Source organism: Paraburkholderia sp. J69-1 (assembly GCF_905220255.1).
In the GTDB taxonomy this organism is placed as follows: Bacteria; Pseudomonadota; Gammaproteobacteria; order Burkholderiales; family Burkholderiaceae; genus Paraburkholderia.
This window is the reverse complement of sequence record NZ_CAJMZG010000024.1, coordinates 1-57,671: the sequence shown is the minus strand read 5'-3', so window position 1 is coordinate 57,671 and position 57,671 is coordinate 1. Positions and strand designations below refer to the sequence as shown.

At 59.1% G+C, this 57,671-nt stretch carries 49 protein-coding genes and 1 pseudogene (1 of these 50 running past the window's edge); 22 read left to right on the top strand and 28 right to left on the bottom strand.

The features are described 5' to 3' along the window. From antC to U5A67_RS33070, 8 genes are all read right to left on the bottom strand, one after another. On the bottom strand, positions 1–751 hold the 5' portion of the coding sequence (gene antC, locus U5A67_RS33105) for an anthranilate 1,2-dioxygenase electron transfer component AntC (RefSeq protein ID WP_321817637.1). 281 nt of this gene lie to the left of the window's left edge; the window shows 751 of its 1,032 coding nt (coding positions 1–751); the start codon lies at positions 749–751; the stop codon falls past the left edge of the window. A 12-nt stretch (positions 752–763) separates the two neighbouring features. Further along, a complete protein-coding gene (gene antB / locus U5A67_RS33100) occupies positions 764–1,261 on the bottom strand; it encodes an anthranilate 1,2-dioxygenase small subunit (protein WP_321817636.1) in 498 nt (165 codons plus the stop codon). A gap of 3 nt (positions 1,262–1,264) precedes the next feature. Beyond that, positions 1,265–2,674, bottom strand: a complete 1,410-nt coding sequence (antA, locus tag U5A67_RS33095) for an anthranilate 1,2-dioxygenase large subunit (RefSeq protein WP_321817635.1) — start codon at positions 2,672–2,674, stop codon at positions 1,265–1,267. A gap of 175 nt (positions 2,675–2,849) precedes the next feature. Further along, on the bottom strand, positions 2,850–3,200 hold the full coding sequence (locus U5A67_RS33090; RefSeq protein WP_321817634.1) for a cupin domain-containing protein: 351 nt from the start codon (positions 3,198–3,200) through the stop codon (positions 2,850–2,852). Positions 3,201–3,326: 126 nt separating this feature from the next. Further along, the gene (locus U5A67_RS33085; RefSeq protein ID WP_321817633.1) at positions 3,327–4,664 is read right to left on the bottom strand and encodes an FAD-binding oxidoreductase; all 1,338 of its coding nucleotides are present in this window, start codon (positions 4,662–4,664) and stop codon (positions 3,327–3,329) included. A gap of 17 nt (positions 4,665–4,681) precedes the next feature. Further along, the gene (locus U5A67_RS33080; RefSeq protein WP_321817632.1) at positions 4,682–5,488 is read right to left on the bottom strand and encodes an amino acid ABC transporter permease; all 807 of its coding nucleotides are present in this window, start codon (positions 5,486–5,488) and stop codon (positions 4,682–4,684) included. A gap of 60 nt (positions 5,489–5,548) precedes the next feature. Continuing rightward, positions 5,549–6,367: an ABC transporter substrate-binding protein gene (locus tag U5A67_RS33075; protein WP_321817631.1), complete on the bottom strand. Its 819-nt coding sequence runs from the start codon at positions 6,365–6,367 to the stop codon at positions 5,549–5,551. Between the two features lie 100 nt (positions 6,368–6,467). Next, positions 6,468–7,193, bottom strand: coding sequence for an amino acid ABC transporter ATP-binding protein (locus tag U5A67_RS33070; protein ID WP_321817720.1), 726 nt, complete (start codon positions 7,191–7,193; stop codon positions 6,468–6,470). 199 nt (positions 7,194–7,392) lie between these two features. Between U5A67_RS33070 and U5A67_RS33065 the strand changes: the two genes are divergently transcribed. Then, positions 7,393–8,313, top strand: a complete 921-nt coding sequence (locus U5A67_RS33065) for a LysR substrate-binding domain-containing protein (protein WP_321817630.1) — start codon at positions 7,393–7,395, stop codon at positions 8,311–8,313. A 122-nt stretch (positions 8,314–8,435) separates the two neighbouring features. On the opposite strand, the gene U5A67_RS33060 is transcribed toward U5A67_RS33065, so the two are convergent. The 4 genes from U5A67_RS33060 to U5A67_RS33045 form a co-directional block, all read right to left on the bottom strand. Further along, a complete protein-coding gene (locus U5A67_RS33060; RefSeq protein ID WP_321817629.1) occupies positions 8,436–8,618 on the bottom strand; it encodes a hypothetical protein in 183 nt (60 codons plus the stop codon). A gap of 12 nt (positions 8,619–8,630) precedes the next feature. Beyond that, complete coding sequence (locus tag U5A67_RS33055; protein WP_321817628.1) at positions 8,631–9,419, bottom strand: flavin reductase family protein; 789 nt, start codon at positions 9,417–9,419, stop codon at positions 8,631–8,633. Positions 9,420–9,452: 33 nt separating this feature from the next. After that, positions 9,453–10,517, bottom strand: coding sequence for an LLM class flavin-dependent oxidoreductase (locus tag U5A67_RS33050; protein ID WP_321817627.1), 1,065 nt, complete (start codon positions 10,515–10,517; stop codon positions 9,453–9,455). A 241-nt stretch (positions 10,518–10,758) separates the two neighbouring features. Then, positions 10,759–11,973 (bottom strand): CaiB/BaiF CoA-transferase family protein, encoded by a 1,215-nt coding sequence (locus U5A67_RS33045; RefSeq protein ID WP_321817626.1) that lies wholly within the window; start codon positions 11,971–11,973, stop codon positions 10,759–10,761. Positions 11,974–12,395: 422 nt separating this feature from the next. On the opposite strand from U5A67_RS33045, the gene U5A67_RS33040 reads away from it, so the two are divergent. The 3 genes from U5A67_RS33040 (at position 12,396) to U5A67_RS33030 (ending at position 15,077) form a co-directional block, all read left to right on the top strand. Further along, positions 12,396–13,346, top strand: a complete 951-nt coding sequence (locus tag U5A67_RS33040; RefSeq protein WP_321959781.1) for a LysR family transcriptional regulator — start codon at positions 12,396–12,398, stop codon at positions 13,344–13,346. 150 nt (positions 13,347–13,496) lie between these two features. Continuing rightward, the gene (locus tag U5A67_RS33035) at positions 13,497–14,291 is read left to right on the top strand and encodes an enoyl-CoA hydratase/isomerase family protein (protein WP_321817624.1); all 795 of its coding nucleotides are present in this window, start codon (positions 13,497–13,499) and stop codon (positions 14,289–14,291) included. A 27-nt stretch (positions 14,292–14,318) separates the two neighbouring features. Further along, positions 14,319–15,077 carry a glucose 1-dehydrogenase gene (locus tag U5A67_RS33030; RefSeq protein WP_321817623.1) on the top strand — a complete coding sequence of 253 codons (759 nt, stop codon included), beginning with the start codon at positions 14,319–14,321 and terminating at the stop codon, positions 15,075–15,077. A 108-nt stretch (positions 15,078–15,185) separates the two neighbouring features. Here U5A67_RS33030 and U5A67_RS33025 read toward each other — a convergent pair whose 3' ends face one another. The 5 genes from U5A67_RS33025 to U5A67_RS33005 form a co-directional block, all read right to left on the bottom strand. Further along, complete coding sequence (locus U5A67_RS33025; RefSeq protein WP_321817622.1) at positions 15,186–16,133, bottom strand: LysR family transcriptional regulator; 948 nt, start codon at positions 16,131–16,133, stop codon at positions 15,186–15,188. Positions 16,134–16,258: 125 nt separating this feature from the next. After that, positions 16,259–17,623, bottom strand: a complete 1,365-nt coding sequence (locus U5A67_RS33020; RefSeq protein WP_205983524.1) for an MFS transporter — start codon at positions 17,621–17,623, stop codon at positions 16,259–16,261. 70 nt (positions 17,624–17,693) lie between these two features. Then, positions 17,694–18,764 carry a porin gene (locus tag U5A67_RS33015; RefSeq protein WP_321817621.1) on the bottom strand — a complete coding sequence of 357 codons (1,071 nt, stop codon included), beginning with the start codon at positions 18,762–18,764 and terminating at the stop codon, positions 17,694–17,696. Positions 18,765–19,080: 316 nt separating this feature from the next. Beyond that, positions 19,081–19,869 (bottom strand): flavin reductase family protein, encoded by a 789-nt coding sequence (locus tag U5A67_RS33010; RefSeq protein ID WP_321817620.1) that lies wholly within the window; start codon positions 19,867–19,869, stop codon positions 19,081–19,083. Positions 19,870–19,899: 30 nt separating this feature from the next. Next, positions 19,900–20,961: an LLM class flavin-dependent oxidoreductase gene (locus U5A67_RS33005; protein ID WP_321817619.1), complete on the bottom strand. Its 1,062-nt coding sequence runs from the start codon at positions 20,959–20,961 to the stop codon at positions 19,900–19,902. Between the two features lie 326 nt (positions 20,962–21,287). On the opposite strand from U5A67_RS33005, the gene U5A67_RS33000 reads away from it, so the two are divergent. From U5A67_RS33000 to U5A67_RS32945, 12 genes are all read left to right on the top strand, one after another. Then, a complete protein-coding gene (locus tag U5A67_RS33000; protein WP_321817618.1) occupies positions 21,288–22,937 on the top strand; it encodes a long-chain fatty acid--CoA ligase in 1,650 nt (549 codons plus the stop codon). A 10-nt stretch (positions 22,938–22,947) separates the two neighbouring features. Further along, entirely contained in the window at positions 22,948–24,177 is a 1,230-nt protein-coding gene (locus U5A67_RS32995; protein ID WP_321817617.1) for an SDR family NAD(P)-dependent oxidoreductase, read from the top strand. A gap of 15 nt (positions 24,178–24,192) precedes the next feature. Then, the gene (locus U5A67_RS32990; protein WP_321817616.1) at positions 24,193–24,957 is read left to right on the top strand and encodes a carboxymuconolactone decarboxylase family protein; all 765 of its coding nucleotides are present in this window, start codon (positions 24,193–24,195) and stop codon (positions 24,955–24,957) included. Continuing rightward, entirely contained in the window at positions 24,944–25,756 is an 813-nt protein-coding gene (locus U5A67_RS32985; RefSeq protein WP_321817615.1) for an SDR family oxidoreductase, read from the top strand. Before U5A67_RS32990 ends, U5A67_RS32985 begins: the two co-directional genes overlap by 14 nt. A gap of 45 nt (positions 25,757–25,801) precedes the next feature. Next, positions 25,802–26,575 (top strand): enoyl-CoA hydratase/isomerase family protein, encoded by a 774-nt coding sequence (locus tag U5A67_RS32980; protein ID WP_321817614.1) that lies wholly within the window; start codon positions 25,802–25,804, stop codon positions 26,573–26,575. Between the two features lie 88 nt (positions 26,576–26,663). Continuing rightward, positions 26,664–28,952 (top strand): acyl-CoA dehydrogenase family protein, encoded by a 2,289-nt coding sequence (locus tag U5A67_RS32975; protein WP_321817613.1) that lies wholly within the window; start codon positions 26,664–26,666, stop codon positions 28,950–28,952. Between the two features lie 60 nt (positions 28,953–29,012). After that, on the top strand, positions 29,013–31,112 hold the full coding sequence (locus U5A67_RS32970) for an acetate--CoA ligase family protein (RefSeq protein ID WP_321817612.1): 2,100 nt from the start codon (positions 29,013–29,015) through the stop codon (positions 31,110–31,112). 76 nt (positions 31,113–31,188) lie between these two features. After that, complete coding sequence (locus U5A67_RS32965) at positions 31,189–31,773, top strand: nuclear transport factor 2 family protein (protein ID WP_321817611.1); 585 nt, start codon at positions 31,189–31,191, stop codon at positions 31,771–31,773. Next, positions 31,773–32,651: an SMP-30/gluconolactonase/LRE family protein gene (locus tag U5A67_RS32960; protein WP_321817610.1), complete on the top strand. Its 879-nt coding sequence runs from the start codon at positions 31,773–31,775 to the stop codon at positions 32,649–32,651. The genes U5A67_RS32965 and U5A67_RS32960 overlap by 1 nt, the downstream gene beginning before the upstream one ends. 31 nt (positions 32,652–32,682) lie before the next feature. After that, the gene (locus U5A67_RS32955) at positions 32,683–33,435 is read left to right on the top strand and encodes an SDR family NAD(P)-dependent oxidoreductase (RefSeq protein WP_321817609.1); all 753 of its coding nucleotides are present in this window, start codon (positions 32,683–32,685) and stop codon (positions 33,433–33,435) included. A gap of 208 nt (positions 33,436–33,643) precedes the next feature. Next, positions 33,644–35,185, top strand: coding sequence for a methyl-accepting chemotaxis protein (locus U5A67_RS32950; protein ID WP_321817719.1), 1,542 nt, complete (start codon positions 33,644–33,646; stop codon positions 35,183–35,185). 140 nt (positions 35,186–35,325) lie between these two features. After that, positions 35,326–35,724, top strand: coding sequence for an AraC family transcriptional regulator (locus U5A67_RS32945; protein WP_321817608.1), 399 nt, complete (start codon positions 35,326–35,328; stop codon positions 35,722–35,724). Positions 35,725–35,740: 16 nt separating this feature from the next. Here U5A67_RS32945 and U5A67_RS32940 read toward each other — a convergent pair whose 3' ends face one another. The 3 genes from U5A67_RS32940 to U5A67_RS32930 all read right to left on the bottom strand — a co-directional run bounded on the left by U5A67_RS32940 (position 35,741) and on the right by U5A67_RS32930 (position 43,245). After that, the gene (locus U5A67_RS32940; protein WP_321959784.1) at positions 35,741–41,596 is read right to left on the bottom strand and encodes an AAA family ATPase; all 5,856 of its coding nucleotides are present in this window, start codon (positions 41,594–41,596) and stop codon (positions 35,741–35,743) included. Between the two features lie 174 nt (positions 41,597–41,770). Continuing rightward, on the bottom strand, positions 41,771–42,427 hold the full coding sequence (locus U5A67_RS32935) for a response regulator transcription factor (RefSeq protein ID WP_321817606.1): 657 nt from the start codon (positions 42,425–42,427) through the stop codon (positions 41,771–41,773). Between the two features lie 56 nt (positions 42,428–42,483). Continuing rightward, on the bottom strand, positions 42,484–43,245 hold the full coding sequence (locus U5A67_RS32930) for a response regulator transcription factor (RefSeq protein ID WP_321817605.1): 762 nt from the start codon (positions 43,243–43,245) through the stop codon (positions 42,484–42,486). 328 nt (positions 43,246–43,573) lie between these two features. Here U5A67_RS32930 and U5A67_RS32925 point away from each other — a divergent pair, with 328 nt between their 5' ends. Beyond that, positions 43,574–43,918 (top strand): response regulator transcription factor, encoded by a 345-nt coding sequence (locus U5A67_RS32925; protein WP_321959780.1) that lies wholly within the window; start codon positions 43,574–43,576, stop codon positions 43,916–43,918. Positions 43,919–44,085: 167 nt separating this feature from the next. After that, complete coding sequence (locus U5A67_RS32920; RefSeq protein ID WP_205983508.1) at positions 44,086–44,463, top strand: BON domain-containing protein; 378 nt, start codon at positions 44,086–44,088, stop codon at positions 44,461–44,463. A 72-nt stretch (positions 44,464–44,535) separates the two neighbouring features. Here the strand turns inward: U5A67_RS32920 and U5A67_RS32915 are convergent, their stop codons facing one another. Then, positions 44,536–45,861 carry a phthiocerol/phthiodiolone dimycocerosyl transferase family protein gene (locus tag U5A67_RS32915; RefSeq protein ID WP_321817603.1) on the bottom strand — a complete coding sequence of 442 codons (1,326 nt, stop codon included), beginning with the start codon at positions 45,859–45,861 and terminating at the stop codon, positions 44,536–44,538. 309 nt (positions 45,862–46,170) lie between these two features. Here U5A67_RS32915 and U5A67_RS32910 point away from each other — a divergent pair, with 309 nt between their 5' ends. Continuing rightward, the gene (locus tag U5A67_RS32910; RefSeq protein ID WP_321817602.1) at positions 46,171–46,728 is read left to right on the top strand and encodes an RNA polymerase sigma factor; all 558 of its coding nucleotides are present in this window, start codon (positions 46,171–46,173) and stop codon (positions 46,726–46,728) included. Between the two features lie 44 nt (positions 46,729–46,772). Here U5A67_RS32910 and U5A67_RS32905 read toward each other — a convergent pair whose 3' ends face one another. Then, positions 46,773–47,789, bottom strand: coding sequence for a HAMP domain-containing sensor histidine kinase (locus U5A67_RS32905; RefSeq protein WP_321817601.1), 1,017 nt, complete (start codon positions 47,787–47,789; stop codon positions 46,773–46,775). 335 nt (positions 47,790–48,124) lie between these two features. On the opposite strand from U5A67_RS32905, the gene U5A67_RS32900 reads away from it, so the two are divergent. After that, the gene (locus U5A67_RS32900; RefSeq protein WP_321817718.1) at positions 48,125–48,871 is read left to right on the top strand and encodes a response regulator; all 747 of its coding nucleotides are present in this window, start codon (positions 48,125–48,127) and stop codon (positions 48,869–48,871) included. 245 nt (positions 48,872–49,116) lie between these two features. Next, positions 49,117–50,169, top strand: a complete 1,053-nt coding sequence (locus tag U5A67_RS32895) for a cytochrome P450 (protein ID WP_321817600.1) — start codon at positions 49,117–49,119, stop codon at positions 50,167–50,169. Positions 50,170–50,184: 15 nt separating this feature from the next. Here U5A67_RS32895 and U5A67_RS32890 read toward each other — a convergent pair whose 3' ends face one another. The 5 genes from U5A67_RS32890 to U5A67_RS32870 all read right to left on the bottom strand — a co-directional run bounded on the left by U5A67_RS32890 (position 50,185) and on the right by U5A67_RS32870 (position 55,195). Beyond that, positions 50,185–50,646 carry a cytochrome P460 family protein gene (locus U5A67_RS32890; protein WP_321817717.1) on the bottom strand — a complete coding sequence of 154 codons (462 nt, stop codon included), beginning with the start codon at positions 50,644–50,646 and terminating at the stop codon, positions 50,185–50,187. A gap of 246 nt (positions 50,647–50,892) precedes the next feature. Further along, entirely contained in the window at positions 50,893–51,252 is a 360-nt protein-coding gene (locus U5A67_RS32885; RefSeq protein ID WP_321817599.1) for a response regulator transcription factor, read from the bottom strand. A 164-nt stretch (positions 51,253–51,416) separates the two neighbouring features. Beyond that, a complete protein-coding gene (locus tag U5A67_RS32880) occupies positions 51,417–53,627 on the bottom strand; it encodes a PAS domain-containing protein (RefSeq protein WP_321959779.1) in 2,211 nt (736 codons plus the stop codon). Between the two features lie 267 nt (positions 53,628–53,894). Next, positions 53,895–54,563: a response regulator transcription factor gene (locus U5A67_RS32875; RefSeq protein ID WP_321817716.1), complete on the bottom strand. Its 669-nt coding sequence runs from the start codon at positions 54,561–54,563 to the stop codon at positions 53,895–53,897. 197 nt (positions 54,564–54,760) lie between these two features. Next, positions 54,761–55,195 (bottom strand): DUF3331 domain-containing protein, encoded by a 435-nt coding sequence (locus U5A67_RS32870; protein WP_321817597.1) that lies wholly within the window; start codon positions 55,193–55,195, stop codon positions 54,761–54,763. 277 nt (positions 55,196–55,472) lie between these two features. On the opposite strand from U5A67_RS32870, the gene U5A67_RS32865 reads away from it, so the two are divergent. Further along, positions 55,473–56,006: an EF-hand domain-containing protein gene (locus U5A67_RS32865; RefSeq protein WP_321817596.1), complete on the top strand. Its 534-nt coding sequence runs from the start codon at positions 55,473–55,475 to the stop codon at positions 56,004–56,006. A gap of 208 nt (positions 56,007–56,214) precedes the next feature. On the opposite strand, the pseudogene U5A67_RS32860 reads toward U5A67_RS32865, so the two are convergent. Then, positions 56,215–57,375, bottom strand: a pseudogene (locus U5A67_RS32860) (IS3 family transposase). Positions 57,376–57,671: the final 296 nt, after the last annotated feature.

The window sequence follows — 57,671 nt, the reverse complement described above, 5'->3', positions numbered from 1 at the left end:
GGGCATTCGTCACACCATAGTAAAGATGCACCGGCTGGGCGCAACCACCGCGATCGGCCAGATCGTCGAGCATGCCGAGAAACGCCGACAAGCCCGTGCCGCCCGCCACCATCACGATCGGGCGTTCGATCTCGCGCAGATAGAACGCACCAAAAGGCGCTTCGAATTCAATGGACTGCCCGGCTTCGCAGCGCTCACGCATATAGTTGCTCATCGCGCCGTCGGGCAGAAGGCGGATCAGGAATTGCAGTTGATTTTCTGCATTCGGACGATTCGCAAACGAATACGAACGCCATACATCGGTGCCGGGAATCTTCAGACGTGCATATTGGCCTGGCAAAAAGTCCAGTTGCTGCGCGTGTGCGCTGGCGTCCAGATGCAGGATCGCCGTGGTTTCCGACACCTGACGCAAATCGACCACGCGGGCCGTCGCGACGCTCGCGCCCGCCGCGCTGCACAGGCTCGAATCGAAGTCGAAGTAAAACGACGCATCGGATTGCACGCGCGTCTGGCACGAGAGGATCTTGCGCTGCGCGATATCTTCAGGCGACAGCGTTTCCTCATCGACATACTCCTGCGTGTAGGCGCCCGATTCGCAGCGCCCCTGGCACGTCCCGCACACGCCCTCGCGACAATCGAGCGGGATATTGATGCCGCTTCGCAACGCGGCATCGAGCAGCAATTCGTTGGGCCGGATGCTGAAAAATGCCGTCTTGCCGTCGGCGAAATTAAAGGCGATCTTATGGCTCATCGCACGTCTCACTTACAGATGATAAAAGTCGAGCACCGCGTTAATGGTGTCGTTGAGCAGCAGCACGTGCTTGCGCATGATCTTCCAGCTATCGCCATCGGGGCGCAGCCGATATGTCGCGCGGCCAAAGAAATGCTCCGCCACGCCATGGCGCGCATAGAACGTGGTCCAGTTCGCCTTCACGTCGATCTCGCCGGGCGCGCCTTGAGCGGCGGCTTCGATACGCACATTGCTGATCGCATGCATGGTGCGCGGCATGGGCGTGGAGGCCGCCGATTTACCCGTGCGCAAACGGAACACCCGATCTTCGAGACCGCTGCGATTCGTGTAATAGATCAGCGACATGCCGCGTTTGGGGTCCGTCGTATATTCGTGTTCCGAATCCCATTGCGGCACGTGAAACTCACTGTTTTCATCAAATAGTTCGAGATACGCGTCCCAGCTTTGCAGGTCGCAAAGTTCCGACTTGCGATAGAGAAACTGCTCAACCGAATGTTGTTGTGCGTGCATGATTTACTGCTCCCCGCCATGGCTGTTTTGCTTGTCGATCCCCTTGAGCAGATAGTCGCGCCACGCGCCGTGCTGATTGACGTAAAGACCTTCATGCGTCAACTCGGTGCCGGTCAAGGCCGGACGAATGCCCAGCAGGCGCGAATTCGCGGTCTCGCCTTCCTGCCATTTATGATGGCCACGCGAAATATCGCTCCAGCGTTCGAGGCGCGCCTGGAAACCGCGCTGCTGCTCGCGGAATTCAACGAGATCGTCGGGCGTGCCCATACCCGAGACGTTGAAAAAGTCCTCGAACTGGCGGATACGGCTTTCGCGGTCCGCATCCGATTCGCCCTTCACGCCGATACACTGGCTGATCACCTCGGTTTTATTCCAGGCCACCGGACGCACGATGCGCAGCTGCGAACTGATCTGATCCATGAAAAACAGGCTCGGATAGATGTTCAGATTGCGCAGGCGATGCATCATCCACTCGGCCTTTTCCTGCCCATAGGCCTCGACGAGGCGCGGCATCACGCTGGCATAGCCGGGCCGCACGGCAGGGTTGGGCATGTCGCTGAACAGTACGGTGTGGCCGTTGCGAAACGCGAACCAGCCATCGTCGGTTTCGGCATCGCCTGCACCCAGTTTGCTGTAGTCGAGTGTCGAGCCGTCGTCGCCGCCCTTCTTCGCGTTTTCTTCCTGACGATGCTGCACCGTCGCCACGTAGTTGTAGTGGACCGTGCTGACGTGATAACCGTCCAGGCCGTTCTCGTTCTGCAGCTTCCAGTTGCCTTCGAAGCTGTAGGTGGATTTGCCGGGAAGCACTTCCAGTTCGCCGGTGGGCGACTGGGCAACCATCATGTCGAAGAAAATGCGTGCATCGCCAAGATACGCTTCGAGCGAGTCGGTTGCCTGCGTATCGAGGCTGACGAATACGAATCCCTTGTAGCTCGCGATACGGGCCTTTTTCAGCCCGCGCGTGGCCTTGTCGAAGTCTTCGCAGTACTCACCCGGCGCCTTGACCTTGACGAGCCGACCGTCGCTCTTGTAGCACCAGGCGTGGAACGGACAGGTAAAGGTGGACTGATTGCCCTTGGTCATGCGCGTGAGGGTGGCGCCGCGATGCTGGCAGGCGTTGATCATCGCGTTCAGTTCGCCGTTGCCGTCGCGCGAAACGATCAGCGGCTGACGCCCCACGCGTATCGTGACGAAGTCATGCGGCTTCGCGATCTCGCTCTCGTGGCAGGCGTAGATCCAGTTCTTCTCGAAGATCAATTCCATCTCGAGATCGAACAGTTGCGGCTCGGTGAACATCTCGCGGGCGATGCGATAGACGCCTTCCACCGGACGGAAATCGACGCAGCCGTCGATGAACTCGCGCCATTGAGCCGGATTGTCCTGCGCGCTCGCAATGCTCTCTCGTGTTGACATGAGGTGTCCTGTCTGTGGGGTTTGGTGTTGAGAGCATTGGATACCTGCAAAATCATCGGGGCTATCCGGCTATTCGCCGTTTGCTATCCGATTATTTTGGTGGGGGGACAGAGGATAGTGGCCTGCCGGGCGTCGGTTAGCGACGCCTGGCTTCATGGCTGCCGGGCGGCGGCAATCAAGGTTTCGGAATCACCGTTGCAACCTTGCGCAGTTCCGTATGAACCTGCAGCGTGATCGTCTCGCCTTTCGCGATGTTGACGATGGTTCCCGGCCCGATTTCCTTTTCCTCTCCGGCGCCGACCTGACAAAGCGCCGTGCCGCTCAGCACGACAAAGGTTTCGTCCAGTGCGCGGGCCGGATAGCTGTACGTGCCCGGCGTGGCACGCCACACGGCGACGGCGGCCGGGTTTTCCGCGCCGGCATCCGTCCAGACGCGGCGTGCGTACGACCCTTCGCTACGGCCATCGGCGGCACGTGACGGCGAAAAATCCACGTCCTCGGCGATATGAAAATACGTCTGGCTCATGTTTCACTCCTGAGTATCGGCAAAATGAAAACAAAAAATAAAGAAGGCTGCGACCGTGACTTCAATCGCAGCCGGCATTGGAAAACGAGGGTTAATCGTGCAGAGCGCGCCTGAAAATCGACGCGTTTAAAAACCTTCGTCGACGGTAATAGGCGTGCCGTCCGAGAAGCGGTCGAGGCGGAACAGATGCGGGTCCACCAGCGGCGTGTCATTGGTGACGAGATCGGCAATCAACTTGCCCGCGGCCGGGCCAATGCCGAAACCGTGCCCCGAAAAACCCGTGCCGATAAACAATCCCGGCAGCGCGGCAGCGCCGGAAATCACCGGAATGGCATCCGGCGTAACGTCCATATAACCGGCCCATCGCTGCGCGACTTCGACCGCGCCGAGATGCGGATAGGCCTTCATGAACTGGATCAGGCCGTTATCGACGTAATTCATCACGGGATCGGGATCGAGCGTGCGAACCGTCTCGAACACCGTGGGCCGATCCAGCGCCCACTTGCCCGGACGCTTCAATTCCTCGAAAAACCGCGCGCCGAACCGGAGCTGCATGACGCCCATCTGGCTCTTTAGCGCCTCGATGTACTTGAAGAAAAGCCTGAACGCGTCGGGCGTGATATCCGCATGCGTGCGCATACCCGGCGCGATCGTATAGCCGCCATCCACGCGCTTGCGATAGGCAAAATCGCCGGTGGTCGCGCTGCACGCCGGGCCGCCTTCGACAGGCCGGGTGCGCAGCACGGAAGCGCGCGTCAACAACTGAGGCAAGGAAATGCCCAGATTGCCGAGGAAATAACGCGACCACGCGCCGCCCGCCACCACCACGGCATGACATTTGATCGTGCCGTGTTCGGTCACCACCGCGCTGACGCGTCCGCCGCTCGTTTCGACGCCGCGCACCGCGCACGGCGTCAGGATCTTCACGCCGCGTTTGCGCAAGGCGTTCGCGATGGCGGGCGCGGCCTTTTGCGGTTCGGCGCGCCCATCGCTGGGCGTATAAATGCCGCCCTTGAAGGACGCCGAAGCGCCCGGCATCAGGCGCGCGATCTCGGCCTTCGACACCTCGCGCGTATCGAGCGCATCGCCGGCCATCTCTTTCGCGCGCGCGAGCCAGCGTTGGTGTCGCGCCAGCACGTCGTCCTTGTTCGTCACGGCCAGAATGCCGCTCGCGGTAAAACCGCTATCGATGCCGAGATCGCGGTCCAGCGTGCGCCACAAACGCAGGCTCTCCATGCTCAACAGAAGCTCGCGCGGATCACGCCGCGTCACGCGCACCCAGCCCCAGTTCCGGCTGGACTGCTCGCCCGCGATCGTGCCTTTTTCGCAGAGCGCGACGCGCAAGCCTTTTTGACTGAGATAAAGCGCGCTCGACACGCCGATGATGCCGCCGCCCACAACCACGACATCCACACTTTCGGGTAGCTCGATATCCTGAGCGACCAAATCGACTTGAGGTCCCATGATTCAGTACAGGTTCTTTAGTTTTTGTGGGGTTCGTCGGTCAACGACTGCCCGTTAGGTAGCGCCACCGCAGTCGTGCTACTGGCGGCAAGCGTCTTTTGATCCGCTTTCTTCTTCTGGACGCCGGGATTCGAAAAGCGGTTGGTCCAGCGGTCGATGTGATTGATCAGGTGCGTCAGCGGCACCGTAATCATCAGATAGACGAGCCCGGCGGCCACGAGCGGCGAGAGATTCGCCGTATTCACCGATGCGTTCTGCCCGATCGTGAAGAGGTCCCGTTGCGAGGTCAGCAAGCCGAGGAAATACACCAGACTGGAGTCCTTAACAATGGCGATGAACTGATTGGCCAATGCCGGCAATACGCGGCGCAGGCCTTGCGGCACGATCACGTAACGCATGCTGCTCCAGTACGTCATGCCCAGCGCCTGACAGGCGAACATCTGCCCACGGCCGATACTCTGAATCCCGGAGCGAAAAATCTCCGCGATATACGCCGATGAAATCAGCGCCAGCGCGACGATCGCAAGCGGGTACGGGTTCGGCCCGAAAATCGCGAGACCGACCGGTGCGAGGCCCTGCCCGACCAGCAAGATGACGAGGGCCGCGGGCAAACCGCGCAGCACGTCGATATAAACGCGCGCGGGCACCGTGAGCCAGCGGATATTCGACACCATCAACAACGCGAGGACCATGCCCGCCCCTATCCCGATCACGGTGGAGAACAGCGAAAGCACGAGCGTGTTGATCAATCCCGTTGCGAACAGCGCCGGAATCGAGTCGACCAGCAGCGACACATTAAAGAAGTTTTGTACAAAGGCTTCCATATCCGTTCCCTAGAGAGCAGGACAACGAGCGCACCATCATGAAGATCGGGCGTAGAGCGATCAGCTTCCGGCCTTCAGGTGGTACGGGGGCAACGGCGAAGGCTGCTTGTAGCCGGGATGAAACTGCATGTAGAGCTTCATCCACGTACCGTCCGCGACCAGTTCCTTCAGCGTTTCGTTGAGCGCGTCAGCGAACTTCTTATTGCCCTTGCGGATCGCGAAACCGCCCGGCTGATTGAGCGCCGAAATGTCGATCGCAGTGGTGATTTTCAGTTGCGGATACTTTTCTTCCAGACCGTCGACGAGACTTTTATCCACGAAGTAACCGTCGATGTATTTATTGCGGAAGGCGAGAAACCCGGCAGTCAGATTCGGAAAACGCACGATCTGCGCGCCCGGCAGATATTTTTCCCAATACGTATCTTCGATGGTGCCTTGAATCACGCCGATGCGCTTGCCCTTCACGCTGGCGACATCGCTGGTCAACGTCGTGCCAGGCAAGGTTGCGACGCTTAGATAGTCGAACACGTAGCCATCGGAGAAGTCGACGATCTTGAGCCGGTCATTCGTGATGGAGATGCAGCCGGCGGCCAGATCGATCTGCCCACTCGCCACGCTCGGCAGCAGACCCGAAAAGTCCTGGGCGCGAAATTCGGCGGTCATGCCGCGTTTGGCTGCGATGGCGCGAATCAATTCCACATCGAAACCCGTGACCTTGCCGTTATCGATGTACGAGTACGGTTTGTTGTTGGTATCGACGCCAGCGAGAATCTGCCCCGATGTCAGCGTGCCGATGTCGGCGGCGTGGGCGGCGGAGAACATCGACGCAGTCAGCGCCACCGATGCGATGATGCCTCTGAACAAGCTTTGAATCTTCATTGCTTTCACTCCCTGGTGATTTATTGGGTGCGTTATTGAGTGCGTTATCGCGTGCCTGATTGCATATGCATATCGAATGCGTAATTGGGCGCAGCCTGAATCAGTGCAGAATTCGCGAAAGAAATTCGCGCGCCCGCTCGGAGCGCGGCCGCTCAAAGAATGCCGCCTTCGGTTCGTCTTCCACGATCACGCCCTTGTCCATGAACATCACGCGGCTCGCGACCTGCTTCGCAAAACCCATCTCGTGAGTCACGCAGACCATCGTCATGCCCTCCCGCGCAAGCGAACTCATGACGTCGAGTACCTCGTTGACCATTTCGGGGTCCAGCGCCGATGTCGGCTCGTCGAAAAGCATGGCGACAGGGTCCATCGACAACGCGCGTGCAATGGCGACTCGCTGCTGCTGGCCGCCCGACAACTGGCTCGGATATTTATCGGTGTGCTCGCTCAAACCCACGCGGCGCAGCAACAGGACCGCCTTCGCAGCCGCTTCGTCTTCACTGCGGCCCAATACATTCATCTGCGCGAGCATCAGATTCCGTTTCACCGAAAGATGCGGAAAAAGCTCGAAATGCTGAAACACCATTCCTACTTTCGAGCGCAGGGCCGCGAGATTCGAACGTCTGGCCGTCACATCGATTCCATTGACGACGATCTGACCGCGCTGAACCGGTTCCAATCCGTTGATGGTCTTGATGAACGTCGATTTGCCGGAACCCGAAGGCCCGCAAATCACTACGACTTCGCCCCGCCCGATAGAAGCCGAACAGTCGTTCAGCACCTGATGCTGCCCGTACCACTTCGATACGGAAGTCAGCTCGATCATGTTGATTCCCCTTTCCGGTTCGACGCGTCGTTCATCGTCAGGAAGCCTTGCCAAAATGCGGCGATATCGGCTCGAAAATTGCCACCCGTCGTTTGAAACAAGTTTGAGGCCAGCAATCGGCGAGGGCAAATATCGACAAAATTGCCTTCTATTCATTTTTGTTATGGCAAACTCGGGACGTCCAGCAAACGAGCAAACCATGAACGTCAGACAGATCGAGGCATTTCGCCTTGTCGTGTTGCGCGGCTCAATGACTGCGGCGGCGGAAGAACTCGGCACGTCGCAGCCCGGAATCAGCCGCCTGATCGCAGAACTGGAGGCCGCGACGGGCCTTCAACTGTTTTCGCGCAATGGGGGCAGGATTCAGATCACCGAGGCCGGCGCGGCCTTTTATCGCGACGTGGAGCGCAGTTTCGTGGGGCTCGACATGCTCGAGCAATCGGCGCGCGAGATACGCACCATGGCGGGCGGGCGTTTGCGAGTCGTGGCGGCGCCCTTGTTTGCACTCAAGTTTTTGCCCGCGATCATCGAGCAATTCGTGCAGTTGCATTCGCAAGTGTATGTTTCGCTGGAGATGCGCAGCGAGGCGACAATGCAGCGCTGGGTGTCGTCTGGACACTACGACGTGGGTATCGGTTCGGTCGCGCCGGAAGCCTATGCGGTTGCGTCCGAAGACCTCTATCGTCTGCCGCTATTGTGCGTATTGCCGGCGGCGCACCCGCTGGCAACGCGCAAAAAAATCATGGCAAGCGATCTTCGCAACGAGCGCCTGATTTTGCCGTCTTATGCCGATGAACCGCGCGCTCCAATCGACCGGGTCTTGCGCGCCGCGGGCGTCGATCAGGTTCCGGCGATTGAAACGCCTTATGCCGCGCTTATTTTGTCGATGGTATCGCACGGATTAGGGATCGGTTTGACGAACGGACTGGCGACGATCGACAGCGCTTTGGACCGCGTGGTTATCCTGCCGTTCGAACCGGTCATGTATGCGCAAGGATATATTCTTCACACCCGGCTCAGTGCCCCTAAACCACTCGTCCAGGAGTTCATTGGCCTAGTGAAACGCACATTGAGCGACGAAATCGCGAGCTTGCCAAAAGCGCATCGAATGCCGGCATAGCATTCCGTAATCAGACGAATAGACCGGCCTCAACTCGCACTTGACGATGCCGTCACTCATGACGAAAAAGCCCTTCTGATAACGAATCCAGAAGGGCTTCAGCGTGAATCCTGATTCAGTAATCAGTTCTTTCCTTGCACCCGGCAGTTCACCAGTTCCACAGCACTGTCACTGAAATAGATGGACAGATCGCGCCCATAATCTCTCTGGCTTGCGTATGCGGATACGACGGCAGTCCGGCGATCTTCGGCGATCGCGTTCCCCCGCTGCTGGGCGGCATGGCTATTCCTTTCCTGAGTCGGCATTTCGATCTCCGGTTACTGTGTCAGACCGCGAATCCCGGCGTTGAAGTTCACCATCGGCGAACCCGAATCGTCGGTAGTCGTTTTGCGGATCTTGCCAACGACCATCTCGTGCGTGCCCAAGGTCGTCGTATGGATGATGTCGCATTCGACATTGGCCAACGCATCCACGAGGATCGGCAGCCCGTCCAGACCCGCGTCCCACTGCCCATTCGTAAAGCGAGGGCAACCTTGAGGCTCTTTCAGGAACTTCGCCACCACGTCATGGTGTGTATGGCCCAGAACGTTGGCCACGAATTTGCCATGGGTTTTCAGCGGCGCGAGCATGGATGAATCGCGGTGCACGAAGAAGCCGACTAACGGAGGCTCAGCCGAAATCGCCGTCAGGCTGGACACCACCATGCCGCCCGGATTCGAGATATCGCCAGTGGTGATGGCGGACACGCCCGCCGGAAGCATGCGCATGGCCGCCTTGAAATCGTCGACAGAACTCGCTGCCGCGTTCTCATTGCGAACCATGTGCGCGCGAATCAAGCCCTCTTCGTTGACCCAGTTGAATTTTCTGGCAAAACCCACCATGGCTTCGAAGCCGGTTTCCCATTCTGGCTCGCCAGCTTTGCCAGACAGGAAGCGGATGATCTGGGGATTGACCCAGACGTGCTCCTCATCCGAACGCTGGCCGACTCGAGCAATGGCTGCATCCAGCAACGTGTCACATTGCTCGTCGATCAGGATATCGAATTGTTTGAAGTGCGATGGCGCAATCAGCGTAATCGCACCGCTATTCGTCAAATGCAGACGCATTGCAGGTCTCCGTATTTCTTGCTTGCTCGATGATCAGACCATTACGGCTGCTTCGTTTCGCGCCAGTTCCTTGCGCACTGCCGGGATGATCTTGTCGCCCCAGAGTTCGATCTGCCTGAGCATCATCTTCTGGTCGCAGTCACCCAGCTGCGTTTGAAGTGCAATGTGGTTCGGCTTCAAGATCTCGATTTCCTCGAGCAGCTTGTCGATAACCTCGTTGATCGAGCCGACCGGCAGGTTGGCGCGCAACTGGTCGAGGGTCATGTCGGCGGCACAAGGCGTTTCCTTAACGAGATATCCGTCGTCCATATCCATGCGGCGATCCTTCAGCGACTCGGAGATACGACGCGCCCAGCGCGCCGAATCCAGGTATGACCTGATTTCCGATTCGTTATTCGAAGCAAATCCGCAGCGCAGAAAACCAATCCGGGTCGTGGAAAGGTCCTTGCCGAGTTCCGTGGCCAGCCCCTCCAGGCGAGCGCGCAAACCGCGCAGCGCGTCCGTGCCTCCGTGCAGCACGGTGGTAAACAGATTGACGTTTTCCTTGAATGCGCGACCCAGCGTGCCAAGGTTCATCGACGTGATCCACAGCGGCACCTTTTCCTGCACCGTGCGGATTGCAATCGATGTCGGCGGGATTTCGAAATGCTTGCTCTTGTGCTCGAAGACTTTCTGCCCCAGTCCGTGGTTAATCATGTCCCACATCTCGTGGAAGATCTCGCCGCTGTTTGCGAGGTTGCAGCCGAAACGCTCGAATTCGAATTGCTGGTAGCCAGAGCCGATGCCCAGTTCGAGACGCCCTTCCGACAACGTGTCCGCGAGACCGATTTCAGCAAGTAGACGCGCGGGGTGATACAAAGGCAGGATACAAACCGCGGAGCCCAGACGGATCTTTTTCGTTTTAGCTGCCGCGTGTGCGATCGTCATCAAGGGCGACGGCGAGAGCGAGTAGTTATTGAAATGGTGCTCTGCGTACCACGCGGCGTTGAAGCCAGCCTGTTCGGCAACAACCGTCTGCTCGATCGTGTTGTGAATGACACTCTGCGAAGTCTGTGCGTACGAACGTTGCTGGCCCAAAGTAAATACACCGAATTCCATGATGACGTCTCCGTTGTTTTGGTTAGCTGGCTGCATCTCCACTGGAACCGATTTAAGCAGTTCGACAAATCCGGCACAATCCAAAAACCTCTGCTTCTGTATTAAGGATTTGACATCAATCCTCGTCTAATCGAGCTTCTTGTTCGTAGTAAAGTACGCGTGCGCAGAAGCAAGATGTCATAGATTTTGATCGATGAAATTAGCGGCGCGTCGCTCCTCGCACTCGCCGCGTAAGACCCGATCACACCACGCCCCGGCGCGCCAGGTCGTCGATGCGTTCGGCGCTGTAGCCCAGCAGGTCCTGCAACACGTCGCGGGTGCCCTCGCCCAGTTGCGGCGGCGCGCGCCGCACCGGCATGCGTTCGCCGTCGAAGCGCCAGGGCGGCGCGAGTACGGGCGTGGTGCCCGACTCTGTATGCGGATGAGGCTGCGTGGTCAGAAGCCCTGCTTGCGCTGCGCGCGGTGAAAGCAGCGCTTCGCGCAGCCCCGCCACCTCTCCACATGGAATGCCCGCCCCCGCGAGTTTGTCGAGCAACGCGGCGCGCTTTTCGGCGGCAATGGCCTGGCGCACTACGGGCAGCAGCGCGGCGCGGTTTTGCGAGCGCAGGATATTGGTCTTGAAGCGCGCGTCGTCGGCAAGATCCGGGCGCAGCAACACTTCGCGGCACAAGCGCTCGTACTGGGCGTTATTGCCTACTGCGACCACGAGCGGGCCGTCGGCGGCTTCGAACACGCCATATGGAACGATCGACGGATGCTCGTTGCCGAAGCGCGGCGGGTCCTCTCCGGCCACGAGCGCTTCGAGTCCGTAATAGGCCGTGATCATCAGGCCGCAGTCGAACAGCGCCATTTCGATGTGACGACCGACGTCCGTGCGCTCGCGTTCGTAAAGCGCGGCGAGAATCGCCTGCGCCGAATACATGCCGGTAAAAAGGTCGACGGCTGCAACGCCGAATTTGAGCGGCGGCCGTTCGGCTTCGCCGTTCAACGCCATCAAGCCCGCTTCACCCTGCACGAGCAAATCGTAGCCGGGGCGCTCGGCTTCCGGGCCGGCGCGATCGTAGCCAGAAATCGAGCAATAAACGAGCTTGCTGTTTTCGCGTTTCAACTGCTCGTAACCGAGGCCGAGTTTCTCCGCGCCTCCGAATTTGAAGTTCTGGATCACAACATCGGAAGTCCTGGCGATATCGCGCGCGATCTGCTGGCCTTCCGGCGTTTGCAGGTCGAGCGTGAGCGAACGTTTGTTCCGGTTCACGCTATTGAAATACGCCGTTTCCGTGCGGCCAATGCGTAAGCCCCAGTCGCGCGTATCGTCGCCACGCCCAGGGTGCTCGACCTTGATGACTTCCGCACCCAGGTCGCCCAGCACCATGGCGCACCACGGGCCAGCCAGCACGCGTGAAAGATCCAGCACGCGCACACCGTCGAGCGGAAGCGCCCTGTATTCTGAAGCCATTGAATCGTTCCTTTTTCCATTGCGCGAGACCAGACGGGCGCGCCAGGTGGCCGGGCACGCGGCCCTCGTCGATACCGGAATCTCAATCTGGAGCGGATTCTAGGCAGTTCAGCGAACATCACACAATCCGCGAAACGCTCGTTCTGTATTGCGCGTTTGACATTAATACTCTCCGGATTGCAGCGCTCGTGTGTAGTAAAGTCGTTTCGCGCGTGGTGGGATATGAAGGGTTCGGATTGGGTATTAACCCCAATGGTTCAGCAAGACGAATCAGGTCAAGCGCGCAGCGTGCAGGCTTGGCGCTCGCACACTGCTACCCGCAAACCTGCTGTTCCTCGACGGAAGCCCTCGGTGTTTTCTGGTTGTTTCCGTTAGAACTGTGCAATACTTAATTGCTATCGAGTGCAAAAGAGTGAGGCGTCGTGGACAGACTTCGTGCGATGGAATTCTTCCTTTCCATCTCCAGGAATAAAAGCTTTTCGGAAACTGCCCGCCAATTCGGCATTGCGCCTGCCTCAGTTTCGAGAATGGTTCTGGACCTCGAGCATGAACTGAAGGTCAAGCTCTTCACCCGCACGACCCGCAATGTCGCCTTGACCGAAGCGGGGCTCGAATACGCCAGGCATGTCGAAGGCATTCTGCGGCGCATCGAGGATGCCCATCGGAGCATCACTTCCATTACCACGGCCCCTTCGGGAACGCTTCGAATTCACTCGCGTGTGATGTTCGGCGTGGGCGTGTTACCGACTGTGATCAGCGAATTCTCCAGGCTTTACCCGGATATTCAAGTCGAGTTGGTGCTGAGCGAAAGCGCGGCCGATCTGGGCAAGGACCAGATCGATATCGATTTTCGCATTGCCCCTCCGGTTGAATCCGGAATCAAACGGCGGATTCTCTTCAGGAGTGACCGCTATCTGGTGGTGTCTCCTGGCTACTTCGTTGGCCGGAGCCAGCCCACATCGCCGGAAGACCTGAAACATCATCGATGCATCGCCTACTCCAGACCGGGAACCAGCTATTCGTGGCGCTTCCGTAAAGACGATGTCGAAACCGAAGTCCCGTTTCAGCCCTGCCATGTGAGCAATAACGGTATTGCCCTGCTCGAATTCGCACGCATGGGTGAAGGCATCGTGCTGCTGGATGACTACACTGTGCATAAAGACCTCATGAGCGGAAGATTGGTTCGGCTACTTCCCGAATATCAGGTCACCAATTCCTCTTTCGCAGATGGAATGTACGCGACGATCATCGATTCTCCGTCCATCCCCACCAAGATCCGCCTGTTCCTGGACTTCGTCGCGTCCCGCGTCTCCGGCTCGGAACTCAGGTTCTCCGCCTACGCGTCGCACGAAGTGAAGAACGCAATCGACTGAACATCATAAGACCTGCTACGCACTCTCGATTACCCACGATCTGAATGAATCAGCCTTGGTTTTTGATTGAAAATCATCCAGGCTGGCAACTGTAGAATCTCTTGAACACCTTGGCACCCTAAATCAAGAGACAACTACCGGAGTGGAGACATGAGTGCAGACGTACAAGAGAGCGCCGAAACAACGGTGACCCTGGCAGTTCAGGATGGCGTGGCCCTGGTCACGCTCAATCGTCCCGAGGTCAAGAACGCGCTGTCGCGCGCGATGCGTCGCCGTCTCATTGCCGTATTTGACGAAATCAGCCTTCGCGACGATATTCGCTGCACTGTGCTGACCGGCGCCGGTACGGCTTTTTGCGCGGGCGCGGACCTGCGCGATCGCCCGGACCCCGACGTCCCAGGTGACTTCCTCGATCACAACCGTTGGACTCGCGAAACCGGCAATTCGATCAAAGAATGCGCAAAGCCCGTGATCGCCGCGGTCAATGGCGCGGCGCTGGGTGCCGGTCTGGGCTTGATGGCCGCCTGCGACATCATGTACGCGTCAGACAATGCCGTGTTTGCGATGCCGGAAATCAACGTCGGCCTGGCCGGCGGCGCGTCGATGCTGCGTACGTTGTTCGGTCGCTCGACTGTGCGCCGCATGTTCTTTACGGGCGATAAGTTGACGGCTCAGGATCTGCTGCGCCGTAATGTGCTGGAGGACGTGCTCCCCTCCGACCAGTTGCTGCCCCACGTTATGGAACTGGCTCGCCGCATTGCCGGCAAATCCCCGATCGCGTTGGTCCAGGCAAAGAAAGCGGCCAATTTCACTGACCAGATGCCCCAGCGCGAGGCCTATCGTCACGAGCAGGACATCACCATGATGCTGGCCAGGACCGAGGACGCCAGGGAAGCCCGCATGGCATTCCTGGAAAAGCGCGCACCTGTATTCAAGGGTCGATAATTCATTAACCTGGAATAGACAGCGACTATGCAACAGGATCTGGCTGGGCGTTATGCCCTTGTGACCGGAGCTGGCGCCGGTATTGGAAAATCGACCGCGCTCAGGCTCGCCGCCCGTGGCGCTATCGTTGGCGTCAACGACCTGAAGGATGAACTCGTCAGCGATACCGTCGAGGCCGTGAGGGCTGCCGGCGGCCACGCATTTCCCGTCGTGAAGAACGTTTCGACGCGCGAAGGTATGACCGAGGCCGTGAATATCGTCTTCGAAAAAAGCGGTCGATTCGATATCCTGATCAATAACGCTGCGTGGGTTCGATATCAATCGGTACGGGAGATTGTGCCCGAGACGGTCGATCGTATGCTCGACATTGGTTTCAAAGCCGTCATCTGGGGGATACAGGCGGCAACCGCAGTCATGGAACCCGAACGCGGCGGCGCCATCGTCAACGTGGCCTCAACAGCCGCTCTGCGGTCCGCGGCGAACTCCATCGTGTACTCGGGCATCAAGTCCGGCATCCTGGGGATCACACGTGCGGCAGCGGCAGAACTGGGTGCCCGCAATATCCGCGTCAACGCGGTCTGCCCTTCTGCAGTTCCGACCGAAGGTACGATGCGAAATCGCAACGAAGAACGCGATGCCAGGCGCGTGGCGACGACGCCGCTGGGCCGCCTCGGCAACGTCGACGATATCGCCAGGGCAATCGTGTATCTGGCCTCAGACGATGCCGGATTCGTCACCGCGCAGTGGATGGCTGTCGATGGCGGGATCACCTTCACCAACATTTAAGCAATAGTGCCGGCAGCGACGCTAGATCTTGCGGGCTGGCGCTTAAAAGGCATTTTGGCTATTTGGGCTTGCACGACAAGAAGCCCAAATGCCCCCTCAATATCTGCATCAGCGAGACATCGTGACTTCGCTAGACTCATAAGCCGAGAATCGCAGTTCCGAGCCAGAGACGCGCGACGCAACGAAGTCCATGAACAGGCGAATCTTGGCAGGAATGGCAGGCGAATCGACAATGGTCGCGTACATACCATCTTCGAAACTCGTATTGGTCACCTGATATTCAGGAAGCAGCCGAACCAATCTTCCGCTGATCAGATCCTTATGAACGGTGTAATCATCCAGAAGGACGATACCCTCGCCCATGCGCGCAAATTCAAGTAAGGCGATGCCATTATTGCTTACGTGACACGGATGAAACTGCACTTCGGTTTCAACGTCGTCTTTGCGGAATCGCCAGGAATAGCTGGTTCCCGGCATGAAATAAGCAACACATTGATGAGCCTTCAGTTGTTCAGGCGACGTAACGGGGCTTCGGCCAATGAAGTAAGCGGGAGACACCACCAGGTAGCGATCACTTCTGAAGAGAATTCGACGTTTGATGCCTGATTCAAGCGGTGGTGCAATCCGAAAATCAATATCAATCTGATCCGTGGCTAGATCGGCGATGGACTCGCTCAGTGTCAACTCGATCTGGATTTCCGGGTAAAGCTTCGAAAACTCTGCAATCAGCGTTGGCAATACACCTACGCCGAACATAACCCGGGAATGAACCCGTAGCGTTCCTGAGGGTGTGGAAGTGATCGACGTGACGCTGCGCTGCGCATCTTCGATGCTTCGCAGAATACCTTCGACATGCTTTGCATATTCGACCCCTGCTTCGGTCAGAGTCACATTGCGTGTGGTTCGAGTGAACAGTTTGACCTTCAGTTCATGCTCGAGATCCAGGATCATTCTCGAAACCGAAGCCGCGGCGGTACCAAATTGGCGCGCAGTTTCTGAAAAATTCTTATTTCTGGAAATAGAAAGAAATAACTCCATCGCACGAAGTCTGTCCACGAAGTCTCCGTTTTTTGTATTCGGTATGCGTAATCATTGCATATTCCGGAATGACTTGACCAGAAAAAACACAAAGCCACTGCATGCTGGCAGCGGCTTTGTGACGGGAGCACAGGTTCGCCTGGCTATCCGTGGAACGCCGCCTTGGCTTCGACAGCATCGTTTCGATGGCGCAGAGACGGGATGCCGAAACCAATACAGATGATCGCGATCGAAGCGATGACGGTCGGCAGCGCAACCGCGGCGACGATGGTCGTCAACGGCCAGCCGAGACCAATCAGCGTGGCGCCCAGGAAGGTCCCGGCCACGCCGCCAAAGCGGCCGACAGCCAGCACCCAGGCAGCGCCCGTCGCGCGCGACGTAGTTGGATACATCTGGGTGGCGAGCGTAGACATCGACGAACAGGCGCCGTTGTTGCCCATGGCCGTCAACACCAGCATCCACAGTAATGCGTCGCCGTGCACGCCCGTGATGCCGACAACAACCGCCAGAACAGCCGAGATCGCGAAGTAGATCGAAATGATGCGCAGCGAGCCGAACTTGTCCATCAGGATTCCGCCCAGGAGAATGGCGATGCCCGAGAACCAGTTGAATGCCATCATCACGTTGGCGGTTTCGGCCAGTGAACGTCCTTCAGCGCTCATGATCGTCGGCGTCCACATCAGCAGCACGTAGAGCACGACCGTCGAGCAGATATACGCAACCCAGAGGAGCAGCGTCGGGACCGCGAGTTCCTTCGAGAACAGTTCGACAAACGAGAATCTGTGTTTTTTAGCGGCGCCGTTCGCGTCGGCAATAAACTGGGCACCGGAAAAGTCGACTGTCGGGTCGATGCGGGAGAGAACTCCGGCGATCCTCGCGCTGTCCTTTTGAGCCGTCGCGAGATATCGAACCGATTCTGGCAGGAAAAACAGCAGGAGAACGGCCACGATCAAGGGAGCGACACCACAAACCATGAGATAACCTTGCCAGCCATGTTGCGGAATCACGGAGCGCGCGAGCGGACCACAAATCCCGCCCCCCACCGCATAGCCGAAGAGCATCCCATTGACGGCACGGCTGCGCATGCGCGAGGGCAGGAATTCATTCATCATCGTTGCGCACAACGGAATGGCGGCGCCCAGACCGATGCCGGTAAAGAAGCGCGACCACATGAGTTCGTGCAGCGTCGAAGACTGTGCCGACCAGATGGTGGTGCCGCCGAATAGCGCAACGCTGAGAATAAGCACCAGACGGCGGCCCACGCGGTCAGCGAACGGCGCGCCCAGCGCCGCGCCTACGCCGATGCCGATCAACGACGCCGAAAGCACCGGCGCCAGATCGGCCCTGGTTGCCTGCATCTGTTTTAGCAGCGCCGGAGCAATCAGACCCATTGCGCTTGCATCGAGACCATCCAGAAGAATGGTCAGAAACATGAGCACGAATAGAATGGCATGGAATGGTTTAAGCGGTCGTTCGTCGATGAACGACTGGACGTTGATCGTTTTCATTTCCAGTTTGATAGCCTGTAAGTTTTGGCAACAAGGTTTTTACAACACTGGGTGACTTTAAAAACCTCAATCAGAAGTTGTGAACCAGACCGATAGAAACCCCAAGCTGAGCCGAGGAACCCGGTGACATATTGAGCAGGGTCTGGGTACTGTACTTGTCGTACTTGTAGGCGCCCGTGAACCAGTTGCGGTCGGCCTCCAGGTACAGCGACGTCGATTTCGACAGTGAGTACAGTGCTTCGATGTATGCCGTGTTTTTGTTGCCGTTTGCGCCATCGACGTTCGACAGATTCTTCGCCACGTCGATATAGTAGGCACCGATCAGCGTCAGGTACGGGGTCGGCTGGTAACGCGCACCGATCGTCGTCACGTAGTCGCGGCGAGCCGGACCCGCCGCGCCGTCGATCGTCGTCAGACGCAGCGTCACTAGGTTCAGGTAGCCCTTCAGACTGCCATACGTGTAAGTAGCGCCAACCCACCAGTTGTCCTGCGTACCGGTTTCATCGGGGCTGTATTGCCGCTGAAACGAAACAGCCGCCTCCAGGCCGTGTGCCGCGTAGTAAATGTCGCCCGAGTAGTTCACGCCCGCACGCGATGCGCCAGCCACGCCCGAGGGATTGTAGCTCGCGCTCAGTGCGAAGTCGCCGATGTGCTTCGTGTAGACGATGTTGTTGTTGGTCCGCGAATCGCGCGTCCACACGTCGGTCAGGATCTGGCCGAGCGGGCATATTGCGGCGATACCGCCACCAATGTAGATCGGGTCCATCATGATCGCGCGCAGTGCCGTCGTTGCGTACTGGCGACCGAACGTAAGACGGCCGAACTGCTGGCTGTCGATGCCCATGTAGGCCTTGCCATACCACAGCGTATTCGCCGAAGTCATGGCACCGGTGTTGATGTTGAAATAGTTTTCCAGCTGGAAGACCGCTTTGTTGCCGCCGCCGAGGTCTTCCGATCCGAACAGGCCCCAACGTTCCGGGGAGATCGCATTGGACATCTGGAATGTCGAGCCGCCTGCGGTGTTGTTGACGTAACGAACGCCGTCACTGATGAAGCCATACATCGTGACCGACGATTGCGCGTGTGCAACGGATGTCAAGGATGTTGCGGCAACGGCTGCCGCAAGTATTTTCGTCTTCATTTAGTCTCCAAAATCAGAAGACGCGCTTTCGCGCGCTTATTTCTTTATTTATTTATCGTGATACATGCTTACTACACCAACCTGCCGTCCGGCAAATCGTCTTGTAAAACGACACGTTGATGTGCCCTGCAAACAACACAACGGCTGCGATGCTCGAAACGGCTCGTCAATCGTCGTTGATACGCATTGCCTGCCGTGCGCTCTCCATGCACGGCTTTGAGTTCACGCCATTGCGGCGATCAATCAATAATCGGTGTACTAACCATTAGCGCGTGCACGGCATACCACAGCGCGTAAAACAGGATCATCTCTGCGGCTAGGATTCAAGCGTGCGAATGGCTGCGTTGAAGTTCACCATTGGCGATCCGGCGTCGTCGGTTGTGGTCTTGCGTATTCTTCCCACGACCAGTTCGTGCGTGCCAAGGGTCGTCGTGTGGATGATGTCGCACTCGACATTCGCCAATGCGTCCACCAGGATCGGGATATTGTCGAGGCCAGAACTCCATCGACCGCTGGCGAAGCGGGCGCTGCCCTGCTGCGCCTGCAGGAAATTCGTCACCACTTCATGGTGCGACTGCCCCAGGATATTGGCCACGAACTTGCCATTGCTTCTCAGCGGAGTCAGCATCGACGAATCCCGGTGCACGAAGAATCCCACCAGCGGCGGCTGCGCCGAAATAGACGTCAGGCTCGATACCACCATCCCGTTTGGATTTTCGATATCGCCCGTCGTGATCGCCGACACGCCAGCAGGCAGCATACGCATTGCGGCCTTGAAATCATCGACGGAACTTCCTGCCGAATCTTTATTGCGAACAATGTGCGCCCGGATCAGGCCCGCTTCGCTAACCCAGTTGAATTTCCTGGCGAAACCCACCATGGCTTCGAAGTCGGCCTCCCAGTCAGTGTCTCCAGCCTTGCCAGAGAGAAAGCGAATAACCTGCGGATTCACCCATAGGTGCTCTTCGTCGGCACTTTCCCCAATGCGTGCAATCGACTGATCCAGCAAAGCCGCGGGCTGCTCGTCCACCAGGATTTCGAACTGCTTGAAATGCGACGGCGCAATCAGCGTAATCGCGCCACTATTCGTCAAATGCAGACGCATGCCATGACTCCCGGATTGATTGCTTTTGGATCAGGCCGTTGCTGTTTCGTTTCGCGCCAGTTCGTTGCGCACTGCAGGGATGATCTTGTCGCCCCAGAGTTCGATCTGCTTGAGCATCGTCTTCTGGTCACAGTCGCCGAGTTGCGTCTGCAGCGCGATGTGATCCGGCTTCAGGATTTCAATTTCCTGAAGCAGCTTGTCCACGACTTCGTTGACCGAACCAACCGGCAAATTCTCACGCAGCCGGTCGAGCGTCATGTCGACGGCACACGGCGTTTCCTTGATGAGGTAGCCGTCGTCGACGTCCATGCGGCGATCCTTCAGCGATTCGGAAATACGACGCGCCCAGCGTGCGGAATCCAGATACGCATCGACTTCGGCCTTGCTGTCCGATGCGAAGCCGCAACGCAGGAAGCCAATCTTCGTCTTGCTGAGATCCTTGCCCAGTTGCGAAGCCACATCTTCAAGCCGGCCGCGCAGCCCGCGTAGTGCATCGTTGCCGCCGTGCAGAACCGTCGTGAACAAGTTGGCGTTTTCGTTGAATGCGCGCCCCAGCGTGCCCGGATTCATCGACGTGATCCACAGCGGCACCCTTTCCTGAATGGTGCGGATCGCAACCGAAGTCGGCAGCATTTCGAAATGCTTGCCTTTGTACTCGAAGACCTTCTCGTTCAGCCCGCGGTTAATGATGTCCCAGATTTCGTGGAAGATTTCACCCGACGTCGGGAGATCCGAGCCGAAGCGCTCGAATTCGAATTGCTGGTAACCCGAGCCGATACCCAACTCCAGACGGCCGTCGGATAGCGTGTCGGCAAGACCGATTTCAGCCAGCAAGCGTGCAGGATGGTAGAGCGGAAGAATGCACACTGCCGAACCAAGGCGAATCTTGTTCGTCCTGGCCGCTGCGTGAGCAATCGTCATCAGCGGCGACGGAGACAGCGAGTAATTGTTGAAGTGGTGCTCGGCGTACCAGGCGGCGTCGAAACCCGCCTGCTCGGCCACGACTGTCTGCTCGATGGTGTTGTGAATGACGCTCTGCGATGTCTGAGCGTAACTGCGCTGTTGCGCGAGAAGAAATACCCCAAATTCCAAGATGGCATCTCCGTTGTAATGGTAAGTGATTTACTGCCTGGAACTCAGTCTGAAGCGGATTCTAAGCAGTTCATCGAACATCACACAATCGAAAATTTTCTCGTTCTGTATTGCGGATTTGACATCAATACCCGGCCAATTGCGGCGCTTCTGTGTAGTAAAGTGATTTCGCCCAGGGAGGGATATTTCCGGTGCAAATTCGGCATTAACCCCAATGGTTGAGCAGTAGGTTTCCTGTATATGGCGCGTTGCGGCGCGGTTTTCCTGATCGGACAAACCGCGCTCATGGAGTGAGACTTTATTTAGACAAATAAAACAGGACGACAATGAACGGACTGATGCAACAACGGCAGCTTCTGATCTCCGATTTGATCGAGCACGCGGCCAGCAACCATAGCGATCAAGAGATCGTGTCCCATCTGGGCGAGGGTCATGTCCATCGATATACGTGGTCTGCCGCTTGTCGCCGCTCTAAGCAGGTTGCAAACCTCATCCAGGCGCTGGGTGTGACCGCCGGCCAGCGCGTCGCTACGCTGGCGTGGAATACCCACCGCCACCTTGAACTCTATTACGGGGTTTGCGGCACCGGCGCAGTCCTGACCACCGTGAACCCAAGACTGTTCGCAGAACAGATCATCTATATCCTGAATCACTCCGGAAGCACCCATGTGTTCTTCGATGTGAACCTAGCCCGGCTCGTGGCGGAGATCGCGCCACACTGCCCGCATATTCAAGGCTTCATCGCCCTGTGCGAAGCGGATCAGATGCCCGACATCGTGGTTCCCGGCCTCGCCTGCTATGAATCGCTGATGGCCGGGAGCAGCGATGTCTATACGTGGCCGCAATTTGACGAAAATAGCGCATCGTCCATGTGCTATACCTCGGGCACGACGGGCAAACCCAAGGGCGTGCTGTATAGCCATCGTTCGACGGTATTGCACGCCATGTCGTCTTGCATGGCCGATAGCTTCGCGATCAGTGCGCGCGACAGCATCCTCCTGATCGTGCCCATGTTCCATGTGAACGGCTGGGGCATTCCCCATTCGTCGGCAATGGCCGGTGCCAGAGTCATTCTTCCGGGCGCACAACTGTCTGGCGAGCATGTGTACTCGATACTGCGCGACGAGCAATGCACCGTGTCGTGCGGTGTTCCGACCGTCTGGATGTCGCTGCTCGAGTACGCAGAAGGCGTGGATGCGGAACAGCGTCGGCGCGACATCGTCGTCACCCGCTTTCTCTCGGGCGGGTCTGCTGCGCCGCGTCGAATCATCGAAAAGTTCGAGGCCTATTTCGGTGTCTGGTTGTGTCAGGCATGGGGTATGACTGAAACGAGTCCGGTCGTTACCGTCAATACTCCGCCGCCCAGGCGCCACGATCTGACGCTCGAAGAACGCTTCGATCTCCAGATGCTTGCCGGTCGCGCGCTGCCGGGCACCGAAATCGAGATCTTCGACGACGCAGGCAATCGCCTTCCTCACGATGGCCAGACCACCGGTCAATTGAAAGTACGCGGTCACTGGATTGCCCGCGCCTATTACCAGCACGAGGATGACGCATGGGATGCGAATGACTGGTTCGCGACCGGCGACATGGCGAGCTTGAACGCCGATGGTTATCTGAAGATCACGGATCGCGCGAAAGATGTGATCAAGTCGGGCGGTGAATGGATTTCGTCTCTGGACCTGGAAAGCGCAGCGCTCAGCCATCCTGCGATTGAAGAAGCCGCTGTCATTGGTCTGCGCCACTCGCACTGGCAAGAGCGCCCGCTACTCATCGCGGTGAAGCGCAAGGAAATGGACGTGACGGCTGACGAAGTGCGGGAACACATGCGCCATTACGTTGCCAGGTGGTGGCTTCCCGACGATGTGGTGTTCGTGGATTCTATCCCCCATACCGCGACCGGCAAGCTCTACAAGGTTCCGCTGCGCAAGCAATTCGAGAGTTTCAGATTTTCCACCGATGTCGAAAATGCTTGAGGATGTGCATATGCATTCCCAGAAGACCGTTCTTATCACTGGGTCCGCTTCCGGTATCGGCTATGCGAGCGCCCTGCGCTTCGCCAGGGCTGGCTGGCGCTGTGTGCTGGTGGATTACCAGGCCGAAGCATTACAGGCCTTGATCGGGACAATGGCGCGGGTGGGCGAGCCGCATCTGATTCGCGTCGTCGATTTGATGGAGCCTGCAGCCATCGCGGCACTGGCTGCGGATATGCCCTATCTCGACGCGATCATCAACAATGCGGGCATGTCGGACAGCACGCAATTGCCGCTCACGGCAATGACGCAGGAGCAGTTTGCGCCCCTCGTCCGGCTGAATCTGGATGCACCCCGGCTGATTTTCCAGGCGCTGAAAAAAAGGCTCAAACCGCACGGCCGTGTCGTCAATGTATCGTCGGGCGCTGGTTTGCATGCGATTCCGTTTCGTGGCGCGTATTCACCGACCAAGACCGGCGTTATCGCCTTCACGCAAGCGCTGGCCGCGGCACGCCCGGACCTCGGCGTGACCGCGCTGTGCCCGGGTTTTGTGCGTACCGAAATCGTGCGCCGCCTGATTGAATCGGGGCGCCTCGATCCGGTCCGCGCGGCAGGCAAGACGCCCCTCGGTCGTATTGCGGAACCGGTCGAACTGGCTGAAGCCCTGTTCTTCCTCGCGAGCGAAGGCGCGCTCCCGCTCTCCGGCGCCGCTGTGTCGGTGGATGGCGCGGCGTCGGTCTACGGCGGGTCCATCCAGTGCGCCCCGGCCGCGTACGAGGTCCTGCCCATGGATGCAGAAACCGCCATCGACGTCTTGGGCGTCGCGGCGGCCGCGAAGCAAAACTGGATGTCATTGCAAACCGACCATAGGGAAGCCTGCTACAAGGCGGTGATTGACGCGTCCGTGCTGAACGCGCCGGATGGCCAGCGCCTGAATGCGGCGCATGAAGCGGCAAAGCGATTTGCGCTCGCTCATACGCACAACGCAAGCCTGACGCTCCTGCTGCCCACGCAGACCCAAAACTGGGCTACCTGCGGTGACGAAGCGGCAGCGCGGATGTTCGTCGCGACACAGGCCTGCGAATGGGGCTCAAAAGGTCTGCGCATCAATTCGCTCGAAGTTCACGCCCATACCCCCGTCTCACAGGTACAGCCCATTGCCCGCTATATGGCGAGCGCGGCGGCACAGTTTTTGACGGGCCAGGCGTGGACGATGGCCCCTGGAATGGCAGAAATCCAATAACAAACGGAGACGCTGATGGCGCAATCAGTGGAACAAGAACGGACCAAGCAAAAGTTTATCGCCGCACGCGGTTACTGGCGCCCGTGGACCGATGCCATTCTGAAACTCCATCCCGACTTTCTCGAACGGTATGCGGACTATGCGGGTCAGCCGGCAAGAAAGGGCCCGCTCAGTCCACGGATGGTGGAGCTTGTTTACGTCGCGCTCGATGCATCGTCGGCTCATATGTATGGGCCGGGTCTTTCGACCCATCTCAAAGGTGCCTTGAATGCGGGGGCAACACCTTCTGATGTACTCGATGTGCTCCATCTGGTGGCAACGCAGGGCCTGGAAGCGGTCTTTGCCAGTACGGCGATTCTTGGCCAGGAACTTGACTCGCAACTGCCGGGAGAGCGCCGATCCGCCGGTATTCCGGCTGGAGAGGCATTCAAGGCCGCTTATCCGGTCGCAGCGTCATGGATCGAATACCTCGCGCAGTTCGACGCGGAGTACGCCCAGGTTGTGACGGACTTCATGCAATTCGGCGGCACGGGCAAAGGTTTGAGCGCTAACGAACGTCTACTCGTTCAGATCGCTTTGAATGCCTGTTTCACTGCGTTTAATCCCGAAGCTGTGCGTCTGCATATTCGTGCAGCTTTGAATACCGGCATATCCGCTTCTGAAATTCTCCAGGTGATTCAGCTTGGCGCGCATCTTTCGGTGCATGGCACTGCCTTGGGTGCTGTCTCTCTTAACGAAATCATCGAATCGGTCGACGAGAAAAGTCATGAGTCACAGTGAAAATTCCCTGTCCTGGCTGGGACTCTCCGGACGCATTTGCGTGGTCACGGGCGGAGCTGGCGGCATCGGTTCGGATACCGCGAAGCAAATGGCCGCCGCGGGCGCGAAAGTCGCCATCCTGGATCGAACCCGCGAAAGCTGTCATGAGGTCCTGAATCATATTCAATTGGCTGGAGGCACGGCGATCGCCGTCGGCTGTGACGTGTCCGACGCCGCTTCTGTCGCGCTTGCCGCTGCAACGGTGTTCCGCGAATTCGGCCCCGCTGAGGTTCTCGTCAACAACGCGGGGATTGGCGGCGGCGGGCGTGTCGCGCTGCTCGATGCAACGCTCGACGAATGGCAGCGTCTGCTGTCGGTCAATCTGACGGGCGCGTTTCTCTGCGCACAGGCGTTCGGCGCGCACATGCGCGACGCGGGCAAAGGCGGAACCATGGTGCATGTGGCGTCTATCGGCGCCGATATCGCCATTCCCAAGGGCATTGCGTATAGCGTGAGCAAAGCCGGCGTTCTGATGCTGTCCAAACAGCTTTGTCTGGAACTCGCCCCATATGGAATTCGCAGTAATTGCGTGAGTCCCGGCCTGGTTCGAACGCCTATGAGCGAGGCTTATTACCAGGACGAAGCTCGATTGCGCGCGCGCAATGAAGCGGTACCCAGCGGCCGGATTGCAACGTCGAAAGACATGGCAGAGGCGATTCTTTTTTTGTCCAGCGATCGGTCCAGCTATGTCAATGGCGAAGACCTGCTGATCGATGGAGGTTTGAGCCAGGTTGTGATGGCAAATATTCCGCGCGTCTGAATCATCGAATGCACAGTACTCGCACTTTATAAAGGAATCTGGAAAATGGAATTCAATACCCTCCTCGTTGAAATCAAAGACAAGATCGCACTCGTTACGCTCAATCGCCCGGAGAAGCGCAACGCCCAGAACGCCGAAATGCGCAATGAGATCATCGATTGTTTCGACGTGCTCGGCGCGCGTGAAGACGTGTCGGTCATCGTGGTGACGGGTGCGGGTTCCGCGTTCTCGGCCGGTGCCGACATCAGCGATCGCAAGGATCTTTCGAAACCTGGCGCGTTCCCCAAGCATCACCGTATCGTCCGCGAATCGGCGTATGCGATCCGCGAATGCCCGAAGCCCATCATTGCCGCGATCAATGGCGCGGCAATGGGCGCCGGTTTCGGCATCGTCATGAATTCGGATATCTGGGTGGCGTCGGAAGACGCTTATGTTTCGATGCCGGAAATCAACGTAGGCCTGGCTGGCGGGGTCTCGTTCCTGAACCGCATTTTTGGGCAATCGCGCGCCCGCCGCATGTTCTACACGGGCATGAAAGTTTCGGGTCATGAACTGTATCGCCTCGGCCTCGTGGAAGCGTGCACGACGAAGGAAGAACTGCTGCCCTTCGCGATGGAAATCGCGAGGGAAATCGCCTCGAAATCGCCAGTGGCGCTGCGTCTTGCGAAGGAAGCGGCGCGTATGACCGAGAACATGCCGCTGCGCGAAGCCTATCGCTACGAGCAGGGCAACACCGAATTCCTGTCCAAAACCGAAGACTCGAAGGAAGCACAGCGCGCCTTCCTCGAAAAGCGCGAGCCGGTGTACGTCGGCCGCTAATCGAACGGGCAGCTACACGATCTGTGGCGCCCTGCGACCGGCCCGGCCTCCCAATTTGATTTAGTAAGGCTAATTATTTATGAGTGAAATGGATCAAGTACGGGACGAAGCATTCTATGCGGCGTTCCGCAAAGAAATCGCCGATCACATCGAAGCGTATGTTCCCGCCGAGGTACGTGCTGCAACGCGCGCCAACAAGAAGCTGGGGCGCGAACTCCTGAGCCAATACACCGCGGCCATGGCCAAAGGCGGGCTCGGCTATTCGGCGCCGGGCTGGACCACGACGTTCGGCGGCCCGGGCTGGGACGTGATGCAGCGCCTGATCTTCGAAGAAGTGACGGCGGCAATGGACTGCCCGCAGCTGTATCACCACGGCATCGGCCACATTGGTCCCGTGATCCAGGCATTCGGCACGGACGAGCAGAAAGCACGCTTCCTGCCGCCGATCATCGACGGCTCAGAATGGTGGTGCCAGGGCTATTCGGAGCCGGGCGCGGGCTCCGATCTGGCCTCGCTCAAGACCGCTGCGGTTCTGGACGATACCGGCGAGCACTACATCGTCAACGGCCAGAAGATCTGGACGTCGCACGCTCAGGAAGCGGACATCATGTACACGCTCGTGCGAACGAGCAACGAAGGCAAGCGTCAGGAAGGCATCACGCTGCTGCTGATTCCGATGAACACGCCGGGTATCGAAGTTCGGCCGATTCACACGATCGACCAGTGGCACCACGTCAACGAAGTGTTCCTGAAAGACGTCAAGGTGCCCGTGTTCAATCGCATCGGCGCCGAGGGTCAGGGCTGGTCGTACGGCAAATTTCTGCTTGACCGCGAACGGTTGAGCCCGGCGCTGATGCCACGGCTGCTGCGTCACGTTCAGCAGGTAACCGAACTGGTTCAGGACAAGATCAAGGAAAAAGGCGCGACGCCTTCGCTGCTGAAGGCCGTCGATCGCCTGCTCGACGTCGAAGCCGGTGCCTACGGTACGCGTGAAATCCTGCTGTCCGCCATCAAGGAAGACATGGCCGGCACGCTTCAGTCGTCCAAGTCGTCGGCGCTGAAAATGGCATGCTCGAAACAAAGCCAGGAAGTGACGTCGATTGCCATGGACGTACTCGGTCCCGAGTACGCGGCCCGCCTTCTCCCGCTGCTGCCGCTGGCAACGGCCGAAGACGAACTGAATCTCGAACGCAACTTCGTCCATACCTACCTGTTCTACCGTTCGCGCACGCTCGCCGGCGGTTCGACGGAAGTCCAGAAGAACATCATCGCGAAATCGATCATGGGCGTGGGCTATGCCGTGAGCAATATGTTCCAGGGCGATATGTTCGACTCGTCGGCGCGCCTTGCCGCTGCTGCCGAAACGCAGAAGGGCAATGCCGTCGACGGCAAAGCCTCCGGCAAATGGCAACAAGCGCTCGAACTGGGCTGGCAATCGGTGCTGGTTTCGGAAGACAACGGTGGCGTCGGCGCGACGCTCACGGACCTCGCTGGCATCGTTGAAGCGGCCTCGCGCTATACCAACGTGGCGCCGCTGGTCGAGCGTTGCGCCGTGGCGCCGGTGCTGCTCGAAGCCGCGGCTGCGGCACCGATCGTGGGCCCGCTGCTCGAGCAACTGCTCAGCGGCGAAGTTTCGGTGTCGCCGGTTCTTCAATCGGCATCGGGCACACCGCTCCAGGCCGCTACGGTCAGCCTGGATGGCAACATCCTGCGAGGTGCAATCCTCGGTTCGAACGAAAGCGAACCGGCAACGCACCTCATCTTCAACGCGTCGACCGCCGACGGCCAGGCCGTGTTGCTGATCGCACGTTCGCGTCTGGCTGATCGCGCCCAGTTCTTCGGCGGTATCGACGGCACGGTGACCGTGGACTACGCGGTCGACGGCCTCGAAGTCAGCGAAGACGAAATCGTGCTGGTCGGCGCCGCCGCCCATGTCGCGGTCAATCAGGCCCTGCAGATCGGCGCACTGCTCTCATGCGTGCAGATCGTGGGCGCCGTCGGCGCCAAGGTCGAGCAGACGATCCAGTATCTCAACGACCGCGTGCAGTTCGGCAAGCCGCTGGCGGTTCATCAGGTGCTTCAGCATAGCGTCGTGGATTGCTATGTGGCGTACGAAGGTATCAAAGGTCAAGTCGCGCGCCTGATCGAAGGCTTCAACGGCAGCGATGACTGCGCGATCGACCGCCTGGTAATACTAAGCAAAATGTTCTGCGCAGGCGTTGCGAAGGATGTGGGCCACGCGGTCATGCAGATGCACGGCGGCATGGGTATGACGGTGGAAATGCCGGCCACGCAGCTTTGCATGCAGTCACGCACGGCTGCGGAACGGTTCGGCAACCGTAGCCAATGTCTCGACTGGCTCGTCGCCCACGTCTGAAGCCGGCTTGATTCAGGCTCCCCGGCGTGACCGGGGAGCACTCGACCTTACTCGCACACCATGACCTCTTCCACTCTCAGCGCATTGTTCGACGCACGATCGGTTGCCGTTATCGGCGCTTCGTCCGATCCAGACCGCATTGGCGGTCGCGTACTGCGATTCCTTCGCGAATCCGGCTATCAAGGCACATTGTTTCCGATTAACCGCAGCGGCGCGGAAATTCAGGGTCTCGCGGCCTACCCGTCGATCCTCGATACACCCGAAGTGCCCGATCAAGCGATCATCGTGGTTCCAACCGGCGCCGTGGAAACCGCATTGCGCGATGCCATCCAGAAGGGTGTCAAATCCGTCGTCATCCTGACCGCGGGTTTCGCCGAGATCAATGCGGAAGGCCGCGCCGTTCAGGACCGTCTGGCGGCGATGTGCAAGGCCTCCGGCGTTCGCATGGTCGGGCCGAACTCGCTGGGTTTGCTGAACATCGAATCGCGTCTGTTTTCCACGTTCTCAGTCGTGCTCTATGGCATCAGCCCGAAGCCCGGCAACATCGCGCTGGCGACGCAGTCGGGCGCCTTCGGTTCCGCGTTGTACGGTGCGGCTACGTTGCGCGGCATGGGCTTCAGCAAGATCGTGGCGACCGGCAACGAAGCCGATGTCGATGTCGCGGAAGCCATCGACTATCTGGCCGACGATCCGTCCACCTCCGTCATCATGGCCGCGCTCGAATCGGCGAAAGACGGTCAGAAGCTGCGCCGCGCCCTGCTCAAAGCGGCCAGGGCGCAAAAGCCGGTCATTATCATGAAGGTCGGGCGCTCCGAACTCGGAGCCGCGGCGGCTGCAACCCACACGGGTTCACTTGCTGGCAACGACGCCGCCTACGACGCCGTGTTCGCCGAGTGCGGTGCGTATCGCGCCCCGTCGCAGGAAGCGATGCTGGACATCGCGTATCTGATCTCGACCACGGGCCATTTGCCGGTCAACAACGAACTGGGCGTGCTCACGTCGTCCGGCGGTATCGGCGTAATGGTTGCAGACGCGTGCGGGGATTCCGGCCTCACGATGCCCGCCCTGCCCGAAACCGCCAGGACAGCGATGCTTGAACTGCTGCCGTTTGTCGTCGCTGCGAACCCACTGGACGTGACGGCGCAAATCACCTCCGTGAAGAACGGCACAGTCCGCGCGCTGGACGTCATGCTCTCGAACAGCGGCTACGGCACCACGCTGGCGTATCTGGCGTCGGCGGGACTCGCGCCTGCATCGTTCAAGACGAATTACGAGCAGCCGTTTGCCGAACTCAAGGCCCGGCACCCGCAACGCGATGTCATCGTGGTCACGCTTTCCGTGCCCGAAGTCGACCGCGAACTCGAAAAGATCGGCATTCCGGTTTTCAATGACGCCACGCGCGCCACGCTCGCATTGGGCGCAGCAGCGACGATCCGCGCGCGTTGGGCGAATCTCTACGAACCGGCCGATGCGAATCGCGAGGCTTATACGCTCGGGGACGTGAGCACGGAAGCGCTGGCCAAGGAAGCATTGGCCGAAGCCGGTCTGCCGGTGCCGCAGGACGTCCTTGCGATCGACGCCGATGCTGCGGTTGCCGCGGCCGATGCAATGGGCTACCCCGTGGTGCTCAAGATCGTGAGTCCGCAGATCGTGCACAAGACCGAGGTCGGCGGCGTCGTGCTGAACGTGAGGAACGCCGACGCGGTACGCGCAGCGCACCAGCAGATTCTGGACAGCGTGCGTGTCCACGTACCCGACGCACAGATCGACGGCATGCTCGTGTGCCCGATGATCGTGGGTGGCACGGAAATGATCCTCGGCGTGAACAACGATGCCACCTTTGGCCCGATGATTCTCGTGGGCGCTGGCGGAGTCAACACCGAACTCTATAAAGACGTTTCGCTGGTCTCTGCCCCGCTCACACAAGCACGCGCACGTCAAGCAATCGACAAGGTGAAGGCAACGGCATTGCTCAAAGGCTGGCGTGGCTCGGCGCCGAAGGACATGGACGCACTGGTGACGGCAATGATCAAGCTTTCGGATTTCGCGTTGAATCACCCGGAAGTCATGAGTGTGGATGTCAATCCGCTGGTCGTGCGTGAAGCCAGTGCCGCGGTGCTCGACGCTGTGATCATCAAGCATCCTGAAGCGGCGCTTTAATCTGATTTTTAATTCTCCTTAAAGCCGCGCACGTTGCCGCGCGACGCGGCCATTCTCCTCCCACGCCAGGAATCACATGAGCCAATCTGAACTCCCGAATCGAGCCGTGCAAGCGCTGCTTGACCGCGAAGCGATTCGCGAATGCCTCTATCGCTATTGTCGTGGCGTGGATCGGGGCGACGAAATTGCCCTGCGCGCAACCTATTGGAACGATGCAACGGACCGTCATGGTCCCTATCAAGGCACAGCATCGGGATTCTGCGATTGGGCAATGGAGTCGCTGAAAACCGCCGGTCGTATGGTCCATATGATCGGCAACATCATGATCGAATTGCACGGCGACCGCGCATTGGCCGAAAGCTATTTCCACGCCGTTCAGGAAGATCGAAAGACCGCCGAAAAACCCACGGAAGTCGTGCTCTATGGGCGCTATATCGATCGTTTCGAAAGGCGCGGCGACGAATGGAAAGTCGCGGCACGCACTGTCGTCTACGACTGGAGCCGCACGACGCCTATCGAAGCCGCGACCGAAACTGAAATGTTTGGAACAGCTCGACGTCCGTTGGGGCTGCGCTACCCGGCAGATACGCTCTATGAAGCGCGCGCCGATCTTCTGGCGCTCAATGCAGTGGAAGTGGAAAGCACCGGCAAGCAAGCATAATGACCAATCATTCTATCGACGTTATCGGAACATCCCGCGACGCACTGGGCGAGTGCCCGCTATGGGATGATCGCAGGCAAATCCTCTATTGGATCGATTCCCACGCATGCCAGGTAAAAGCGCGTGATCCGAAAACCGAATCCGTGCGCGAATGGAAACTCCCCGCACAGATCGGCTCCATCGCCTTATGCGAAAGTGGCCGCATTCTTGTCGCACTCGCTCACAGCCTTTGCTTTCTCGATCCCGAAACTGGCGACATCACGCACTTTGTCGATGTCGTGCATCCCGCAGAAGGTATGCGGCTCAACGACGGTCGCGTCGATCGTGAAGGCCGCTTTGTGGTTGGCTCGATGGCGCTCGGACGCCGGGAGCCGGTGGGCGAACTGTATCAACTCGACCGCCACGGCAATCTGAAGGTTCTGGAAACGGGGATTTGCGTCACCAATTCCACCTGCTTTAGTCCCGATGGCGAGCACCTCTACTTTTCAGACAGCCTCAGCCATCAGTTGCGCCGCTATCGCTATGACTCGGCCTCCGCGACGATGAGCGAAAGGACGCTGTTCGTCGACACAACGTCGCTGAAATCGGGTCCCGACGGTGCCACGATCGATGCAAACGGCAATCTCTGGACGGCAATGGTGATCTCGGGCCAGTTGGCCCGCTTCGCTCCTGACGGCCAACTCGATCTTCTGATCGACTTGCCGACGGTCTATCCGACCTGCCCGGCAATTGGTGGCGCGGAACTCGACACGATCTTTGTGACGAGCATCAGCAATAGCGGGAACGCTCTCAAGAGCGACAACCCAAATGCGGGCGCAGTCGTCGCGGTCACGGGTAGTGGCGTGCGCGGCCTGCCGGAATGCCGGTTTAAAGACTAGTGAACCCATTAAACAATATTCAGGAATAGAAATGACCCAGAAGCTGGAAGGAAAAATCGCGCTTGTGACCGGCGGCGCTCAAGGCATTGGTCGCGCCATCGTCAATAAATTCGTTCGCGAGGGCGCTATCGTTGGCATTCTGGATCGTGACCTCGACAAGGCCCAATCCGCCGCCGATGAAATCAAGTCTCAGGGCGGCACCGCCTACGCTTTCGGCGGTAATGTGGCCGAACGCGAAACGATTTTCAACGCGGCGGGCGGCCTGGTCGACGCCGCCGGTCGCATCGACGTCATCGTGAGCAATGCGATGTGGGTTCGTTATGCGCCCGTTCTCGAGATCACCGAGAAAGACCTTTCGATGATGACGGGCACAGGTTTCAATTCGGTGGTGTGGGGGATTCAGGCTGCGGCCCATTACATGAAGGAAGGCGGCTCGGTCGTCAACATCGCTTCATCGTCGGGTTTGATTGGCTTACCCAAGGCGCTCATCTATTGCGGCGTGAAAGCCGGTGTGCTCGGGCTGATGCGCGCGGCCGCTGCGGAATTGGGCCCGCGCGGCATTCGTGTGAATTCGGTTGCTCCAGGCTACACGGAGACCGAAGGCGTGGCCAAAAACGTCAGCGAAGAAACGCGCAAGCTGCGCCAGGCAAAGACCCCAATGCCGCGTCTGGGCCAGCCTGAAGACATCGCCAATGCGACCTGCTTTCTGGCCAGTGACGAAGGCTCGTTCGTCAATGGTGAATGCGTTCGCGTTGACGGAGGTTCGGCCATTGCCTATCTGTAGCCGCCGGGCGTTTAAACCCAAGGAAAAATGGGCAAGTCAGGAGCACTGAACCTGTGCGCCATCTGATTCCCTGGCAGTGACTTGCGAATCGCTTATCGCGGGCTGAGGCACCCTTCAGCCCGCGTGATTCCGGACGATAAAACGCTGACGCGCGCCGCGGTCCATGGCGATCGCGATCAGCAAATAACAGTTCGGAGACAGCAACGTGATGCAGAGAATCAGCTTTAAGACGACCTTGTGGAGCACGGTCTTTTTCGTGTGGTTGAGCCTGATCGCGCTTTCCGTCACGAACGCCATCCAGACGCGCGAACTAATGATGCGCGACCGCGAGGCCGCGCTCCGTGAACAGGTGCAATCGGCACTGAGTATTGTCAATGCTTATCGCGCTGCCGCCCAGGCGGGCACACTTTCCACGCCAGAAGCGAAGCGGCGGGCGCTCGCGCAATTGCGCGTCGTGCGATACGGCACGAATGGCTATCTGCTGGTGGTCGATTCGTCGATGCTGCAATTGCTGAATCCCGTGCGCCCCGAACTCGAAAACCGCATCAACGATCTCATCGACGAAACCGGCAAGCACTTCACCGCCGAAATTGTCCGGCATGGCATCGACGGAACCCACATCACGACCTATCGCTTTCCGAAGCCAGGTCAAACACGCGCCGAACCGAAAATCGCCTATGGCGATTATCTCAAGGACTGGGATTGGCACGTCTACACGGGCGCCTACGTAGACGACATCGACAGCGCATTTTATGCCCGGCTCGTGCGCGAACTCGCCGTGGTCTGCGCCGTGGGTCTTGCGCTCACGTTCGTCATGAGCGGCATCATTCGCCGCGTACTCGGCGCGCTCGGCGGCGATCCCCAAACTGTGGCGCGTCTGTGCGAGCGCATCGCCCAGGGCGATCTGACCGTCCCGGTCACGCCGCGCGACGGCGACACGCACAGCCTGGTGGCATCGGTGCGGACCATGCAGGAGCGTCTCTCGGCGGCCATCGACGCCGTCAAGCGTTCCGCAGACTCCATTGTGGGCGCGACCGATGAAATCGCCGCGGGCAATGCCGATCTTTCCGCCCGCACCGAAGCTCAGGCAGCAGCGCTCGAACAGACGGCCGCCAGCATGGAGCAACTCACCTCGACCGTGCAGCAGAATTCGACCAACGCCGAGACCGCCAGCGGCTTTGCTGCGCGCGCGCACGAAGTCGCGCTCGAATGCAGCGATATCGTCTCGCGCGTGGTGAATTCGATGAGCGACATCGATCGCAGTGCCGCGCGCATCGGCGAGATTATCGGCATGATCGAGAGCATCGCGTTCCAGACCAATATCCTCGCGCTGAACGCGGCGGTCGAAGCAGCGCGCGCGGGCGAACAGGGGCGCGGGTTTTCCGTCGTCGCGTCGGAGGTCCGCGCTCTGGCGCAACGTTCATCGGCGGCGGCCAAGGATGTGCGCGCCATGATCGGCAGTTCCGCGTCGAGCGTGCGCGAAGGCAACGATGCCGTCGTGCTCGCCGGCGACGCGATGCAGCGGGTACGCGGCGCGATCGCGCGAGTCGCGGAATTGATGGGCGAGATTGCGGCCGCGTCGCAGGAACAGAGCCGCGGCATCGATCAGGTCAATCAGGCCGTCACACAGATGGACGAGAACACCCAGCAAAATGCAGCACTAGTCGAAGAGGCATCCGCGGCTGCGCATTGTCTGCGTGGCCAGGCGCACGATTTGATGGCTTCCGTGGCAGCGTTTCGTACGGCATAAGCCAGAGCAGAGTCCTTTTCCGGCGGGCGTTCTTGATTTCCGGGCAAGTATGTTTTGACCGACGGACGCTTTACGCATGGCAGCAGGTCGGGCAGAGTCTGAGGGTCAACGGCTTATGAAACAGAACAACAAGCGCACCCGTGAAATCCGCATACTCCACCAACGTCGGCGCGCCAACTCGCCCGCCCGCCTCTGACTGCTGGGTCTCCGTCGCGCTGCATCTTCTCGGTGCCGATTTAAGCGACGCATTGGCGATAGCGGATGTCGCCGCTTGCGTGCGCATGTCCAAGGCGCATTTCTTCGGAGCCTTCCGGGAAAAGGTGGGACATACGCCGCATCAATGGCGGCTAAGACAACGCATTGCAGCGGCACAAAGCGACCTGATCAATCAGCCGCTGAAAACATCGGATGTCGCCCATAAATACGGTTTCAGCGATCAGGCGCACTTCAGCCGTGTATTCAAGCGATTTGTCGGAGAATCGCCGCGCTCGTGGCAGTCGCGAATGAAATTCGCGACTGCAGTCCCGTCCTGCGAATAGCGTCAACCCGCATCACTCAGCCCTTATCACACCCCACAGCACCAAGCTCGAAACAGAATGTCGCGCCGGCATCCTCGTTGTTGAAGGCCCAGATCGTGCCGCGATGCTCCTCGACGATCGAGCGGCAGATCGAAAGCCCAAGCCCCATGCCATCCGGTTTCGTTGTAAAGAACGGCTCGAACAGTCTTTCAACGATACCGCCGGCGATACCCGTGCCCGAATCGCTCACACTGACACGCACGGCTTGTCCCTCTACGCTCTGTGCCGATATTGTCAGCACGCGCGGACCGTGCGACGATCGCAGGATCGAATGCATGCCGTTGACGACCAGATTCATGACCACCTGCTGAATCTGGATCTTGTCGGCGGCCACTTTCGGCAGATGCTCGCCGCCCATCACGCGCAGGCGGATATCGTGCTTCTCCATCTCCTGCCGCACGAGCGTGGCTACTTCGGTAACGGTTTGCGTCAAATCGACGGGCGCACGATTCGAGCGCTCCTTGCGTACAAGCGCACGCAGACGATTGATGACTTCGCTCGCGCGATCCGCATCGCTCACAATGCGCGCGAGATTGTGGCGCGCCTCATCGATCGACGGCACCGCGCGATTGAGCCATCGCATCCCCGCCTCGCCATGCGTGATGATCGCCATGAGCGGTTGTTTCAGGTCGTGCGCGAGCGACGCGGTCAATTCGCCCAGCGTCGATACCCGCGTGACGTGAGTCAGTTCCGCTTGCGCGCGCAATAGCGCGTTCTGCGCCTGGTGGATCTCCGTCATATCGGCGAGCGCGCCCACGTACTCCACCGCCTTCGAAGCCGAAGCAATCGGCCTCGCCACCATCCGCAGATATTTGAGCGCACCGGTCGCGACCTGCACGCGATATTCGACTTCGATAATGGACGCGCCTTCTTCCGCATCGCGCAGCGCGCGTCTCACCTGATCGACGTCGTCGGGATGAATGCGCTCCAGCATGAGATCCATGTGAGGCCGCGGCGGTTCGTCCATCTCCAGAATACGGTACGTTTGCGCGGAGCACGTCATGTCGCGCGACTCCGCATTCCAACCCAGACTACCGATATTGCTGAGCCGCTGTGCTTCCGAAAGATACATCTCGCCGCGTCGCAAGGCGTCTTCGAAAGTGCGCCGCTCGGTGATATCGGTCGTCGAACCAATATATTCGCGCGTGCCGTTTTCGCCGCCCGACCACGGGCGGAAAATAACCTGCAATCTGCGCAGACTGCCATCGTCCTGAACGGTCGAGAATTCGAAACGATATAAAGCGTCCTGGTTGATGGCCTCGACGAAGATTTCCTTGAAACGCGCATGATCGTCGACATGCACGCGTGCGAGACACATTTCGATGGTTGGCTGCTCGCAGGAAAACGCCACGCCCCAGAGTTCGTAATTCTCGCGTGACCACAACAGGCGTCCCGTCACGGTATTCCAGATAAACGTCCCGGTCTTGCTGATGCGCTGGCCTTCTTCCAGAAAGGCTTCGCTGCGCCGCAGACGCTGTTCGGTAAGACGGCGCTCGACATTCTCCCGTTTGAGTTCGGAATACAGCCGCGCATTTTCGATCGATATGGCCGCCTGGGCGGTCAGCATACTCATCAGTTTCACCCGCGCGCTGTCGAACACGAAAGGCGTGGCGCTGTTTTCCATATACAGCACCCCCACGAGGCCTGCATGCCGCAGCAAAGGGATGCAGAGCAACGAGCGGCAGCGACCGTCAACCAGATACCGGTCCTCGCGAAAATCGTTCGGCTCCGCGCCGTCGTCGATCACAACCGTTTCATGAGCCCGCATGACATGACGGATCACCGAAGGGGGCGCCATCGACTCATTCAGGTCCATTTCCTGTGCTTCGACGGTAATGACGTTACCGTCGAAGCTGGCTTCCGCGGCAATATGAAGGCGTTCATCGGACCAGAGCATGAGGAGTGCGCGCTGCGCACCGCTGTGACGCACAGCAATCTCCATGAACGCCTGCACCAGCTTGCCGAGGTCGATTTCACTGGACACCGCCTGGGACAACTGCATCATCGCCGCCACATCGACCGTATCCAGCAATGCAAACTGACTCGCGGCATGGCGCGTGGAATGCGCGCTTTCTCGCAGAGCATGAAATTCCTGCTCCAGGCTGCGCACTTTTGCGCCCGCGCCCCACTGTGCGTAGGCATCGCGGGCCGCGCGCAAACACGCCTCGGCCACCGACGTCAAACCACGCCGCCGATAGAACCTCGCCGCACATTCGCGCGTCATGGCCTCGTAGTGGGCTTGCCCGTTTTCACGTGCGAGTGCGATGGCGCGCTCGTACTCCTGCTCGGCCTGGATCACGTCGCCGGTGAGCCGTGCATATTCGGCGGCCACCAGCGCGCACCGGCTGCCGTAATTCTCCGGTGCGCTCTGTGCCCATGCCCTGAGCCGCTTGATGGCATCGCGGAGTTCGCGTTCGTTATCGCTGCGCCCGGCATCGTCGGGCTCGTTTTCGAGTACCCGGATCAGCGCAAGCGCACGCAGAAAATAGAAAGTCGCCTCGATTGGCATGGCCATAACGGCGCCTAGCTGCGGTTCGATTTCCCTTGCGCGCGCAACGGTATCGGCAAAACGGTTGCGCAGGAAATCCAGCTTCATGTTCATGATGGCCGCGAAGACAAGACCGCAGCCAAACTGCGTCTCGCGCAAATACGCAAGCCGCTGCTCGCGAGTCGATGTAATGCCCGCGTCCGCCGCTTCGACGCCTTGCAATTGCAGCAAAAACTCCCATTCGATTTCGATAGTGGCGCAAAGCGTCCGATTACGTAATTCGCCCGCGAGCCGCAAGCTCTCGCGGCAAAGCCGGATGACTTCGTCGAGCTGCTCGCCGCGCTCGTAGGCTTGCCAGATACTTTCGAATGCAATGTAGCCGGCGTAGATGAAATCGCCGGCCTCTACGCATCGGCTCATGGCCTGGCGCAAGATGGGAATGGCCGCGCGAAATGGCTGCGTCCAGACCAGAATATGGTCGCCGTGAAGATGCAGCAGCGTTCCGGTCAGACGCGATTCCCCATACCGCTCGTTCACTGCAAGCGCAAGCTCCGAGAATCTCAACGCGAGATCGAAATCGCGCGAGCGCCCCACCAGCAGCAATGCATAAATAGCGTAGACATAACCCGCCAGGCGCGAGTTGCCGTGCGCGAGGCACAATTCCGTGGCCTTGATTACGAGCAGCGGAAATAGCGCCTGTCTGCAGATATAGGCACTGGGTATCGCGTCGACAATCAGCCCGATCACGGCGTCGTGCATCGGGTCTTGCACGCAGCCTCGCGTCAGCAGCGCGCCGACTTCGTGCGGCGGGCAAAGCGCGCGCAATGCCGCGAGTTTCTGTGCAACACACCCATCGTCCCGACACTCATCTTCTACGTCGACCGCCAGCAAGGCGAGCGTCTCAAGCGTCGTATCGACAGCACGCCGATAATCGCCCGACGCTTGATGAATACGGATTTCCATACGCCGCGCACTCACGCGTCGCAGCAGGTCACCCGCGTGTCGCCCCGCCTTGCAGGCCGTTTCGATGGCAGCGCAGAAGCCGCCGGTGAGATATTCGCATTCGGCCAGATCGAGCAGCAGACGGAAGCGGTCCACCGTCGTCAGGCCCACGCCATACTCGACAATGAGCGCTTCTGCCTGAGCCAGATATTCACGCGCCGAACTCCACGCGGCGGCCTCGCGTGCTGCCTTGCCTGCCATCACGTCAAGTTCGGCGAGCCGTGTCAGGTCGTCCCGGCCGAGCATGCGCTGCGAACGGTTGAGGTGCCCGACTACCGCGAAAATTTCCGCTGTGTCCGCCGTATCGTGCATGGCATTCAGCAAATGCGTGCCGATCTGTGCATGCGCACGTTCGCGGGCCGCTTCGTCCAGCATCGCATGCGCAGCTTCCTGAACACGGTCATGCGCAAAGCGGTACACATCGCCCTTGCGCGAGACGAGACCCGCGTTTTCGGCTTCGCGCAGCGTTCTCAGCACCTGCCGAGTGTCGCCGCCAGTCACGCGCGCAAGCGCGTCGATTCGCGTGGACGCGCCCAGGCACGCGAAAATGGCCAGAATCCGCTTTGTTTCCGCGTTCAGACGCGTAAGCCGCAACGTCAACAAGTCGACGACGTTATCGGTGTATCCCTTGTCGAGAATCCTGCCGATGTCCCATGTCCAGCCTTCGCCGGGCGTCGTCGCAACAATCAGACGCTCCTGCATCAACTCCCGCAGGAACTCGATCGTGAAGAATGGATTGCCGCCCGTCTTTTCGAAAATCGCGGCAGCCAGAGGCGTGACTGCTTCGGGTGGCGCGCCCAATGCTTCTGAGATCAGCGCGCCGACGTCGGCGCAAGAGAGCGGCAACAGTACAATCTTCCCGGTCGCTTTGCGTGCCGACAAGATGCTGTTGAGCCGCTCGCTGGCGACTCGCGAACGGCCTGGATCGACGCTGCGATGCGCGAGCACCAGCAGCAAATGACCGATTTCAGTATCCGACGCCAGCCCGTCGATAATTTCCAGCGTGCCGGTGTCGAGCCACTGCACGTCGTCCAGCATGAGCACGAGTGGCCGTTGCCGGTCCGAAAACAGCATCAGAAAGCGCTTCAGAACCATCATGAAGCGGTTGGTCGCCTCCTGAGGCGGCAATGCCTCGACCTCGGGCTGCGAGCCGACCACGGCCGCAATTTCCGGCACGAGACTCACGATCAGCGCGCCGCTCCTGCCGACGGCTTCTTCAAAGCGCTGTTTCCATCGCGCGATCTCGGGGCCTGTCCTGCTCAGTAACGGCCGCACGAGACCGCGCAGCACCTGGCCGAAAGCCGCATAAGGGACGTTATCGTTGAATTGATCGAATTTCCCCAGCGTGAAATGCACGCCTGCCGTGCCGATAGTGCGCCTGAATTCCTCGATGAGAAAAGTCTTGCCGACGCCGGGTTCCCCTTCGACGATCACCGCGACCGCTTCGCCCGATTTCCGTACTCGCGCGAGCGCATCCTGGAGCTGTTCCAGTTCGCGTTGTCGGCCATACGCCCGCACAGGGAACGCGGCGCATGTGCGACGATCGGCGAGGTCGCTCCGCGCACTGGAGACGTCCGCCCCCTGCCCGACATCCTCCTGGCAAAGCTGAAGATCCGCCTCGACGCCCGCGGCGCTCTGGTAGCGGTCATCAGCGAATTTGGCGAGCAACTTGGTGACGATGGCTTCGATTTCCGGCCGCAGTGGCGCACCGTTCTGGCTCAAAGGCCGTGGCGTGGTAACGAGATGCGAATAGATCCACTCGTCGCGCCCGCACGCGTCGAACGGCAGGCGCCCACAGAGCCATTGATAAAGCACCACGCCGAGCGAATACAGGTCGCTGCGCGGATCGCCACGCTGGCTGAGGGCGCTCGTGCATTCGGGCGCGAGATAAGGAAGCTGGCACAGCGGCACGACGCCGCTTTCGTTGCGGCTGGGCTGCCTGACACCCGCGCGGCAGGAGTTACCGAATCCGGTTATCCACACGCGTGCATCGGCGTCGACCAACAGATTCTCGGGGCGCAGATCATGGTGGACGATACCGCACGCATGCATGGCTTTGAGCGCCGCCGCCAGCGAGGCGGCGAGCAGAAGAAAGCGCCGCGGCGTCAGGCCCGCGATCGAACTATCGCAGAGCGATGCGCCCTCGCAATCTTGCAGCGTGAGGAGAAACTGGCCGCCGGAACGGAACAGGCCTAGCGGGCGTAGCCCCCAATGCGCGTCGATTGCCTCTCGCAGGCCATATTCGTTTCCAAATGAAGCAAGCAACTCGCGCGATCCGTGTTCCCCAGTTGGCGCTTTAACGACAATTGGGCGTGTATCGGCGTCGGTCGTGACGCGATACATCGACACGTCGTCTGTTTGATGGAGAAGCTCGGCGGTGAGAATACGCCCGTGACTTTCCGCTGCGCCCGTTGCCTCCCAACCGGGAAGATCGGCGCATATGAGCCGCTCCGCACCTGCTGCCATACCTCTCCTCAAACTGTCTTTGTACGGGGCGCAGTGAACGACTCAGGGCGCTCAATTTCCCGCATGCTGTGTCATGCCGATGACTTCCATCTTTCTCACGAGGTCCGCCACGGATTGCGCTTCGAGTTTGCGCATTGCCGAGCCGCGATGAATCTTGACGGTAATTTCGCTGAGTTTCAATTCGCCCGCAATCTGTTTGTTCAATAGTCCCTCTACGACGTAGAAGACTACTTCACGTTCGCGCGACGTCAACAGATCGTAGCGTGCCCGCAGCGATGCCTGCGCGCGTGTCCGCTCGCGCCACGCCGCGTGACGGCCAAGCGCCGTCGAGACTGCGTCGATCACGCGCTGCTCCCGCACCGGCTTGGTTAGAAAGTCGATGGCGCCCGCCTTCATCGCTCGAACCGACATTTCAATATCGCCATGCGCCGTCATAAAGACAATCGGCATGTCGATTTCATATCGGCTGGCGCTTTGCTGAAAACTCAGTCCGCTTTCGCCGCGCAGGCGCACGTCCAGTAGCAGGCAACCCAGGCGGTCCTCTTTGGGGGCACGCAGGAAGTCGTCGATTCGCGTGAACGTGCGGGCACTGAAGCCGGATGAACGAAGCAGACTCGAAAGCGCGTCACAGATAGACACGTCGTCGTCGATGATATAAACGATGCCTTCTTCGACTGGCGTGGCAATCCGGGTATCGTCGTTCTCCATTACGGGCTCCATGCAGTCCGCTGCGCTGCTTTCATATTGGTGAGGGTGACTTTCGATCAAGCAACGGCACAGTTTCCGGCCTGCACTTCGTTGTCGATCTGCAGCGTGCGTATCTTTCTCACCAGTTCGGCCGTCGTGCGTGCAGCGAGTTTTTTCATTGCACGCGCGCGATAAATCTTGACCGTCATTTCACTCAGTTCCAGTTTGCTCGCCGCCGCTTTGTTCATATACCCGGCGGCAACCAGCATGGCGATATCGCGCTCGCGCGGCGTCAAGCTTGCGAACTGTTCCCTTAGCTGACGCGTTTGACGATATCGGGCGAGGCGATGGGCATCGCGATCCAACGCCTCGGCGACGGACTCGATCATGTCCTGGTCACGAAAGGGTTTGGCCAAAAAGTTCACCGCGCCGGCCTTCATCGCGCGCACCGACATTTCGATATCGCCATATCCGCTCATGAATATGATCGGCATCGCAAGATCATTGGCCGCGGCCCAGTTCTGGAATTCCAGACCGCTTTCGCCTTTCAGGCGAACGTCGAGTATCAGGCAACTTGGTGTATCGGGCCGCGCGCGCTCGCAAAAGCTGGCCGTCGAGGGAAAAGTTTCGACAGTAAAACCCACCGATTCCAGCAGGCCCTTGAGCGCTTCCTGGAGCGACGCGTCATCGTCGACGACAAACACTCTCGATTCAGCGGGTTCCGCGTAGCTTCGATCCAGCGGGAGCTTTTCTGCCATTCGCATTGGCGTAAAAGATTGCTTTGCGCGTTGATTGATCGCGTGGCGGCCGGATGGGCGATTGCCGTCGATGGTGTACATGCCAAACTCCTCCGGTGTCTGATTCCAGGCTTGCGTCCAAAGGCAATGCCTCGCAGCCGGCAAGCGCGATATTTGCAATCGTTCTGTCATGGTCTTGCGCCGCACTGCACGCGTGAGCCTGGTGGCGCCATCCTTACTGGATACTACCGATGGATGGCGGCAAACCCTATCTATACCTCCGTATAGTTTTAGCGAATGGATGCCTCCTGTAAGCTCGGGCCGCGTACACGCGATGGGTCGCGACTACGAATCACGACACCGCGCCTCGCCATTCCGCACCCCAGCACGCCACCGGAGACATGCATTGTGTACGCCACAATTGATCTGGGTGGTTGACGACGACTCTTCGGTCCGCGCCGGCCTGTCCAGCTTTCTGCGTTCGTTCGATTACGACGTGGTGACTTTCGAATCCGGCCTGGAGATGCTGGCTGCCCTCGGCACGCCGCCGCCACGCTGCATCATTTCGGACGTCCAGATGCCGGGCATGAGTGGCGTCGACATGTTCCTGCGCATGATCGGCGCGGGCTACCGCATTCCCACGATTTTCATCACCGCGTACCCCATGCCCGAGCTCCAGAATCAGGCACTGGAAAACGGTGCCAGCGCTTTTCTGATCAAACCGGTTCGGGGCAACGATCTTGCCGATGCCGTTGCCACTGCCATCGCCCAATAATTACGCCGCCGATTCGATCATCCACCGTATATCGCGCTGTTGACATTCGTATAGTGCGAGCCACCGAACGTCTGATGGAGACGGGAAAGACAGCGGTCTATGCTTCCCGGCGGGTAAGTCCTGTTTCGAAGACTTTCCATTCATTCATCCAGTCAACAGGTGATTTCATGACGCTTCGCTCCAATGTCGTTGCCGCGGCGCTTGCCGTGCTGTTCTCCTCAGCCGCCCTCGCGCAGAGCGCCACGCCCGCAGCGGCGACGACCGGCGACACCGCCGCTCCCACCAAGGCGCAACTGCGTGCCGAAATGCGCGCAGACCGCGCGGCCAACCACGCGCTCGCGAAGCAGGTTCGCGAAGCCCTCTACAAGAACAAGGATCTGAACGACACGGATATCGCCGTATTTGCCAACAAGCGCACAGGCAAGATCATTCTGGCTGGCACGATTCTCGATGAATCGCAGGACCAGATCGCCCAGGATGCCGCATCGAAAGTGCCGGGTGTCCAGACGGTCGCAACCAAACTGACGCTCTACGCAGCACCCTGATCTTATCGGGTCCATCTGAATCGACGTGCGCCGGTTCTATTCGCGCACGTCGCTCGCAGCTTCAAGATGGCATCAAGCGTTCACCGCTTCGCGCAACACAAGATGGACTTCGTCGAGCAAACCCGGCAGCGCGTCGTAGCTCGTATGGGAAAGACGTAATATGCCGCCGAGCGTGCATACGCCAACCACCTGATCGTCCGCGAAGCCCGAACTCACGAACGGTCCCCACAGCGACTTCAGAGAAACGCCTTCGTACGCCGCTTCAATCGGCTCGCTGCCCAGGTTCGACAACAATACGTCGAACGCCAGCACATGCGAAAGAAAGCCCGCTGCGTCGTCAACGGTGGGATTCGACGAAATAAATGCATCCAGCGCTTTAGTTTCGCTCACAACGGATTGGTGAACTTGCGCGGGTGCGAGCAAGGCCTTGACTTCACGGGCCGCCAGCCAGAATGGCGCACCGACCTTGCGGTCGTCAATCGTAATGGTCTGCGTGATATACACGCCGCACGCTTTACCGACTCCGTCGATCGCTTTACGCACGTCAATCGGTGTCACCGTGCGAATGGGCCGCGAGCGCCACGCCGGCGACAGGCGCCGCCCTGCCTCATGAACCGCCGCAGCCACTGCACCGTGTACGGTCGTCCCTTCTTTGCGCGCGCGTTCGACCAGCGCCTGCGTGAGCGGTGCGTCGAGTGCGAGCGCAGCGACTTCGGCGCGCGCACCTGACATTGGGCGGAATTCGCGGGGCACAGGCGCGGGGACCATCGCGCCAGGCAAGGCAGCGGCCTGCATTTGCGTACTCAACAGCGTTTCGAACGAAGGTGCAAGCGACGGTACAAGCGGCCTACGGTCGAAAGAATTTTCCGAAAGCGTACGCAGCAATGCCTCGATGAGATAGGCACCGCCCATGCCGTCGAGCACGGCATGGTGAGCACAAAGAATCAGTGTCGACTCGCCTGCACCCTGTAATACGGATGCACGCACCAACGGCGCGTCCCACCAGTTGACTGCCGTTGTCATTTCACGCGCGACTTCCTTCTGCCACGACAGCCGTGCGTCGTCGATTATTTGCAGCGGAATTCGCGCATCGGAATCGTGATGAAAAACTGGCGACGATCCGGCGTCCACTCCGATACGTGCACTGAGCAAGGGATGTCGCTGCTGTAGCGTGTGCAAAGCGGCACGCCAGGCATCGTGCGTAAAGATCCGGTCAATTTGCGCGACGAGCGAAAAGTGAATCGGGCGATTTCGATCGATCAACCAGAATAAATGTTCGGTCGCTCCCAGCTTGCGGATCACGGCCGGCTCGGCCTCGCTGTCACGCTGAATATCGGCTTGCTGATTTTGCATAAGGGTCTTGTGTTCCTGAAAGTGAGAGAAAGCGAAACCAGACATCGCGTCTTCTTCCAGAACACCTAGCCTGCCGATTCCATTCCAATCCGTGCGCCAATCGTTTGTTTCACCTTGTATCTGGCGGCGGCATCGATACATTAGTTTTCAATACACGCCTTGCCGGACATATCGCGGATAACTCCAATCGTTTTAATTCAGTTGTCTGCCACGCGCTTTACAACTGCATGCACTTCACCGTTCGAAGTCAGCAAAAACGCCGTAGACCGAATGTCATTCACCCGCCGGGTGGTCTGTTCAAGGCGACGGTTTCGCCGCTCAACCCTATCGTCAATCATGAACTCAATCAGGACGATGACGCCCGCCGAACTGTCCGCGCTGCTGCCGTCCATGCTTCCTCGTCTTTCGACATTCGCTTTGCGCATTTCGGGCGATCAGCACGATGCCGAAGATCTTGTGCAACGCGCGTGTGTGCGTGCGCTCGAGCGCGTGCACCAACTACACGCGGGCACGTCGCCACTGAGCTGGATGTTCGCCATCGTTCAGTCCACGTGGTTAAACGAAATTCGCGCGCGCGGCGTACGTAACCGGGCGGGCATGGAGTGGGACGAGGGGCTGCTGGAAACTGTCCCGGACCCTTCTGCGAGCACGCCAGAAGAACAGGCCATGAACGGTCAGATCATCCGGGCCGTGCAGCAATTGCCCGAAACGCAGCGCGTTGTCATGCTGCTCGTGGCGCTTGAAGGATTGAGCTACAGCGAGGCCGCGAAAGTCCTCGATGTTCCCGTCGGCACCATCATGAGCCGGCTTTCACGTGCACGCCAGACCATCAACGCGCTGTTCACCGATCGGAACGCGAGGCGTGAGAAGCGTGAAAAAACCGAAGCGACCAGCAATAAAATTGGCACCTGAGAATGGACGAACGCCTTCTCATGGCTTATTCGACGCTCACGTACTCAAGCGCTCGAAAGCGGCAGCGTCAGCCGTGCTTCCAGCCCGCCGACGCAGCGGTTGGCAAGTTCGAGCTCACCGCGCATCGCCAGCGTGAGACGGCGTGCAATCGCCAGGCCCAATCCGCAACCGGGTGCTTCGCCGGGCGTTTCGGGGCCGCGATACCAGGCAGCAAACACTTTATCGAGGCGTGCCGGCACGATGCCCGGCCCCGAATCCAGCACCGAGAGCACGAGCCGTTGCGCTTCGACTTTCACATTGAGCCGGACATCGTCACCGTAGCGCAACGCATTATCGATGAGGTTCATGAGCACGCGGCGCAGCGCATGAGGACACGTGACCACCGTGCGTCCAATCTGCCCTTCGAGTCTCACGATGCGGCCAGCGTCCCGATAATCGGCAATCAGAGTATTCAGCAAGGCATCGGCATCGATCGCGCGCATCGGCTCCTCCGCACTACATTGCATGCGCGCGCAGGAGAGACTGCCCTCCACCAGTTCGGCCATTTCGGCGAGATCGCGGGCAAGCGCGCTTCGTAGAGCGGTATCTTCCACGAGTTCGCTACGCATGCTCATACGTGTAAGCGGCGTGCGCAAGTCATGCGCATAGGCGGCGAGGACATGGAGCAATTCCGCCTGGCGTCGGCTGCGATGGTGTGCGCAGACGTTGATTGCACGAGCAAGACGTTCGATCACCGTCGGCTCTATGCGGTTGGGCAAAATGGCCTCTGTTGCATCGCCCGTACTGCGCTCGAACGATGCTGCCATACGCTGCAGATGCACGTGCAATTCGACGACTTTAAGTACCGCAATCGCGGTCGCGAGCATCGCGGGGAACGCGAGCGGCAGACCCTTGTAAACAAGCCATTTCCAGCTCAGCGCCTGGGTCGCATACGAGGCGTATAGACAGGTGAGCGCGAACAGGACCCATAACGCTCGCGAAACAATGGTAAATGGCCAATGCCTGCGCTCGCTTGCGTGGGCATTGAATGATTCAGGCGGATAGATAACACTGGCGTTCATAGCCGTTCTCCTGTGCAGGCCGATTCACACGGGACGGGAACGCGCGATGGACAGGCAGCCGGCCACCTGCATCGAGAAGCACGAGGGAATTCGTCCTGCCCGGCAGCGTCACAATAGGCCATAGCCCTATGCGCTCGCCAGTATATGAACGTATAGGTTGGCTTCAACCTGGGTTTGCGCGGCGCAATGGCGTGGCACACGGATATACCAAAGTATGAGTCGCCCTATCCTTATTCACCGGCTCTCACAATCCATCATCGAATAGCAACCGTATGGCGCTGCCGTTAAGCTGATGCAGGCGGCCTCGATGCGCCGCGGCATTGCTTATGACGATCATGGAAAAAATCGACCATATACTGGTCGTCGACGACGACCGCGGATTACGAGAGGTGGTGACGACCTATCTTGAACGTAGCGGCATGCTGGTTTCCAGCGCAGCGAATGGACGGGAAATGCACCATCGTCTGGACAGGCACGCGCCCGATCTGATTCTCCTCGATCTGATCCTGCCCGGCGAGGACGGACTCACGCTCTACCGCAGACTGCGCGAGAGTCGCTATCGCTCGGTGCCCGTTCTGATGCTGACGGGCCGCAGCGACGTCACTGACCGCATCATCGGGCTGGAAATGGGCGCGGACGACTATATGGCCAAGCCTTTCCAGGCGCGCGAACTGCTCGCCCGCATCCGTGCGGTGCTGCGCCGCACGCGTGCGCTGCCGCCTGCGTCACCCACGCTCGAGGATGCCTGCATTCTAGGCTTTGGAGAGTGGCGTCTCGACACGAGTACGCGTCAACTGCTCGAATCCGACGACACGGTCGTGACGCTCAGCGGCGCGGAATATCGCTTGTTGCGCGTGTTTCTCGACCATGCGCAACGTGTGTTGACGCGTGACCAGTTGCTGAATCTCACCCAGGGCCGCGACGCCGATTCGTTCGACCGTTCGATTGATCTGCTGGTCAGCAGACTCAGGCAAAAGCTCAATGACACCGCGCGCGCATCGCGCTACATCAAGACGCTGCGCAACGAGGGTTATGTGCTTTCGGCAACAGTCACGGTCTGTCACGAAACCTTCGTGGAATAATCTCGCGGTCCCGCGTGTTCCAGGGAAAGGCACAAGCGACCGCTCAGCCCCATTCTCTCTCCTGACGCGATTACTACTTCATTGTCATCATGCAATTCTCAGACTTCTCCTCGCCCGAATTTTTCGCCAACCCTTACCAGCTTTACGAAAAGATTCGCGCGGCGGGGACTTTGCTGCCTGTGGCCCCGAACGCTTTTGTGACCGGTCGCTTCGACGTGGTCGACGCCCTGCTTCGCGATCCGCGAATGGGAAAAACCTACCTGCAAAGCGTCAGCGCTCGCTACGGCACGGAGGCAACGGCGCAACCGGTTTTCCAGTCGCTGAACCGCACGCTGCTGATGATGAATCCCCCAACGCATACGCGCTTGCGTGCGTTGTTGATGAAGACCTTCAATGCGCGGCAAATCGAAAAAATGACTTCGATTGTCGAAGCGACCGCGCATGAGTTGCTCGATCGGATTGATTCACGCGACGAATTCGATCTGGTTGCCGACTTCGCGTATCCGCTGCCGGTGCGGATTATCTGCCGTCTGCTCGATATTCCCATTGTTCAGGCCACCGTACTGGGCGAAGCGGCAGGCAGGCTCGTTGCAGCATTCGATCTCGCGCCGCTGGACGCCAATGCCCTGCGCGCTGCCGACGAAGCCGCGCTAGAACTCGAGCGCTACTTTGGCGAAATCGTGGAGCAGCGCCGCCGCCATCCCGGCGACGACCTGGTTTCGGCGATGCTGGGCGTCGAGGATGAAGGATCGCGATTGAGCGACGAAGAAATCGTCTCGAATGCCGTTCTGCTTTTCATTGCAGGGCATGAAACGACGTCGAATATGATCGGCAATATGATGATTGCGCTGTTCCGGCACCCGTCGCAGCTAGAGGCATTGAAGCAGGACGCGCGTTTGTTGCCGCGCGCGATTACCGAGTGCATCCGATACGACGGCGCAGTCCAAATGCTGGTGCGCACCGCTTTCGAAGATCTGAGCGTGGCAGATGTGACGCTCGCACGCGGCTCCGTGGTATTCATGCTGATCGGCGCGGCCAACCGTGATCCGGCGATGTTCCCGCAACCCGATTCGCTGGATTTCGCACGCGTGACGAGTGCGCCTTCGTTGTCGTTTGGCGCCGGGATTCACTATTGCCTGGGCGCAAGGCTCGCGATGCTCGAAATGGAGATCGCCATCCAATGCCTGCTGACCCGCTTCCCGGCGATGCAAGCTGTGGACCTGGAGGGATTGGTCTGGCACCGCCGCAACAATCTGCGCGGCGTCACGAGCCTGCCGGTACGCAGCGGGACGCGTTGACGCCGTTTTCGCGCTTCAGGGCGCGTATCGCGTGAATACGTAATCGCGATCCTTCACGCGCGCGGCGTGACAGGCGAAGCACGTCTGATGCTGGGCGAGGTCAGCGGGCACACCGTTGATGAACCGGCCGAACCCCCAACCTCCCGTCGACGCGTAACGGCGCGAGTCCTTCACCATGACCTGCACGGTGGTGGGCTCGCCCGGCACTGTTGCAGGTGCAAAGTCGTCGGACTGCTTCTTTTTATACGCCAGTTTCACCAGAATCGTGCCGTCCGGGAACGGCTGCGTGGCGTTTTTGATCGCCTTGATGGCAAGCGGATTGCCCAGCACGACGCGCAATTCGTCTAGCGGCGCGGCTTCTGCTGCGGGCGCAATCATCTGCCATTCGCGGTAGCCTTGCGGTATGGTCACGCCGTAAATGGGCGACTCGCCTCCCGCCGTGGCAGCCTGACTCGCAGCGCTCAGGAGCAGCACCATCGGGGCAAAGAACCGTGCGCCAGGTCGAAAGCAATTCATTCGTTTATTCTCGCGTTTAATTTCTCTGTGGATAACTAATTCGTAATGCAAAGTATTTTTGCGGGATCCACTTTGCGCGGAGGCACCCCAAAAATAGCATGCTGCCCGAGCGTAGCATTGCGCGTGCACGCCGCACCATACAACGGTCGGTTTAGAACCCTATACGCAGGTATAAGCGCACGCGGGAAGCGCGCTGAAATCAGTGCTTCAGCTTTCGCCTAACGCGGTCTTGAGTGCAGCAAGAAGTGCCGTATCGCTGAATGGCTTATACAGGCAATCGATCGCGCCCTGGTTGAGCAGGCGCTCACGCTGCACCTCATCCTGATGCGCGGTGATGAAAATCACCGGGATGCCTTTACCAAGCCGTTTCAATTCGCGGAATAGTCCCGCGCCGTCCATACCCGGCATGTTGAGATCGAGAATCAGGCAATCGGTTTGATCGGGAATATCGGACGCGAGAAAAGCCTCCGCGGATGCGAATACGCTCACGGTATATCCGAACACGCTTACCAGATCGGGAAGCGACTCCTGCACTGCTTCGTCATCATCGACCAACGTAACCAGCATCTTTGCCCCGCGGAAACTGCCTGAGACAGGCGGCGTCGCTCAATCGTTCATATGGCGACGCCGTTTGACCCTGGATCAAACACCGAACGATGCCCGATTCCACCGGCCGCGTCCAGCATACAGAAGTATGTTTGCGTGGCTTTCCATCAGTGCGACTGCGGCGGCTAACCGGCGGCGTAGACAGGCAGGTCGAAGGAGAAAATGGCGCCTGCGCCATCCGCGGGCATTTCGGCCCACAGGCGGCCGCCCTGGTTTTCGATGATGGAGCGGCTGATTGCGAGGCCCACACCCATGCCGTCCTCCTTGGTCGTATAGAACGCGTCGAACAGCCGTTCTGCATCGTCGGGATCGAAACCGATGCCCGAATCGCAGACCGTCAAACGCACCATGCCGTCCTGACCAGCTGTGGTCTTCACCCACATGACGCGCAGCCGGTCATTCACTTCGCGCATGGCATCCGCGCCATTGCGCAGAAGATTCATGATGACCTGTTGAACCTGAACGCGATCGCATCCCGCAAGCGCTGCATCGGCGGCAAAATCCGTGCGCACGATGACGCGGGCGCGATCGAGATCGTTTTGCGTCAGCGCGATAACCTCCCGCGCGGTATGCGCCAGATCGACCGCCTCGATCGTGGCACTCCGTTTGCTGAAGAGCGCGCGTAGCCGCGCAATGACATCCGCAGCGCGATGGCCGTCGCGGATCGTGCGTCGCGCGGTTTCCTGCGCGACCTCGATATTGGGCGGCACCGCCGCCAACAGGCGCAAACAGGTGCTGGCATTCGTCACGATGCCTGCCAGCGGCTGGTTGACTTCGTGCGCGATCGAAGCGGTCAATGCGCCCAGACTCATGACTCGCGAAACGTGCTGAAGCTCCGAGCGCGCCTTGTCGAGCGCCTCTTCCGAAGCACGACGCTGGCTGATATCGAGCGTCGTGCCGATATATTCGTGCCGCCCGGGCTGATCGATTGCCCGATGCGCGATCAGATGAAGATGCTTGATAGACTGGTCCGGCATCACGATCCGATGCTGACATTCAATATCGGTATCGCCGCGTTGTCCCTGTTCGACGAATTGCGAAACGAAGCGCAAATCCTCGGGATGACAGCGAGCAATAATCTGTTCGAGCGTCACCTGCGCATTCGGCTCCATGCCGAAGATGTGATAGAGCTGCTCCGACCACGCGATCTCGTTCGTATCGACCTGCCACGAGAAATTGCCCATTCTGGCCAACGCCTGGCCTTCGGCGAGAAACGCCTCGCTGCGACGCAACTCTTCTTCCGCACGCTTGCGGTCGTCGATATCGATATTGATGCCATACCATTTGATGACGTTGCCGTCTTGATCCCGCAAGGGACTCGTGCGAAACAGAAACCATCGGTATTGGCCGTCGTAGCGCTTCATACGCGCTTCTGCAGCGCCTGGCATCCGGCTCGCCATAATGTCGCTCCAGACGCTCATCAGCCCGGGAAGATCCTCGGGATGCACGGCCTTGGTCCATTCGTGGTCGCGCACCTGCTCGAAGGTGCGGCCGAGATAGTCGAGGTAATAGCGGTTATAGAACTCGCCGGTGCCGTCCGGGCGCGCCGACCAGATCAAGGCGGGAAGCGCGCTGATGGTCTCGTTGAGGTGGCGCTCGCTCTCCGCGAGCGTGATTTCCGCCCGCTTGCGATCCTCGATGTCGATCGACAACAGGAACCAGTGCAAGATGCTGTCGTCACGGTCACGCAGCGGAAAACCGCGCACATTGGTCCATCGATAGGTGCCGTCGGCGCGGCGATGCCGGCTCTCGACGTTGTACGTCGTGCCGTTGGCGAGCGATGCCTCCAGACCCGCCACCGCAGGACCGAGATCCTCCGGGTGCACGACTTCGTCGCCCCGCCACGCCTTGAGTTCTTCGACCGATTTTCCGAAATAGTCGCGCGTGAGCTGGTTTTGACTTTCGACTTCGCCGGTGGGCGACGTGACCGTAACAGGCACGGGAATGCTCTCGACAATCAACTGCAGATCGAGCTCGCGGCGTCTCAGTGCGTCTTTTGCCTGGTGTAAATCGTCGACATCGTTGCATAACGCACACCAGCGCACGATCTGGTTTTCAGCGTCGCGAACCGGGTTGAATTGCATGACGAACCAGCGATACTCGCCATCCGCGCGTCGCAAACGTGCCTGAATTTCACCGCCCTGCCCGGAAACCCGAATAGCGCCGAAGCCTTCGAGTAATGGTGTGAGATCGTCCTGACTGACGGCGTCCTGCCATTGCCCGCCCGATGACGTGTCAATACCGAGGCCGGTGTAATCGACCCATTTGCGGTTCACGAAATCGACCGAACCGTCGGGACGAGCGCTCCAGGCAATGGTCAAGAGCCCATCCAGCATGACGCCGAGATCCATTGCCAATCCCATCATCGCCATCATCGTTCTGATATTTGTGAGCAAGCGCCGAACGCGCGAGGATTCGTAAAAGCCTGCGTTGAAGGTGGTTTAAGCGATTTAAACAGGGAATTCGAGAATTATCCCATGCGAAAATAAACGTCGCAACAGCACGGACGTTTCCCGACGTCCCGCAATCTGGTTGCGGGCGCATCGAATTTCACGTGAGAGCGTGAGACCAGGCTGGAGACCCACAGCGATCGCCCTTACGCGTTAGCGTGCGCGGGTTTCGATACCGAGTGCAACGACGCTGCGCACGAGATCCGCCACGGTGCGCACGTTCATTTTGCGCATGGCCTGACCACGGTGAATCTTGACCGTGACTTCCGCAATACACATACGGGCTGCAATCTGCTTGTTCATCAGCCCTGCCGCGACGTTGGACAGCACTTCCCTTTCACGCGGCGTCAGTGCATTCCAGCGCTCGCGCGTTTCGACGAGCGAGCGGGTCGCTTCGAGGCGCTCTGCGTCGCGCTGCAACGCTGCCACTACGGCATCGATCATGTCCTGATCGCGAAACGGCTTGGTGAGGAAGTCGATGGCACCGGCCTTCATCGCCTCGACTGTCATGGCAATGTCACCATAACCCGTCATGAAAACCACGGGCATGGCGTCGCGCGCCGTCGTCAATAACGATTTTTGCAGTGCCAACCCGCTCTGCCCGCGCAACCGCACGTCCAGCACCAGACACGCCGGTCCATTGCCTTTTGGCGCGGCCAGGAACTCTTCCGCCGAATGGAACGCTTCGACCTCAAGATCGACCGTGCGCAGCAGACTCACCAGCGCGCTGCGCACCGATTCGTCATCGTCGACGATATAGACGACTCCCGTAATGCGATGGGTATCAGGGCAAATCGATCGGGCCGTCTCTATGTTTGACATCTGGGAATATTTGTTTCGCGGATTACGGTGTGCGGATTGGCAGCATGCTGAACGAGGTCGCTCGCGCCGCGCGATAACGGAGCATAGGCGACTCCGCGCGGCTTGTCGCGCCAATCTTTGGAACATTAGCATTTAATGCCGAAAATCCCAAATAATGAGCTTTAAACGATTTCGCTGAATACAGTGGAGACTGTGTTTCACGACCACGCTTCAATCGGGCAATCGGCGCGTGTTTCGAGTGAAACAGCGAGGATCATCGCGCGTGAATTCAATGGAATCTTGAAGCGCGTAGCGAGCGGACGGAACACCGCGTCGCCACGTTTGATGGCCTCGCCGGACAGGACGCAGATGCCTGATCGCCGCGCAGTGGCGCGCTTCCAGGTCTGTTCCCGGTAATGGCAGCGCGTCGAATCGCTCCACGACAGCGCGAAAGCGGCTTCGGTCAATCGCTCTTCCACCTTGACCGTGCATTGCCCAAACGCGTCGTCCTGCCACTGGCTGGCGCCGTGCTGCGCGCGCTCAGGCGTGGCCGCTCGCGACGCGGATGAATGAACCAGACCGCGTACGGTATGTGTCCATGGCGTTTCGTGCTTGCAGCGATTTTTCTGGTCGTCAATCTGGGTGATTTCCATATCGCAGCTTCTTATTGGAATTGAGTTCCAGATTAACTCGCATAAAAAATGATGAGAATGCTACGGTCGCGTGATTTCTTTAATGATTTCGTATAGATGGGGCATACGTTCGTATAGTGGCATCTGCGCCGGTAGCGGTGGGATGCGGCATAGATTTGTAGAGTTTTGTACAACACCTAAAGTCAGATGAAATGCATCCGTAATCCCGAGTGAATGTCTGCACGGCAGTCAGTTATTTTGCGGCCCCCTATTACACATTTCGTCAAAGGATTCTGTGATGTCCATATCCTCAGTGAACGGTTCGAACTCTGCTTACGAGGCCTATTTCAGCTTTGCACAAAAGCAGTCCTCTTCGTCGGATTCGCCCGATCGCGACACGCTCAACAGCTTTTCGACCCAGAAAACGGTAACGGCCATCAATACGAGCACCGGCGCCACCGAAACGCAGACACTGCGCGCGACGCCGCTCGCGGTTGCATGGGCGCCCCAGATGTTCGTGCAAGGGGACAAGAACAACGACGATGCATTGTCGCTCGACGAATTCCAGGCTCAACTCTCGCGCGCCGGTGTAGGCGCCGACGACGCCAAGCAGCTTTTCCGCAGCTTCGACACGTCAGACGACGGCCTGGTTTCGCTTACCGAATTCGTGACGGGCGTGAACAAGAGCATTTCGAGCGGAAACCAGGTGTTCAACGATCTTCTGGATTCTTATACACGAGACGCAGATGGGAATCTGGATCAGGCCAAAACCGATAATTTCCTGAGTACGGGTTCGAGCCTGGCCGAAACGTTCTGGAAAAATCTAGGCTAGCAACCTGAATGCGCCGGTCGCGTACAAACTCGGCCTGGAACGCGATTATGTTGCGATGCCGTTCGCGCCGGCGCGTTCGCACCATGGTCGACTAACGACGATCGCTCTTAGCCGCGCTCCAATGTAGATTCGAGTGGGCGTTTGGGCAGGCTTTCGGCCCCGGGAGGCGTGATGTTCCCCCGGTTTTTCGCCTTCCAGCGGCCCCGGGTTATGCGGCCGCACCCCTTGTCCGCTGAGCCACCAACCAGTCGCGCATGAATTGGGTTGGCGACATGAAGCCGAGCGATGAATGACGACGCAGGCGCGTTGTAAAACACTTCGATGTATTCGAACAAGTCCGCGACGGCTTCGCGGTGCGTGCGATACCTCGTGCCATGCACGCGCTCGTTCTTCAGGCTGTTGAAGAAGCTTTCCGTCGGCGCGATATCCCAGCAACTGCCTTTGCGGCTCATCGAGCAGCGCATGCCGTACGTGTTCAGTTTGCGCTGGAAGTCGTAGCTGGCGTATTGGGCTCCCTCTATCCGAATGATGCAGCGCGCCGGGTGCGGGCCGGCGGAACCATGCCATCGTCAGCGCGTCGGTCACGAGCTGCGTCGTCATGCGCGGCCTGACGGACCAGCCCACGACCTCCCGATTGAACAGGTCCAGCGTGACGGCCAGGTACAGCCAACCTTCGTCGGTCCAGATGTACGTGATGTCCGAGGTGAGCACCTGATTGGGCTTGGCCGGCGTGAAGTTGCGGTTCAATACGTTCGGCGCGACCGGCAGTTTGTGCCGGGAATCGGTTGTCACACGGTAACGGCGCTTGTGGCGGGCTCGAATTCCGTTGGCGCTCATCAACCGCTCGACCCGTGCCTTGCTGGCTGGGAAGCCTCGAGAGCGAACCTCTTCGGTCATGCGCGGCGAGCCATAGGCGCCCTTGACCTCGGCGTGAATCGTCCGAATCAACGTGAGCAACTGCGCATCAGTCAGCCGCTGACGCTCAGGCGTGCCGCCGCGCTTCCACGCACGATAGCCATTCACGCTCACGCAAAAGACCTCGCACAGCGCCGCAAGCAGGTATTGCCGGCACTGTGTGTCAATCCAGGCGAACTTCACAGGAGGTCCTTCGCGAAAACCTACCGCCGCTTTTTTTTTGCGATTTCCAGCCCCATCTGCAAGCGCTTGTTCTCCGCTCGCAGCCGCGACAGCTCCATTTGTTCCGCCGTGACGGCTTTCGCCCCGGGACCATTCAGCTTGCCGGCCTCGAAAGCCTTCAGCCAGTTGCGCAGGGTCTGCGTCGATATACCCAATCGCGGGCTACGGCGCTCACGCCTTGCCCGTCCTTGATTCGTTGCACGGCGGCTTCCTTGAACTCTGCCGTGTACACCTGGTGCGGTACTTGAACATCTCTCTTTCCTGCCTTTGGGTCGAGTTTATGCGCGACCTGCCGGAAGGCGAAATTTCAGGGAAAGCTCACGTAGTGTTGCGTGCTGTTGCGTTGCGTTGCGTCAGCTGTTGCGTTGCGTTGCGTACTGTTGCGTTGCGTCAGTTGTTGCGTTGCTGTCGCCTATCGCTGCTGGCCTCTTGCGTATCGTTGCTTCAGTTGCTTTTCCGGCGGGCGGGACGTCCTGTCACCCCGGCCAACAGGGCAGCTCTGCCACAGACCGTTGCTTAAGCGAAAGC

Bases quoted from the DNA above. Each gene is read 5' to 3' on its own strand.
- U5A67_RS32905 (WP_321817601.1), bottom strand. From the start codon at position 47,789: ATGAACGCCAGTGTTATCTATCCGCCTGAATCATTCAATGCCCACGCA.
- U5A67_RS33020 (WP_205983524.1), bottom strand. From the start codon at position 17,623: ATGAAAACGATCAACGTCCAGTCGTTCATCGACGAACGACCGCTTAAA.
- U5A67_RS32970 (WP_321817612.1), top strand. From the start codon at position 29,013: ATGACCTCTTCCACTCTCAGCGCATTGTTCGACGCACGATCGGTTGCC.
- U5A67_RS32985 (WP_321817615.1), top strand. From the start codon at position 24,944: ATGAGTCACAGTGAAAATTCCCTGTCCTGGCTGGGACTCTCCGGACGC.
- U5A67_RS32965 (WP_321817611.1), top strand. From the start codon at position 31,189: ATGAGCCAATCTGAACTCCCGAATCGAGCCGTGCAAGCGCTGCTTGAC.
- U5A67_RS32870 (WP_321817597.1), bottom strand. From the start codon at position 55,195: ATGGAAATCACCCAGATTGACGACCAGAAAAATCGCTGCAAGCACGAA.
- U5A67_RS32910 (WP_321817602.1), top strand. From the start codon at position 46,171: ATGACGCCCGCCGAACTGTCCGCGCTGCTGCCGTCCATGCTTCCTCGT.
- U5A67_RS33070 (WP_321817720.1), bottom strand. From the start codon at position 7,193: ATGATCGAGCTGACTTCCGTATCGAAGTGGTACGGGCAGCATCAGGTG.
- U5A67_RS33030 (WP_321817623.1), top strand. From the start codon at position 14,319: ATGCAACAGGATCTGGCTGGGCGTTATGCCCTTGTGACCGGAGCTGGC.
- U5A67_RS32980 (WP_321817614.1), top strand. From the start codon at position 25,802: ATGGAATTCAATACCCTCCTCGTTGAAATCAAAGACAAGATCGCACTC.
- U5A67_RS32900 (WP_321817718.1), top strand. From the start codon at position 48,125: ATGGAAAAAATCGACCATATACTGGTCGTCGACGACGACCGCGGATTA.
- U5A67_RS33055 (WP_321817628.1), bottom strand. From the start codon at position 9,419: ATGCGTCTGCATTTGACGAATAGCGGTGCGATTACGCTGATTGCGCCA.
- U5A67_RS33090 (WP_321817634.1), bottom strand. From the start codon at position 3,200: ATGAGCCAGACGTATTTTCATATCGCCGAGGACGTGGATTTTTCGCCG.
- U5A67_RS33045 (WP_321817626.1), bottom strand. From the start codon at position 11,973: ATGGCTTCAGAATACAGGGCGCTTCCGCTCGACGGTGTGCGCGTGCTG.
- U5A67_RS33015 (WP_321817621.1), bottom strand. From the start codon at position 18,764: ATGAAGACGAAAATACTTGCGGCAGCCGTTGCCGCAACATCCTTGACA.
- U5A67_RS33035 (WP_321817624.1), top strand. From the start codon at position 13,497: ATGAGTGCAGACGTACAAGAGAGCGCCGAAACAACGGTGACCCTGGCA.
- U5A67_RS32940 (WP_321959784.1), bottom strand. From the start codon at position 41,596: ATGTATCGCGTCACGACCGACGCCGATACACGCCCAATTGTCGTTAAA.
- U5A67_RS33075 (WP_321817631.1), bottom strand. From the start codon at position 6,367: ATGAAGATTCAAAGCTTGTTCAGAGGCATCATCGCATCGGTGGCGCTG.
- U5A67_RS32880 (WP_321959779.1), bottom strand. From the start codon at position 53,627: ATGCTGGATGGGCTCTTGACCATTGCCTGGAGCGCTCGTCCCGACGGT.
- U5A67_RS32935 (WP_321817606.1), bottom strand. From the start codon at position 42,427: ATGGAGAACGACGATACCCGGATTGCCACGCCAGTCGAAGAAGGCATC.
- U5A67_RS32890 (WP_321817717.1), bottom strand. From the start codon at position 50,646: ATGGTGCTGCTCCTGAGCGCTGCGAGTCAGGCTGCCACGGCGGGAGGC.
- U5A67_RS32975 (WP_321817613.1), top strand. From the start codon at position 26,664: ATGGATCAAGTACGGGACGAAGCATTCTATGCGGCGTTCCGCAAAGAA.
- U5A67_RS33010 (WP_321817620.1), bottom strand. From the start codon at position 19,869: ATGCGTCTGCATTTGACGAATAGTGGCGCGATTACGCTGATTGCGCCG.
- U5A67_RS33060 (WP_321817629.1), bottom strand. From the start codon at position 8,618: ATGCCGACTCAGGAAAGGAATAGCCATGCCGCCCAGCAGCGGGGGAAC.
- antA (WP_321817635.1), bottom strand. From the start codon at position 2,674: ATGTCAACACGAGAGAGCATTGCGAGCGCGCAGGACAATCCGGCTCAA.
- U5A67_RS32895 (WP_321817600.1), top strand. From the start codon at position 49,117: ATGGGAAAAACCTACCTGCAAAGCGTCAGCGCTCGCTACGGCACGGAG.
- U5A67_RS32865 (WP_321817596.1), top strand. From the start codon at position 55,473: ATGTCCATATCCTCAGTGAACGGTTCGAACTCTGCTTACGAGGCCTAT.
- antB (WP_321817636.1), bottom strand. From the start codon at position 1,261: ATGCACGCACAACAACATTCGGTTGAGCAGTTTCTCTATCGCAAGTCG.
- U5A67_RS33050 (WP_321817627.1), bottom strand. From the start codon at position 10,517: ATGGAATTCGGTGTATTTACTTTGGGCCAGCAACGTTCGTACGCACAG.
- U5A67_RS32960 (WP_321817610.1), top strand. From the start codon at position 31,773: ATGACCAATCATTCTATCGACGTTATCGGAACATCCCGCGACGCACTG.
- U5A67_RS32955 (WP_321817609.1), top strand. From the start codon at position 32,683: ATGACCCAGAAGCTGGAAGGAAAAATCGCGCTTGTGACCGGCGGCGCT.
- U5A67_RS33065 (WP_321817630.1), top strand. From the start codon at position 7,393: ATGAACGTCAGACAGATCGAGGCATTTCGCCTTGTCGTGTTGCGCGGC.
- U5A67_RS32875 (WP_321817716.1), bottom strand. From the start codon at position 54,563: ATGTCAAACATAGAGACGGCCCGATCGATTTGCCCTGATACCCATCGC.
- U5A67_RS32995 (WP_321817617.1), top strand. From the start codon at position 22,948: ATGCATTCCCAGAAGACCGTTCTTATCACTGGGTCCGCTTCCGGTATC.
- U5A67_RS32990 (WP_321817616.1), top strand. From the start codon at position 24,193: ATGGCGCAATCAGTGGAACAAGAACGGACCAAGCAAAAGTTTATCGCC.
- U5A67_RS33085 (WP_321817633.1), bottom strand. From the start codon at position 4,664: ATGGGACCTCAAGTCGATTTGGTCGCTCAGGATATCGAGCTACCCGAA.
- U5A67_RS32930 (WP_321817605.1), bottom strand. From the start codon at position 43,245: ATGTACACCATCGACGGCAATCGCCCATCCGGCCGCCACGCGATCAAT.
- U5A67_RS32920 (WP_205983508.1), top strand. From the start codon at position 44,086: ATGACGCTTCGCTCCAATGTCGTTGCCGCGGCGCTTGCCGTGCTGTTC.
- U5A67_RS33000 (WP_321817618.1), top strand. From the start codon at position 21,288: ATGAACGGACTGATGCAACAACGGCAGCTTCTGATCTCCGATTTGATC.
- U5A67_RS32915 (WP_321817603.1), bottom strand. From the start codon at position 45,861: ATGTCTGGTTTCGCTTTCTCTCACTTTCAGGAACACAAGACCCTTATG.
- U5A67_RS32950 (WP_321817719.1), top strand. From the start codon at position 33,644: ATGCAGAGAATCAGCTTTAAGACGACCTTGTGGAGCACGGTCTTTTTC.
- U5A67_RS33080 (WP_321817632.1), bottom strand. From the start codon at position 5,488: ATGGAAGCCTTTGTACAAAACTTCTTTAATGTGTCGCTGCTGGTCGAC.
- U5A67_RS32885 (WP_321817599.1), bottom strand. From the start codon at position 51,252: ATGCTGGTTACGTTGGTCGATGATGACGAAGCAGTGCAGGAGTCGCTT.